Source organism: Actinoplanes sp. NPDC024001 (assembly GCF_040638955.1).
GTDB lineage: Bacteria > Actinomycetota > Actinomycetes > Mycobacteriales > Micromonosporaceae > Actinoplanes.
Genome location: NZ_JBEZZB010000058.1, coordinates 1 through 55,721, shown reverse-complemented (window position 1 = coordinate 55,721; position 55,721 = coordinate 1). Strand labels below are relative to the sequence as shown.

Annotated in this window: 47 protein-coding genes and 1 pseudogene; 24 read left to right on the top strand and 24 right to left on the bottom strand. The window is 72.2% G+C overall.

Annotated elements, in window-relative coordinates; all coding sequences use genetic code 11:
• Both AB0F81_RS23115 and AB0F81_RS23110 read left to right on the top strand, forming a co-directional pair.
• Positions 1-556, top strand: a 556-nt coding sequence (locus tag AB0F81_RS23115; protein WP_360200491.1) for a hypothetical protein, incomplete at its 5' end; no start/stop codon positions are given.
• A gap of 142 nt (positions 557-698) precedes the next feature.
• On the top strand, positions 699-1,922 hold the full coding sequence (locus AB0F81_RS23110; RefSeq protein WP_360200489.1) for a hypothetical protein: 1,224 nt from the start codon (positions 699-701) through the stop codon (positions 1,920-1,922).
• Between the two features lie 106 nt (positions 1,923-2,028).
• Here the strand turns inward: AB0F81_RS23110 and AB0F81_RS23105 are convergent, their stop codons facing one another.
• On the bottom strand, positions 2,029-2,646 hold the full coding sequence (locus AB0F81_RS23105) for a hypothetical protein (RefSeq protein WP_360200487.1): 618 nt from the start codon (positions 2,644-2,646) through the stop codon (positions 2,029-2,031).
• Positions 2,647-2,928: 282 nt separating this feature from the next.
• On the opposite strand from AB0F81_RS23105, the gene AB0F81_RS23100 reads away from it, so the two are divergent.
• The gene (locus AB0F81_RS23100) at positions 2,929-3,336 is read left to right on the top strand and encodes a hypothetical protein (RefSeq protein WP_360200485.1); all 408 of its coding nucleotides are present in this window, start codon (positions 2,929-2,931) and stop codon (positions 3,334-3,336) included.
• Positions 3,333-5,654, top strand: coding sequence for an MFS transporter (locus AB0F81_RS23095; RefSeq protein ID WP_360200483.1), 2,322 nt, complete (start codon positions 3,333-3,335; stop codon positions 5,652-5,654). Before AB0F81_RS23100 ends, AB0F81_RS23095 begins: the two co-directional genes overlap by 4 nt.
• A 20-nt stretch (positions 5,655-5,674) precedes the next feature.
• Here AB0F81_RS23095 and AB0F81_RS23090 read toward each other — a convergent pair whose 3' ends face one another.
• Both AB0F81_RS23090 and AB0F81_RS23085 read right to left on the bottom strand, forming a co-directional pair.
• Positions 5,675-6,115, bottom strand: coding sequence for a hypothetical protein (locus AB0F81_RS23090; protein WP_360200481.1), 441 nt, complete (start codon positions 6,113-6,115; stop codon positions 5,675-5,677).
• A gap of 49 nt (positions 6,116-6,164) precedes the next feature.
• On the bottom strand, positions 6,165-6,974 hold the full coding sequence (locus tag AB0F81_RS23085) for a class I SAM-dependent methyltransferase (protein ID WP_360200479.1): 810 nt from the start codon (positions 6,972-6,974) through the stop codon (positions 6,165-6,167).
• Positions 6,975-7,022: 48 nt separating this feature from the next.
• Here AB0F81_RS23085 and AB0F81_RS23080 point away from each other — a divergent pair, with 48 nt between their 5' ends.
• Complete coding sequence (locus tag AB0F81_RS23080) at positions 7,023-7,589, top strand: XRE family transcriptional regulator (protein ID WP_360200477.1); 567 nt, start codon at positions 7,023-7,025, stop codon at positions 7,587-7,589.
• Between the two features lie 4 nt (positions 7,590-7,593).
• Here AB0F81_RS23080 and AB0F81_RS23075 read toward each other — a convergent pair whose 3' ends face one another.
• Genes AB0F81_RS23075 through AB0F81_RS23065 form a run of 3 tightly spaced genes read right to left on the bottom strand, consistent with a single transcriptional unit; the run spans position 7,594 to position 10,631 of the window.
• Positions 7,594-8,610: a LacI family DNA-binding transcriptional regulator gene (locus tag AB0F81_RS23075; RefSeq protein WP_360200475.1), complete on the bottom strand. Its 1,017-nt coding sequence runs from the start codon at positions 8,608-8,610 to the stop codon at positions 7,594-7,596.
• 9 nt (positions 8,611-8,619) lie between these two features.
• Complete coding sequence (gap, locus tag AB0F81_RS23070) at positions 8,620-9,627, bottom strand: type I glyceraldehyde-3-phosphate dehydrogenase (protein WP_360200473.1); 1,008 nt, start codon at positions 9,625-9,627, stop codon at positions 8,620-8,622.
• Complete coding sequence (locus AB0F81_RS23065) at positions 9,624-10,631, bottom strand: DJ-1/PfpI family protein (protein ID WP_360200471.1); 1,008 nt, start codon at positions 10,629-10,631, stop codon at positions 9,624-9,626. Before AB0F81_RS23065 ends, gap begins: the two co-directional genes overlap by 4 nt.
• Positions 10,632-10,794: 163 nt before the next feature.
• On the opposite strand from AB0F81_RS23065, the gene AB0F81_RS23060 reads away from it, so the two are divergent.
• Positions 10,795-11,805, top strand: coding sequence for a LacI family DNA-binding transcriptional regulator (locus tag AB0F81_RS23060; RefSeq protein WP_360200469.1), 1,011 nt, complete (start codon positions 10,795-10,797; stop codon positions 11,803-11,805).
• A 4-nt stretch (positions 11,806-11,809) separates the two neighbouring features.
• Here AB0F81_RS23060 and AB0F81_RS23055 read toward each other — a convergent pair whose 3' ends face one another.
• Positions 11,810-13,180 (bottom strand): serine/threonine-protein kinase, encoded by a 1,371-nt coding sequence (locus AB0F81_RS23055; protein ID WP_360200467.1) that lies wholly within the window; start codon positions 13,178-13,180, stop codon positions 11,810-11,812.
• 206 nt (positions 13,181-13,386) lie between these two features.
• Here AB0F81_RS23055 and AB0F81_RS23050 point away from each other — a divergent pair, with 206 nt between their 5' ends.
• Complete coding sequence (locus AB0F81_RS23050; protein ID WP_360200465.1) at positions 13,387-14,019, top strand: hypothetical protein; 633 nt, start codon at positions 13,387-13,389, stop codon at positions 14,017-14,019.
• Positions 14,020-14,077: 58 nt separating this feature from the next.
• Here the strand turns inward: AB0F81_RS23050 and AB0F81_RS23045 are convergent, their stop codons facing one another.
• On the bottom strand, positions 14,078-15,097 hold the full coding sequence (locus AB0F81_RS23045; protein ID WP_360200463.1) for a hypothetical protein: 1,020 nt from the start codon (positions 15,095-15,097) through the stop codon (positions 14,078-14,080).
• Between the two features lie 165 nt (positions 15,098-15,262).
• On the opposite strand from AB0F81_RS23045, the gene AB0F81_RS23040 reads away from it, so the two are divergent.
• From AB0F81_RS23040 to AB0F81_RS23020, 5 genes are all read left to right on the top strand, one after another.
• On the top strand, positions 15,263-17,131 hold the full coding sequence (locus AB0F81_RS23040) for a diguanylate cyclase (RefSeq protein WP_360200461.1): 1,869 nt from the start codon (positions 15,263-15,265) through the stop codon (positions 17,129-17,131).
• Positions 17,128-19,419, top strand: a complete 2,292-nt coding sequence (locus AB0F81_RS23035) for a bifunctional diguanylate cyclase/phosphodiesterase (protein WP_360200459.1) — start codon at positions 17,128-17,130, stop codon at positions 19,417-19,419. The genes AB0F81_RS23040 and AB0F81_RS23035 overlap by 4 nt, the downstream gene beginning before the upstream one ends.
• Positions 19,420-19,445: 26 nt before the next feature.
• Entirely contained in the window at positions 19,446-19,949 is a 504-nt protein-coding gene (locus AB0F81_RS23030) for a hypothetical protein (RefSeq protein ID WP_360200457.1), read from the top strand.
• A gap of 88 nt (positions 19,950-20,037) precedes the next feature.
• Positions 20,038-20,898: a hypothetical protein gene (locus AB0F81_RS23025; RefSeq protein ID WP_360200455.1), complete on the top strand. Its 861-nt coding sequence runs from the start codon at positions 20,038-20,040 to the stop codon at positions 20,896-20,898.
• A gap of 63 nt (positions 20,899-20,961) precedes the next feature.
• Complete coding sequence (locus tag AB0F81_RS23020; RefSeq protein ID WP_360200453.1) at positions 20,962-21,735, top strand: hypothetical protein; 774 nt, start codon at positions 20,962-20,964, stop codon at positions 21,733-21,735.
• Positions 21,736-21,747: 12 nt separating this feature from the next.
• Here the strand turns inward: AB0F81_RS23020 and AB0F81_RS23015 are convergent, their stop codons facing one another.
• From AB0F81_RS23015 to AB0F81_RS22985, 7 genes are read right to left on the bottom strand one after another with little or no spacing between them, the layout of a single operon-like run.
• A complete protein-coding gene (locus AB0F81_RS23015; RefSeq protein ID WP_360200451.1) occupies positions 21,748-22,869 on the bottom strand; it encodes an ABC transporter substrate-binding protein in 1,122 nt (373 codons plus the stop codon).
• 8 nt (positions 22,870-22,877) lie between these two features.
• Positions 22,878-23,633: an ABC transporter permease subunit gene (locus AB0F81_RS23010; protein WP_360200449.1), complete on the bottom strand. Its 756-nt coding sequence runs from the start codon at positions 23,631-23,633 to the stop codon at positions 22,878-22,880.
• Positions 23,630-24,388, bottom strand: coding sequence for an ABC transporter ATP-binding protein (locus AB0F81_RS23005; RefSeq protein WP_360200447.1), 759 nt, complete (start codon positions 24,386-24,388; stop codon positions 23,630-23,632). The genes AB0F81_RS23010 and AB0F81_RS23005 overlap by 4 nt, the downstream gene beginning before the upstream one ends.
• Positions 24,385-25,227 carry an ABC transporter permease subunit gene (locus AB0F81_RS23000; protein WP_360200445.1) on the bottom strand — a complete coding sequence of 281 codons (843 nt, stop codon included), beginning with the start codon at positions 25,225-25,227 and terminating at the stop codon, positions 24,385-24,387. Before AB0F81_RS23000 ends, AB0F81_RS23005 begins: the two co-directional genes overlap by 4 nt.
• On the bottom strand, positions 25,224-26,219 hold the full coding sequence (locus AB0F81_RS22995; RefSeq protein ID WP_360200443.1) for a TIGR03842 family LLM class F420-dependent oxidoreductase: 996 nt from the start codon (positions 26,217-26,219) through the stop codon (positions 25,224-25,226). The genes AB0F81_RS23000 and AB0F81_RS22995 overlap by 4 nt, the downstream gene beginning before the upstream one ends.
• Positions 26,220-26,228: 9 nt before the next feature.
• Entirely contained in the window at positions 26,229-27,629 is a 1,401-nt protein-coding gene (gene hydA, locus AB0F81_RS22990) for a dihydropyrimidinase (RefSeq protein ID WP_360200441.1), read from the bottom strand.
• Positions 27,626-28,468: a nitrilase-related carbon-nitrogen hydrolase gene (locus AB0F81_RS22985; protein WP_360200439.1), complete on the bottom strand. Its 843-nt coding sequence runs from the start codon at positions 28,466-28,468 to the stop codon at positions 27,626-27,628. The genes hydA and AB0F81_RS22985 overlap by 4 nt, the downstream gene beginning before the upstream one ends.
• 186 nt (positions 28,469-28,654) lie before the next feature.
• Here AB0F81_RS22985 and AB0F81_RS22980 point away from each other — a divergent pair, with 186 nt between their 5' ends.
• The 4 genes from AB0F81_RS22980 (at position 28,655) to AB0F81_RS22965 (ending at position 34,422) form a co-directional block, all read left to right on the top strand.
• Positions 28,655-30,031, top strand: a complete 1,377-nt coding sequence (locus AB0F81_RS22980; protein WP_360200437.1) for an aminotransferase class I/II-fold pyridoxal phosphate-dependent enzyme — start codon at positions 28,655-28,657, stop codon at positions 30,029-30,031.
• Positions 30,032-30,056: 25 nt separating this feature from the next.
• Entirely contained in the window at positions 30,057-31,355 is a 1,299-nt protein-coding gene (locus AB0F81_RS22975) for an aspartate aminotransferase family protein (protein ID WP_360200435.1), read from the top strand.
• Positions 31,356-31,456: 101 nt separating this feature from the next.
• The gene (locus tag AB0F81_RS22970) at positions 31,457-32,362 is read left to right on the top strand and encodes a sugar phosphate isomerase/epimerase (protein WP_360200433.1); all 906 of its coding nucleotides are present in this window, start codon (positions 31,457-31,459) and stop codon (positions 32,360-32,362) included.
• Positions 32,362-34,422, top strand: coding sequence for a PQQ-dependent sugar dehydrogenase (locus AB0F81_RS22965; RefSeq protein ID WP_360200431.1), 2,061 nt, complete (start codon positions 32,362-32,364; stop codon positions 34,420-34,422). The genes AB0F81_RS22970 and AB0F81_RS22965 overlap by 1 nt, the downstream gene beginning before the upstream one ends.
• Positions 34,423-34,462: 40 nt before the next feature.
• On the opposite strand, the gene AB0F81_RS22960 is transcribed toward AB0F81_RS22965, so the two are convergent.
• Positions 34,463-34,837: a VOC family protein gene (locus tag AB0F81_RS22960; protein ID WP_360200429.1), complete on the bottom strand. Its 375-nt coding sequence runs from the start codon at positions 34,835-34,837 to the stop codon at positions 34,463-34,465.
• An 87-nt stretch (positions 34,838-34,924) separates the two neighbouring features.
• Here AB0F81_RS22960 and AB0F81_RS22955 point away from each other — a divergent pair, with 87 nt between their 5' ends.
• The 3 genes from AB0F81_RS22955 (at position 34,925) to AB0F81_RS22945 (ending at position 37,534) form a co-directional block, all read left to right on the top strand.
• The gene (locus tag AB0F81_RS22955; RefSeq protein WP_360200427.1) at positions 34,925-35,818 is read left to right on the top strand and encodes a LysR family transcriptional regulator; all 894 of its coding nucleotides are present in this window, start codon (positions 34,925-34,927) and stop codon (positions 35,816-35,818) included.
• Between the two features lie 158 nt (positions 35,819-35,976).
• A complete protein-coding gene (locus AB0F81_RS22950) occupies positions 35,977-37,212 on the top strand; it encodes an inorganic phosphate transporter (RefSeq protein ID WP_360200425.1) in 1,236 nt (411 codons plus the stop codon).
• Between the two features lie 10 nt (positions 37,213-37,222).
• Positions 37,223-37,534: a hypothetical protein gene (locus tag AB0F81_RS22945; protein ID WP_360200423.1), complete on the top strand. Its 312-nt coding sequence runs from the start codon at positions 37,223-37,225 to the stop codon at positions 37,532-37,534.
• A gap of 46 nt (positions 37,535-37,580) precedes the next feature.
• On the opposite strand, the gene AB0F81_RS22940 is transcribed toward AB0F81_RS22945, so the two are convergent.
• Positions 37,581-38,681 carry a glycerophosphodiester phosphodiesterase gene (locus tag AB0F81_RS22940; RefSeq protein WP_360200421.1) on the bottom strand — a complete coding sequence of 367 codons (1,101 nt, stop codon included), beginning with the start codon at positions 38,679-38,681 and terminating at the stop codon, positions 37,581-37,583.
• A 376-nt stretch (positions 38,682-39,057) separates the two neighbouring features.
• On the opposite strand from AB0F81_RS22940, the gene AB0F81_RS22935 reads away from it, so the two are divergent.
• Positions 39,058-42,429: an AAA family ATPase gene (locus tag AB0F81_RS22935; protein WP_360200419.1), complete on the top strand. Its 3,372-nt coding sequence runs from the start codon at positions 39,058-39,060 to the stop codon at positions 42,427-42,429.
• Positions 42,430-42,436: 7 nt separating this feature from the next.
• Here the strand turns inward: AB0F81_RS22935 and AB0F81_RS22930 are convergent, their stop codons facing one another.
• Entirely contained in the window at positions 42,437-45,385 is a 2,949-nt protein-coding gene (locus tag AB0F81_RS22930; RefSeq protein ID WP_360200417.1) for a glycine--tRNA ligase, read from the bottom strand.
• 45 nt (positions 45,386-45,430) lie between these two features.
• On the opposite strand from AB0F81_RS22930, the gene AB0F81_RS22925 reads away from it, so the two are divergent.
• The gene (locus AB0F81_RS22925; RefSeq protein WP_360200415.1) at positions 45,431-46,573 is read left to right on the top strand and encodes an acyl-CoA dehydrogenase family protein; all 1,143 of its coding nucleotides are present in this window, start codon (positions 45,431-45,433) and stop codon (positions 46,571-46,573) included.
• Positions 46,574-46,580: 7 nt separating this feature from the next.
• On the opposite strand, the gene AB0F81_RS22920 is transcribed toward AB0F81_RS22925, so the two are convergent.
• The 4 genes from AB0F81_RS22920 to AB0F81_RS22905 form a co-directional block, all read right to left on the bottom strand.
• Entirely contained in the window at positions 46,581-47,318 is a 738-nt protein-coding gene (locus AB0F81_RS22920; RefSeq protein ID WP_360200413.1) for a hypothetical protein, read from the bottom strand.
• A gap of 86 nt (positions 47,319-47,404) precedes the next feature.
• Entirely contained in the window at positions 47,405-48,910 is a 1,506-nt protein-coding gene (locus tag AB0F81_RS22915) for a sensor domain-containing diguanylate cyclase (RefSeq protein ID WP_360200411.1), read from the bottom strand.
• 89 nt (positions 48,911-48,999) lie between these two features.
• Positions 49,000-49,842, bottom strand: a complete 843-nt coding sequence (locus AB0F81_RS22910; RefSeq protein ID WP_360200409.1) for a hypothetical protein — start codon at positions 49,840-49,842, stop codon at positions 49,000-49,002.
• Positions 49,839-50,387, bottom strand: a complete 549-nt coding sequence (locus tag AB0F81_RS22905) for an RNA polymerase sigma factor (RefSeq protein WP_360200407.1) — start codon at positions 50,385-50,387, stop codon at positions 49,839-49,841. Before AB0F81_RS22905 ends, AB0F81_RS22910 begins: the two co-directional genes overlap by 4 nt.
• A gap of 199 nt (positions 50,388-50,586) precedes the next feature.
• Here AB0F81_RS22905 and AB0F81_RS22900 point away from each other — a divergent pair, with 199 nt between their 5' ends.
• Complete coding sequence (locus AB0F81_RS22900; protein ID WP_360200405.1) at positions 50,587-52,362, top strand: glycoside hydrolase family 6 protein; 1,776 nt, start codon at positions 50,587-50,589, stop codon at positions 52,360-52,362.
• A gap of 89 nt (positions 52,363-52,451) precedes the next feature.
• Positions 52,452-53,072, top strand: a complete 621-nt coding sequence (locus AB0F81_RS22895; RefSeq protein ID WP_360200403.1) for a hypothetical protein — start codon at positions 52,452-52,454, stop codon at positions 53,070-53,072.
• Here AB0F81_RS22895 and AB0F81_RS22890 read toward each other — a convergent pair.
• Complete coding sequence (locus tag AB0F81_RS22890) at positions 53,045-53,656, bottom strand: DUF3455 domain-containing protein (protein ID WP_360200401.1); 612 nt, start codon at positions 53,654-53,656, stop codon at positions 53,045-53,047. The genes AB0F81_RS22895 and AB0F81_RS22890 overlap by 28 nt on opposite strands.
• A 100-nt stretch (positions 53,657-53,756) precedes the next feature.
• A complete protein-coding gene (locus AB0F81_RS22885) occupies positions 53,757-54,527 on the bottom strand; it encodes a hypothetical protein (protein ID WP_360200399.1) in 771 nt (256 codons plus the stop codon).
• A gap of 367 nt (positions 54,528-54,894) precedes the next feature.
• Between AB0F81_RS22885 and AB0F81_RS22880 the strand changes: the two are divergent.
• Positions 54,895-55,721: pseudogene (locus tag AB0F81_RS22880) on the top strand (translation initiation factor III); the annotation flags it as partial.

Sequence of the window (55,721 nt, the reverse complement as noted above, 5' to 3'; positions counted from 1 at the left end):
CGGGGACCGCCCGGCCGGGCCGGCCACCGGGCCGCCGGTGGGTGACCTGTCGCTGGGCCAGCGCGCCGACCGGGCCTCCGAGCCGGCGAGCCGGGACGAGCAGCGTCCACGATGCTCGCTCGCCGGTCCGGTCGTGCTGCGCCGGTCGGCGCCCGCCGTGCCGGCCTGCCAGGCGGCGCACACCGCGGGGGACTGGCTCGTCGCGGCCCGGTTCGCGCTGGGCACGCCGGACGCGTGCGCGCTCGTGCGGGTGCGGGTGCACGACGGCGCGTTCCGGGTCACGTTCTGCGCCGACGAGGTGCGCCTCGAGGCGGAGACCGGGCGGCTCGTGCGTACGCTCGCGGCCCGTCCGATGCCGGCGGCTGCCGATCCGGCGGCCTGGCGGCATCTCGAGGTGCGCGCCGCCGGAGCCGATCTCGAGGTGTCGCTCGACCGGCAGACGGTGCTCGCCTCGCCCGGCGTGACCACGCCGCAGGCGCGCGGCGCCGTGGTGCTCGGTATGGCCCCGGGCGATGCCGTGGTGACCTTCGCCGACGTCGCCGTGGAACCGCTCTGACCGGCGCCGATGCTGATCGGAAACGGTCAGGTTTCTTAAGAGGACAGCCCCTCGAATCTTAAGTTTCGCTTTAGTTCGATCCTTCTTGGGAGCGTTCCCGTACGGACCGGTGGAGAACGCGGTCCGAAAGGAAGGCACGCAGATGAAGCGCTACCGGAGCTACCGGAGCAACTCGGGGGGATCGAACGTGCGGCGCTGGCGGGTGGCCGGCGTGGCGGGTGTCGCGGTGGCCATGGTGGGTGTCGGACTCGGCGTGGCAGCCGCCGCCGACGAGAGTGTGCCCACGGTGAACTGCCCGACCGTGGCCGACAAGCTGCCCGCCGTCCCGGCCTCCGCGCAGGCCGAGGTCGCCAGCAACCTGGCGCAGCTGAACACGCAGATCCAGGAGGCCAACAACCGGATCCGCACGTCGGTCGGCCAGGGCGGACCGAACTTCATCCAGAACGCGATCCTGGGCCCGCTGGAGGACAAGCGGTTCGCGGCGATCAACCGGATGGAGACGGCGATCGGCCGGGCCGCGGCCAAGCCGGACCTCAACGCCGAAGGCCTCGCGCCCTGCTCGCTGAACGAGGGCGGCGGCGGCAACGCGTCGCCGGAGCCGACCGAGGTGCCCGCCGGCAACGGCGGCGGCAACAACGGCGGCGGTAACGCCGGAGGCAACAACGGCGGCGGCAACAACGGTGGCAACAACGGTGGCGGCGATGCGCTGCCGACGGTGAACTGCCCGGCCGTGGCCGACAAGCTGCCCGCCGTCCCGGCCTCCGCGCAGGCCGAGATCCAGCGGAACCTGGCCCTGCTCAACACCCAGATCCAGGAGGCCAACAACCGGATCCGCAGCACGGTGGGCCAGGGCGGCCCGAACTTCATCCAGAACGCGATCCTCGGGCCGCTGGAGGACAAGCGGTTCGCCACGATCAACCGGATGGAGACGGCGATCGGCCGGGCCGCGGCCAAGCCGAACCTCAACGCCGAAGGCCTCGCGCCCTGCTCGCTGAACGAGAACGGCGGCGGCAACGCGGCGCCCGAGCCCACCGCGGTCGCCACCGCGAACCCGGAGGACGTCGCGGCGAACCTGCCGACCGTCAACTGCCCGCAGGTGAACGTCACCGTCGCCGTCCCGGCGTCGGCCCAGGCCGAGATCGACCGCAACCTGGCGCTGCTGGACAAGCAGATCCAGGAGGCGAACAACCGGATCCGCAGCACGGTGGGCCAGGGCGGCCCGAACTTCATCCAGAACGCGATCCTCGGGCCGCTGGAGGACAAGCGGTTCGCGGCGATCAACCGGATGGAGACGGCGATCGGCCGGGCCGCGGCCAAGCCGAACCTCAACGCCGAAGGCCTCGCCCCCTGCTCGCTGAACCAGTGAGACCACGCGCTGCCCGGCGCGGACACCCCCGAACCCGCCGGCGCCGGGCAGCGCGTGAACCGTACGGAAGGGACTGCGGCCCGGTCGCGATGCGGCCGGGCCGGCTCTATTGGTGGTGGCTCAGCAGGCCGTCCAGGCCGGGACGGGTCTCCTGCTCGGCGACCAGGACGTCCTGCTCGGCCATCCGGACCTCCTCGACCAGGGCCTCCGCGGCGACCTCGGCGACGTGCGCCTCCTGGCGGACCTCCGCCGACTCCGCCATCGCCTGCTGGAATTCCCGCAGCGCGGCACGCACCTCCGGCGCGTCGGGCTGGTCCGCGCCGGTGCCGGTCTGCTGCCAGATGCCGTTGAGCTGCGCCACGCTCAGCTCCCCGCGCCGGTAGGCGTCCAGGGCCGCCCGCTGCACCAGCCGCTGCGACTCGCCGGTAGCCGCCGTCCGCGCCTCCCAGCGCGCGTCCAGATAGCGGCGCTCGGCCTGATCACGCAACCCGGCCACCTGCTCGGCCCGCTGCCGCGCCTCGTCGGCGGCGCTCACCGCCCGCTCGGCCGCGGCCCGCACCGCCTCCGCCTCGGCGGCCAGCTCGGCCACCTCGACCGGCCGGGGCTGCGGCGCCGGTTCCGGTTCCGCGCGGCGACCCGGTCGCTCCCGGGCGAAGCGGCTCGCCAGCACCGCCGACCCGGACAGGGCGGCGACCACGACCGCCACGACCACCAGAACCCACATCGCCCAGCCCGGCACCCCGCCACGCCTCCCTGTCTCGCGATCACCGTCGATTTCCGACCGTAGGGTGATCACCGCGGGCCCGCCACCCGAGTGTGGTCTTGCTCGCGTGCCGGCGGCGCCGGTGATGAGCTGGTGAGGTCGTGGCCGGCGGGGGCGGGTGGGCTATCGGATAGTGCTATCCGCTAGCGTTCCGCTCGCTTGTGGCATGCGCGCCTCCACGACCGCGTAACACGGGCGTGGTAGAAAGCCCGCCAGCAGTTTCGCCGTCGAGAAGGAGCCGCCGTGCCGATCGCCTCCACCGGGACAGGCGCCGTCAGGTCGGGCGCCAGCGTGGTGGTCTACCTCTCGGTGAGCCTGCGCTCCCGGCTGCGCGCGCACGCCGCGGCGACCGGGCGGTCGCACACGCAGCTGGTCTTCGACGCGCTCAACGCCACCCACGACCGGCTCGCCGAGCTGGTCGCCGTCAGCGGGCCGGCGGCGGCACCGGCGGACGGGATCTTCGTGGCGCAGCGTACGGGGCGGCGCCGGCACTCCGAGGACCAGGTGCAGGTGTCGATCCGCCCCCACGCCGCGAACCTGGCGGTCATCGACGACCTCGCCGCCCGGCACACCACCGGCAACCGATCCGCGTTGATCGCGACCGCGCTCGACGAGTACCTCCCCGCCGTGTCGAAAGGCGTACCCGCGTGAAGCAGTACAACGACCTGATCGCGGACTTCTGGCGTGACTACGCCGCCCTGCTGCTGCTCGGCGCCGGTCTGCTCGGCATGATCGCGCTGATCGGGCTCGGCGTGTGGGCGAAACGGTCCCGCAAGCCGCTGCGCCCGATCGCGCTGGCGGTCAGCATGAACCTGGCGCTGCTGCTCAACGCCGAAGGCATGTGGGTCATCGCGATCGACCAGCTCAAACTGCCGAAGGTCTTCGCGGTGCTGGTCTTCGCGGTCTTCGAGATCTGCTTCCTGACCGCGACGTCGCTGGCCGCCGAGCAGTATCGGCGGACCACGGTCTACGCCGCGGACGGGAAGATCGTCACGCCCGGTCATCCGGGGCCGATGCTCTACATCGCCGCGCTGATCGCGGTGCTGTCGGGCGTCATCGTGGCCAGTAACGCCGTCACCGGCACCGAGAAACTGCTGCGGCTCGCCGTACCCTGTGTGATTTTCCTGATGTGGTGGGCGGCGCTGACCGCTGCCGGGCAGCGAGTGCGGCGTGGCCGGTTCGCCTACAGCCCGCGCCGGCTCGCCGAGCGCTGGGGCTGGCTGATCCCCGACGACGATCCGGACCTGGAGCGGATGGCGGCGGAGCGCCAGGTGCGGCGGATGGTGATCAACTACCACCGGGTGAGCGGGACGCGGTGGCCGAAGTCGTGGTGGCGGTCGCGGCTGCTGAAGGACGCGCGCACCGCGGGTGAGCCGGTCGTTCAGGACGTGATCGAGCAGCTGGCCCGCATCCAGCGGGTGATGGATCTGCTGGACCCGAGCGGCGCGCGGATCGCGGCGCCGGCCGTGACGCCGGCACAGCTCACCGGCGAGGACGCGGCGACGGCGGCTGCCGTGCCGGCCGCCGATCCCCAAGGCCCGGCGGAGGCCATGCCCGCCCAGGCCGCATCCGCGCAGTCCGTGCCTGCGCAGTCTGTGCCTGCGCAGTCTGTGCCTGCGCAGTCTGTGCCTGCGCAGTCTGTGCCTGCGCAGTCTGTGCCTGCGCAGTCTGTGCCTGCGCAGTCCGTGCCTGCGCAGTCCGTGCCTGCGCAGGCCATTCCCGCCCAGTCCGTTCCCGCCCAGGCCGTTTCCGCGCAATCCGTGCCTGCCCAGGCCAATCCTGCCCAGGCCGTTCCTGCGCAGTCCGTGTCTGCTCAGGCCGTGCCTGTGCCGGTGACGCCGGTTCCGGCGGTGTCCGGTGGTGCGGGGACCGATCGTGCGGCGGTAGCGGGTGAGCCGGCCCGCACCCTGGCGGCCTCGGCCGGACCAGCCTCCGGCTTCGAGCGGGTCGCCGCCGTTGCGGCTGCGGCCGGGCCGGGCGCGGCCGGCTCAAACGGGCACGCCATGGCCGGCACGGCGGTGCCCGCCGTGCAGCCGGTCCAGTTCGTGCAGCCGGTCGAGCCGGATCCCGGTCAGGGTGACGGAGCCGGGCAGGAAGCGCACGACGAGGCGCTGACCGCGGTGCCCGCGCCGCGCCGGTCGACCGAGGACGGCGCCGAGCCGGCGGCGGACCCGGCTCCCGCGGTGGGCGCGGCGATGAGCGCCGCGCCGGTCTCCCCGGCTCCGGCGGTTCCGGCCTGGGCGTCCACGCCCACCGGAGCCCGGCCGGCGGTCAGCATCCCCGGGTCGCCGTGGTGGCGGCTGGCGGTGCAGAACCTGAGCCGCCACCTGGCCACCGAGACCAGCCCGGAGGAACTGCTGGAGATGAGCTACCTCCAGGTCACCGAGCTGGCCCGGACCCTGGCGCCGCGCGTGCCGGAACTCGGCGAGGGCGTCGTCCGCGCCTTCGTCATCGACTACGTGCGGGAGTTGAGCGGCGAGCACGGCGAGGCGGCGTACCCATGGCGGGATCTGCTGCCGGAACCGGCCGTGGCGCCGAAGGGCTCGCCGGCCTGGCTGGCCGGGCTGGAGGCGCTGCGCAGCGCCCTGGAGGAGGAGCTCGGGCAGGGTGAGTTCCCGCGCGACCCGCGAGAGCTCGCCGAGCTGCTCGCCCCCAGCGCGCCGCGCCTCGACGACGTGACGATCCGCGGTTTCGTGGCCGACTACCTGCTCGCGCTCGGCGGGCAGAGCGGGCCGGGCAGCGCCGAGGAATGGCAGCACCTGCTGCCGCGCCCGCAGGGCGGTCGCGGCGCCACCGACGAGGAGCTGCTCGAGGCGTACGGCGAGCGGCTCGACGAGCACCTGCGCACCACCGGGCGACTGAGCCGTTACAAGGTGCAGGCCGTCACCGGGGTGAAGAGCCGCATCCAGGCCGACCGGATCAAGGCCGCCGTGGAGGAGCGCGCCGCCGCGACCCTCCCGGTCCGCTGACCCCGCTGCGGGACGCCTGCTCAGTGACGGTAGGCGTGCCCGTAGTGGTGCGGGTGCACGAGCGGGTCCGTGCCGACCACGAAGTCGACGACGTCCCAGAACTCGCGCACCCGCGGGTGCCCCAGGGCCTCGGCCCGGCTGAGCTTGCGCCCGAACAGCGGGCTCTGCGGCGCCACCGCGGCGGCGTCGACCGCGGTGGCCGCCGGCAGGTCGCTGCCCTGAACCGGGCCGAACCGGCAGCCGAACGTCAGATGGTCGTCGTGCTCGCCCTCGCCCCAGGTCCCGAACACCACGTCGATCCACGACTCGGGGTCGCCGCCGTGGGTGTAGCAGGAGGCGAAGAAGACCGCGTACGGCGCGCCGTCACGGGTCACCATGCACCATGTCCGGCGGCTCGGGCCGCCGCAGCAGTCGCAGGTCTGCTCGGCGCCGCCGCGCCACGACTCATCGGTTCCCAGCATCCGGTGGATCCTGCCGGGTTGAGCCCACGCCGACAAGGCCGGTGGCCGGTCAGGCCACGGCGATCCAGACGTCGCGGCTGCTCCGGACGGACAGGTCGGTGCGCGAGGCGAGGCCACCGTGCAGCAGACCGTCCAGAGTGGCCCGGTCGGCGGGGGAGATCCGGTCGGCGAGGGAGTGCCGGAAGCGGCGCAGCGTGGCCTCCGCGTAGCGCACCGCCGTGGGGGACAGCGGCGCCGACCGCTCGATGAGGAGCGTGTCCTGGTCGTGGACGGTCAGCCCGGCGGCCTTGAGCCGGGCCGTCCAGTCGGAGCCGATGTGCGGCAGGTGCGCGTCGCGGGCCTCGGCGTGCCCGGCGTGCATGCGGTCCTCCAGGCCGTCGCCGAACCCATCGGGCAGGAAGCGCGGCAGCTGCTCCATCTCCACCATGACCAGCAGGCCGCCGGGCCGCAGGGTGGCCCGGATGTCGCGGAGCACCCGGTCCGGGTCGGCCATGTGGTGCATCGACGACGACGCCCACACCAGGTCGGCCGGTCCCAGGTCGGGCCAGCCGGCGTCGAGGTCGGCGCGCACCGGCCGGATCCGCCCGGTCAGGCCGTGCCGGTCGGCGGCGGCGGTGAGGTGCCGCAGCAGCTCCTCCGAGGTGTCGACGGCGGTCACCGTGGCGCCGGGGAAGCGGTGCAGCAGGGCGAAGGTGCCCGCCCCGGTCCCGCTGCCCAGGTCGATGACGTCCCGCACGGGAGCCGTGGACAGCGACGCGATGCGTGCGGTGAGCGTGGCGACCTCCTCGCGGGCGACCTCCGCGTCCAGGTCGAGCATCTCCGTCATGTCGTGATTGCCGTGGTGGTGTTCGGTTCCCATGCGATCGACTGTACGAGCACCTTGCCCGCAACGCATACAATCTTGCGTATGACGCAAGACGCTGAGATGGACGCCCTGGTCCGGGCCCGGATCCGCGGGCTGCGGCTGGCGAAGGGCTGGTCGCTCGACGACCTGGCGGCCCGCTGCTATCTGAGCCCGTCCACGCTGAGCCGGATCGAGACCGGCCACCGGCGCATCGGGCTGGACCAGCTGACCGCGATCGCCCGGGCCCTGGGCGCCAGCCTCGACTCCCTGGTGGAGACGGGTGGTGACGAGGTGGTGATCAAGCCGCACCACCACCCGGAGCGCGGCATCACCACCTGGGTGCTCGACCACGAGCCCGGCGGCAAGGGCCTGACGGTCGCCCGGATGCGGCTGACCCGCCCGCCGTCCCGGGACCCGCAGGCGATGGGCGTGCACCCCGGGCGCGACTGGTTCACCGTGCTCTCCGGCACGGTCGAGCTGCTGCTCGGCGAGCGGAGCATTATCGTCGAGACCGGTCAGGCGGCGGCCTTCTCCACGATGATCCCGCACGCCTTCGGCGCCCGCGGCGGCCCGGCCGAGGTGATCACCATCCTCGACCACGACGGCGAGCGGCTCCACCTCGACACCTGAGGAGTCAGGACGGCGGCGGCGCGCAGCTCTCCCGCCAGACGACGGTGGCCTCGGCGCGCTCGGCCCGCGGGCCGGGGTCGTCGCCGAGCGCGAGGGCCATGGCGCGTTCGCCCATCTCCACCAGCGGGAGCCGCACGGTGGTCAGCGACGGCGTGACGTCCCGGGCGATCGGCATGTCGTCGAAGCCGGTGACCGAGATGTCGTCGGGCACCCGCACGCCGCGCCCCCGCAGGGCGGCGAGCGCGCCGACGGCCATCGAGTCGTTGAGGGCGACCAGGGCGGTCAGGCCGGGCTCGGTGTCGAGCAGCTCGGTGGCGGCCGCGGCGCCGCCGTCGCGGGTGAAGTCGGTGTAGAGCACCCGCGACGCGGGCAGCTCCACGCCGAGCTCGTCGGCGGCCCGGCAGAAACCGGTGAGCCGGTCGGTGGTGGTGGTCAGCCAGCGCGGGCCGGCGATCACCGCGACCCGGCGGTGGCCGAGACCGAGCAGGCGCAGGCCGAGCGCGTAGGCGCCGTCCTCGTTCGCCGGCAGCACCGCGCTGCCCACCAGGCGGTGCCGGCCGATCACCGCGACCCGGCCGCCGGCCTGCTGGTACGCCCCCAGCTCGGCGTTGAGCCGCTCGGTGAACGCGTCGTCGTGATAGCCGGAGCCGGCCAGGATCAGCGCGTGCACCTGCTGGGCGCGCAGCAGCGCCACGTACTGCAACTCGCGGTCCGGCTCCCGGTAGCTGTTGCAGATCACCAGGAGCCGGTCGTGGGCGCCCGCCTGGCGTTGCAGCCCGCGGGTGATCTCGGCGAAGTACGGGTCGGAGACGTCGTGCACGATCACGCCGACCGCCGACTTGCGGGGCCGGGCGACGTGCTGGGCGTGCGCGTTCGGCACGTAGTGCAGTTGCGCGACGGCGGCGAGGACCCGCTCGCGCAGGTCCTCGTTGACCCGTTTCGAACTGTCGTTGATCACGCGGGAGACGGTCGCCGGGGAAACCCCGGCGAGCCGGGCCACATCTGCGAGGGTGACCGCCATCGGCACAGTCTAGAGAAGATCCGCTCCGAGCAGGGTGACGGTGTCGACGACCCGGTTGGCGAAGCCCCACTCGTTGTCGTACCAGGCCACGGCCTTGACCAGCCGGCCCTGCGCGGTGGTCAGCAGCGAGTCGAAGATCGACGATGCCGGGTTGCCGGTGATGTCGGTGGAGACCAGCGGATCGGTGGAGAACTCCAGGATGCCGCGCAGCGGCCCGGCGGCCGCCGCCTCGAACGCGCTGTTCACCTCCTCGGCCGTGACCTCGCGGGTGACCAGCGCGTTCAGCTCGACCAGCGAGCCGACCGGGACCGGGACGCGCACCGAGTAGCCGCGCAGCCGTCCCTCCAGCCGGGGCAGCACAGCGCCGATCGCGGTGGCCGCGCCGGTGGTGGTGGGCGCGATGTTGAGCGCGGCGGCGCGGGCCCGCCGCAGGTCCCGGTGCGGGCCGTCCTGCAGGTTCTGCTCCTGGGTGTACGCGTGGACCGTCGTCATCGACCCCACCTCGATCCCGGCCAGGTCGTCGAGGACCGCCGCCACCGGGGCGAGCCCGTTGGTCGTGCAGGACGCGTTGGACACCACGTCGTGCCGGGCCGGGTCGTAGTCGCCGTGGTTCAGCCCGTAGGCGATGGTGATGTCGGCGCCCTTCGACGGCGCGCTGACCAGGACCTTGCGGGCCCCGGCGGCGAGGTGCGCCCGGGCGTCGGCGGCGGCGGTGAACCGGCCGGTGGACTCGACGGCCACGTCCACCCCGATGTCCTTCCAGCGCAGCTTCGCCGGGTCGCGCTCGGCCGACACCTCGATCCGGTGGCCGTCCACGATCAGGTGACCGTCGGACGCCTCGACCCGCCGGCCGAACCGGCCCAGGGTGCTGTCGTAGCGCAGCAGGTGGGCCAGGGCCTGCGGGTCGGCCAGATCGTTCACGGCGACGATCTCGACGTCGGCGCCGCGGTCGGCGACCGCCCGGAACACGTTGCGCCCGATGCGGCCGAATCCGTTGATTGCTACCCGTGTCGTCATGCCTCCAGCCTGCGGCGCCGGCCGGGTGCCCCGGCAGGCCCGGCGGCGCCAGCCTCCGCAAGATTCCCGCCAGCGAAGGTACGGCGGTACTCGCTCGGCGACGTGCCGAGGATCCGCTGGAAGTGCAGCCGCAGGTTGGCGCCGGTGCCGACGCCGACCCGGGCGGCCACCTGCTCGACCCCGAGGGTGGTGCTCTCCAGCAGCTCCCGGGCCAGGTCGACGCGGGCGCGCAGGATCCACTGCATCGGCGTGTACCCGGTGTCCTCGACGAAACGCCGCCCGAACGTCCGGGCCGAGACGCGGGCGTGCCGGGCCAGCATCTCCACGGTGAGCGGCTCCTCCAGGCGGTGCAGCGCCCACTCCCGGGTGGCCGCGAACACCTCGCCGAGCGGCTCCGGGATGGTGCGGGGCACGTACTGCGACTGGCCGCCGCTGCGGTACGGGGCCGCGACCATCACCCGGGCCACCGCGTTCGAGGCCTGCACCCCGTGGTCGATGCGGATCAGGTGCAGGCACACGTCGATGCCGGCGGCGACCCCGGCCGCGGTCAGCACCTGCCCCTCGTCGACGAACAGGACGTCGCCGTCGACCCGTACCTTCGGGTAGTCCCGGGCCAGCGCCGGCGCCAGTTGCCAGTGCGTGGTGGCCCGCCGCCCGTCCAGCAGACCCGCCGCGGCCAGAGCGAACGCCCCGCCGCAGATGGAGACCATGCGCGCGCCGCGGAACGCGGCGTCCCGCAGCGCGTCGACGACCCGCGGGTCCAGCGGGCCGGACGCATTCTGGAAGCCGGGGACGATGACGGTGTCCGCCTCGGCGATCGCCTCCAGGCCGGCCTCGACCACGAAGCCGAGCCCGTCGCGGCCGGGCACCGGGCCCGCCTCCAGCGAGCAGGGCCGCAACTCGTAACCCAGGCCGTGGCGCGCGGCGAAGACCTGCGCGGGGATACCGACGTCGAGCGGAGCGGCGCCGGGCAGCACCAGTACGGCGATCTTGTGTAGGTCCACGGATTCGACTCTGCCGGGTGCCCGCCGGCCACGGAACTGGCGGTCCGGACGTTGTCCGTAAGGATCCAGCCACGGTGAACCCGGGGAGCGGGGGCGACCGGCGGGAACCCGGCGGACTACTCTTCACGCGGGTGCGTGTGGCGACGGGAAAGGACGGCCGGCGATGAGGGAGGACCGGACCCGCTCGACAGGGCGGCCGACGCTGGAGGAGGTCGCGGCCCGGGCCGGGGTCGGCCGCGGGACGGTGTCGCGTGTCGTGAACGGGTCGGCGCAGGTCAGCCCGAAGGCGCGGCAGGCCGTCCAGGACGCGATCGACGCTCTGGGATATGTGCCGAACCGGGCTGCCCGGGCGCTGGTCACCCAGCGAACCGATTCGATCGCGCTGGTCGTCTTCGAGTCGGGGGAGCGGTTCTTCGCCGAGCCGTTCTTCGGCCGGATCGTGCAGTCGGTCTCGTCGGTGCTGGTCGCGCGGAACCTGCAGATGGTTCTGATGATCGCGCAGGCCCCGGAGGAGCGACGTCAGCTCGAGGGCTACCTGACCCGCCAGCACGTCGACGGCGCGCTGCTGCTGTCGGTGCACGGTGACGACCCGCTGCCCGCCCTGCTCGAGGAGCGGGGGGTGCCGACCGTGCGGGTGGGCCGCCCGGTGCATCCCGAGCCGGTCAGCTATGTCGACGCGGACAACCGCGGCGGCGCCCGGGCCGCCGTCTCCTACCTGCGCGACCAGGGCCGCCGGTGCATCGCGACGATCACCGGCCCGCTCGACATGGCCGCCGGCATCGCGCGGTACGACGGCTACCGCGACGTCGTCGGCGAGGGCCCGGCCGCCCGCGGTGACTTCGGCGAGCTCAGTGGCGCCACCGCGATGGAGTGGCTGCTCCAGCAGTACCCGAGCATCGACGCGGTCTTCGCCGCCTCCGACATGATGGCGGCCGGCGCGCTGCGGGTGCTGCGCCGCGCGGGCCGGCGGGTGCCGCAGGACGTGGCCGTCATCGGCTTCGACGACTCGGGCATCGCCCGGCACACCGACCCGCCGCTGACCAGCGTCTACCAGCCGATCGAGCAGATGGGCCAGGAGATGGTGCGGCTGCTGCTCGCCAAGCTCGACGGTGACGAGCCGGTCGAGCACGAGACCGTGCTGCCGACCCGGCTGATCCTGCGCGGCTCCGCCTGAGGCCTCAGGTGCCGCCGGCGCCCCGCACGTCCTTCAGCCGGGACTGCAGCGTCGAGGCCTGAGCCTCGGTCAGCGCGCCCTCGCCGAGCCGCTGGCGCACCTTGCCGCTGATCAGGTCGACCTGCTGGTCGACATCCACGTCGCTGCCGTCGATCTGGCGCAGCAGGTTCATGAAGTCGAGGGCGACGTCCGGCCGGATCTCGCCGCGCTCCTCACCGCGTTCCACCGCCGCACGCACCCGGCTCAGCGCCGCGTCCAGGGTGAGGGTGGCCTCGGTGGCCGGTGTCGTCGTGGTGGCCACCGGCGGCTGCGGCGCGGGGGTGGTCGGCGTTGTCGGCGCCACCGACGGGGCGCTGGCCGGCGGCTGGGCGATCTCCTCCCCGCCGTCCGGGCCGCCGACCACGTTGACCAGCACGAGAAAGGCGGCGATCGCGGCGGCCAGGGCGACGCCCGCGCCGACCCGGCCGGCCGTGGAGCCGCGCCGGCCCGCCGACGGGATCACCCGGGCCAGGCCGGTCGGCGGCGGCTCGGGCAGCGGGATCGTGCTGCGCGCCGGGGTGGACGGGATCAGCCGGGACAGTTTGCGCCGGGCGTCGGCGGCCGAGGGCCGGTGCGACGGCTCGTCCGCCAGGCACTCGTAGATCAGGTCGCGCAGCCGTGCCGGCAGCGTCTCGGGGAGCCGGGCCGGGCCGGTGGCCTGCGCCGCGGCCAGTTCCTCCCAGGTGTCCACCGAGTACGGCGGCTCACCGGCCACCATCTCGAACAGCAGCACGCCGAGCCCGTACAGATCGGTGGCGGGCTCGGCCGGCTTGCCGTCGAGGCGCTCCGGCGCCGCGTAGGCCGGCGTGCCGAAGGTGGCGCCGGTGTCGTCGTCGTCGGGCTCGCCGGCGGCGGCGCTGATCCCGAAGTCGAGCAGCTTCACCCCGTCCGGGCAGAGCATGACGTTGCCCGGTTTGATGTCGCGGTGCACGACTCCGGCCGCGTGCGCGGCGGCCAGCGCCGCGGCGACCGCGGTGCCGATCGAGACCGCCTCACCCCACGGGATCGGCCCGTCGACCAGGCGGGCCGCCACGGTCTCGCCGCTGAGCAGCTCCATCACCACGAACGGCGCCACCGAGCCGTCCGGGCGCACCGCCTCGCGGTAGTCGTGCACGGCGGCGATGCCGGGATGGGAGAGCCGCGCGGCGAGGCGGGCCTCGCGCCAGGCGAGGTGAGCGGCCCGGGTGTCGCCGGCCGGGAGCTTGACCGCGACGGGCCGGTCCAGCAACTCGTCCACGGCTCGCCAGACCTGCGCCATGCCGCCGGTTTCCAGCAACGTGACGAGTCGGTACCGCGAGGCCAGGAGGACGCCCGGGGCCGGCCACACATCGTGCATGCGAGGACATTCACTCAGGTCGCGGTGGCATGTCAACTCCGGTGTTCCCGGCGGGCGGCGCATCTCACGGCTGAGGCGGGCGAACATCCGGCTAAGCGGCGCTATTCGCCAAAAGTGGGCAACCAATTGGCAACCCGGGGCACAACCGGTCTGAACCCGAAGGTCCCCAGGATAGGAACTCCCCCGAGGTTTGAGGAGTTCGTTCGATGCGCATGCGCCGTACCGCCGTTGCCGTCGCCATGGCCGCGGCCGTCACCGTTCCCGCCGTCACGACCGGCGTGGCCGCGTACGCCAAGCCGGGCTCGTCGCCCGCCGCGGTGCAGGCCGCGGCCGCCAAGAAGGCACCCGCCAAGCCGGCGCCGGTGAAGAAGGCGCCCGCCAAGCCGGCGCCAGTCAAGAAGGCGCCGGTCAAGGTCGCGTTCGCGGCGACCGGCACGGTCACCGGCGTCGACGCGGCGAAGGGCACGGTCACCATCGCCGCCAAGGCCGGCACCAAGGACGTCAAGGGCAAGACCGTGACGGTCGCCGTGCCGTCGAGCGTCCGCGTCATCCTGAACGGCAAGAAGGTCGCGCTGAGCGCGCTCGGCGCCGGCCACAAGATCACCGTCTCCGGTACGCGGGTCGACGCCGCCTACACCGCCGCCAAGGTGCAGGCGACCGGTACGAAGACGGCCAAGCCCGCGCCCAGCCCGTCGGTGACCCCGACCACCCCGGCGCCGACCGCGTCCCCGACCACCCCGGCGCCCACCGAGGAGCCCGCTCCGGCCGAGGAGCCGGCGCCCGCCGAGGAGCCGGCCCCCGTCGAGGAGCCGGCCCCGATCGAGGCGCCGCAGGGATGAGCCGCCCGGTGACCGGCCCGCCCACCGCCATGACAAGCGGGCGGGCCGGTCACCGTGGTCAGTCCACCGTCGGCGGCATGGTCCGGGCGGCCTCCCGCAACGCGGCCGCCGCCGACGAGTACGGGTTGTAGCTGTACGCCCGCGCCGGCGACCCCGGCACGCTGAAGTACGCGGTGGACAGCTTCGCCGGGTCCGTGGCGATCTCGCCCCGGGCCACCGCGTCGTTGCCGTCGTCCCAGCCCCACGGCGCGTTCGCCGAGTTGACCCCGCACGACCAGGTGCCGGTGCCGCAGCCGCCGCTGGTGTCCCCGGCGAACGTGCCGAGCCCGGCGAAGAGGCTGCTGTTCGTGCGCTGCGCCCACAGCCCGCCGGCCGCGAAGACGTCGACCAGCCGGTAGCGCACGTCCCGGTCGTCCGCGCCGGACGGCGACTCGGCCACCGTCGACGGGTAGTAGACGATCCCGTCGCCGTTGATCGTGTACTGCGGGTACGCCTTGAGCCCGTGGCCCTTGGCCTCCTGCGCGGTGACCGGGTGCTGGAACGAGTCGTGCGGCGACGACTGGAGCTGCAGCGTGCCGTCGATCGTCTCGGAGCCACCGGTCCAGGTGCTGCCCGCCGGCGTGTACGAGAAGAAGTCGCTGTGCGCCACCGTCACCGCCGCCCGCAGCGTCCCGTAGTCGGAGCCGTCGCGTTCCACGGCGAGCAGCACGCCCTCGCCGTCGTTCTCGTGCTCGGTCTCGAAGAACGGGTGGTCCACCCAGTCCCGCGGGTGGAAGAACAGGTATGTCAGGTACCAGTGGGTGGCGGTCTCGGCCACCGAGTAGTAGACGTGCGCGGCCGTCTCACGTCCCGCGTTGTCCCAGTTGTCGCGGCCGTCGAGGTTGCCGTCGAAGTCGTACCGGGTGATCATGTCGGCCCGGCCGCCGAGCGCGTGCGTGCCGGTGGCGTCCACGTCCTGGTAGTGGATCGGCGCCCAGCGCAGCGCCAGCTCCGCCCGGCTCACCGCCGCCTCGGCCGGCGCCGCCACGCCGACAACCGTCAGCATCCCGGCGGTCACGGCCGCCGTCCACCGCCTCACTGCCGAACCCGTACGCATCGACGCCCCTCTCTCGATTTGATACAGCGGCGTCAATATATTCGCGCCGGGTGGCCGACGGGCGAAGATCACGTGACGGAAAAAGGCTAAGTCTGCGGCCGGGCGGGCCGATCGCTGGCAAGTACAGAGAAGTACGGAAGGACGAGGATGCCCGCAGCGGTCGCCGACACCGCCCGCCCGGTTCCGCTGTGGCGGGATCCGGTGCTCGCCACGCTCGCCGTGGTCGGTGTCGTGCTCTTCGGCGGGTACGCCCTGGACGTGGGCAGCCCGCGCGCCCAGCTGGTGACCTGCTGGCTGATCATGCCGGTGCTGGATCTGCTGCTGTTCCGGATGTCCTGGCAGGTGCACCGCACCCTCGACCTGTCGCCGGAGGCGCACCGGTTCTGGCGTACCGTCGCCGTGGTCGGGCTGATCTTCGCCGTCGGTGATCTGGTGCAGTGCGCCGTGGTGCTCGCCGACCCATCCCTCGACCGCCTCGACTTCCACCCGGTGCAGACCGGGTCCGCGCTGCTCGGCGTGATCGTGATCGTGATCGGTGGGGTGGCGCTCGTTCACCCGAGTGCGAACTGGAGCCGTGGTCAGCGCCTGCGATTCCTGCTGGACGCCATGATCGTCAACTGCGCCGCGGCGTCGGTCGCCTGGTGTCTGATGACCCGCCCGAACCTGGTGGCGGCCGGCACGTCGGCGATCGTCACCGCGATGGTCGGCTGCGGCGTGATGTTCTGCGCGGTGCTGCTCGCGGTGAAACTGCTGCTCAGCGGCAACAGCCCGGCCGGTCCGGCGGCTGCTGTGCCGATCACCGCGGCGACCATGCTGCAGGCCGCCGGCACCACGCTGCTGCCGAGCGCCAGCGCCGGGGACACCGCCACCCAGATGCTGCTCATCATCGGCCCGTGCCTGGTGCTGCTCTTCAGTCCCCGGATCCAGCTGCTGCGCGGCACACCGCCCTCCCCGGCCGGGCCACGGGGCGCCCGAGCCGCCCGGAGCCGGCGGTACAGCGTCCTGCCGTACACCGCAACGGTCGTCTGCGCGGCCACCCTGGTGGCCGCGCTGATCGCCGGAGGTCTCGGCCTGCCGGCCTGGGGCGCCCTGGCCGGGCTGCTGCTCAACGTCGCCCTGGTGGTCGCCCGGCAGGTGCTCGCGCTCGCCGAGAACAACCGGCTGCTGGAGCGCCTGGACGAGCGGGAGCGGCGGCTGGAGTCGCTGCTGCGGCACGCCTCGGAGATCACCTCGATCACCCTGCCCGACGGCCGGTTCAGCTACCTGAGCCCGGCGGTGGAGAAGGTGCTCGGCATGCCGGCGTCGGCGGCGCTGGGCCGCTCGTCGCTGGAGATCCTGCACCATGAGGACAGGGCGCGGCTCGGCGCTGAGCTGACCCACCTCTACGCCACACCGGGCGCGCAGCTCACCTATCAGGGCCGGTACCGGCGGGCCGACGGCACCTGGCGATGGCTGGAGGTGGTCGCGGTGAACCTGACCCACCAGCCGGGCATCGGCGGCGTGGTCTGCAACGGGCGCGACGTCACCGAGGAGCGCGAGCTGCACGAGCGGCTGCGCTTCCAGGCGGACCACGACGAGCTCACCGGCCTGGCGAACCGCCGGCGGTTCACCGCCGCGATGGGCGCCGCCGACGGCGACGCCACGGTCCTGCTGATCGACCTGAACGGCTTCAAACAGATCAACGACACGTACGGCCACGGGGCCGGCGACGCCGTGCTGCGGCACGTGGCGGACCGGCTGCGCGCGTGCGCCGGGCCGGACGACGTGCCGGCCCGCCTGGGCGGGGACGAGTTCGCCGTGCTGGTCGGCGACGGTGACGCGGCCGCGGCCGACCGGCTCGCGGCCCGGATCCGGGCCGCGCTCACCGAGCCCGCCGAGATCGGCGGGCGCCGGCTCACGGTCGGCGCCAGCATCGGCGCGGCCTGCGGCCCGGCGGCCGATCCTGATCAGCTGCTCAACGCCGCCGACCTGCGGATGTACGACGAGAAGCAGCGCGCCCGGGCGGTCGTCTCATGACCGCGCCCCGGCGTTACGTGCTGACCACCGCGACCATCGTGCTCCTCGGCGTGCTCTGGTACGCGTGGTGGCTGCTCACCGGCGCCGGCCCGGTCGCGATCGGCTTCCTGTTCATGCCCGCCGTGATGGCCGTCGGCGGCCTGGCGATCCGGGCGCTGCGCCGGTCGGTGCCGCTGGCCCCGGCGGGCCGGCGGTTCTGGATCCCGGTCGAGGTCTGCTGCTACCTGTTCGCGGCCGGGTTCACCCTGCTGGTGGTGGAGGCGTTCCGGGCCGGCCCGGAGCTGCCGGCGATGCCACCCGCGGGGGCGGTGCTGATCGGCTCCGGCGTGGTCGTCGCGATGTGGGGCGTCGCCACCGTGCCGCTCGGCGTGACCAGCCGCTACGAGCGCGGCAAGCAGTGGCTCGACCGCACCATCGCGCTGCTCGGCTGTGCCACGGTGCTCTGGCACTTCGGGATCGCCCCGATGCTCACGGCGCCCGAGCCGTGGACCGCCTCGGCGCTGGCGATCCTGCTGCTCGCCAGTGCCTTCGCGGCCGGCTCGATCACCAAGGTGTCCTACATCGCGGGCGGGCCGGTCGACCGTACGGCGATGCGCCTGGTCGCCTCGACCGGCCTGACCGCGGCCGGCGTGGCGGTGCTCTCGGTCATCGACGGCTACCAGGGCGTGGTCCCGGCGCAGGCGCTCTGCATGCCGCTGTCCGGCCTGCTGATCTCCCTCGGCGCCCGGCGGCAGCAGCTGGCCGGCGGCGTCACGCAGCGGCCCGGCAACGTCTGGCTGCCCTACCTCGCCGTGCTGGCGGTGGACATCCCGGTCGCGCACGCGCTCTTCGACCCGGACTACTGGCGGCCGGGCGCCTGGGAAGGCCGCCTGGTGGTGCTGGCTGCCGTCACGGTCACCGCCCTGGTCGCCGTCCGGCAGTACGTGGTCTTCCGGGAGAACACCCGCCTGCTGAGCGAGAAGCACGCCTCCGAGGCCCGGCTGCGGCACGAGGCCACCCACGACCCGCTGACCGGGCTCGCCAACCGGGCCCTGTTCCGGCAGTCGCTCGACGCCGCGCTCGCCGTCGGCCCGGCCACCGTGCTGCTGGTCGACCTGGACGACTTCAAGACCGTCAACGACTCGCTCGGCCACGACGTCGGCGACGCGCTGCTGGTCGGGTTCGCCGGTGCGCTGTGCCAGGCGGCCGGCCCCGACGGCGCCGTGGCCCGGCTGGCCGGCGACGAGTTCGCGGTGCTGGTCACCGACCCGGAACGGGGCGCCGACGTCGCCGAGCGGGTGATGGCCGTGACCGGCAAGCCGATCAGCACCCACCGGCTGCTCGTGCACGTCAGCGCCGGCCTGGCCACCGCGCCGCGGGGCACCGCGGCGAGCCAGCTGCTGCGCGAGGCGGACGCCGCGATGTACGCGGCCAAGCAGCGTGGCAAGGCGAACTGGGTGCGCTACGCCACCGGCATGGAACAGCCCGCCCAGGCGCACGCCCGGCTCGGCGGCGACCTGCGCCGGGCCCTCGACCAGGGCGAGCTGCGGGTGGTCTACCAGCCCGTCGTCGGGCTGGCCGACGGCCGGGTGATCGGGGTGGAGGCACTGGTCCGCTGGGCTCACCCGGAGCGCGGCCTGATCTCGCCGGCCGAGTTCATCCCGGCCGCCGAGCGGACCGGCCTGATCGTGCCGCTGGGCCGGTTCGTGCTGCGCGAGTCGTGCCGCCAGGCCGCCGCGTGGCTCGCAGAGTTCGGGCCGGACGCGCTGCAGAAGATCGCCCCGAACGTCTCGGTGCGCCAGCTGCACGACCCCGACTTCGTCGCGGACGTGCGCGCCGCCCTCGCCGACCACGGACTCGGGGCGGACCGCCTGGTGTTGGAGCTCACCGAGTCGGCGGTGCTGCGTGGCCAGCAGGTGCTGCGGGTCCTGCACGAGCTGCACGACATGGGCGTGAGTCTGGCCCTGGACGACTTCGGCACCGGCGAGTCGTCGCTGAGCCTGCTGCGCAGCTTCCCGGCCTCGATCGTGAAGCTGGACAAGTCGTTCGTCGACGGCATCGAGCTCGACGAGCCGGGCACCGCGGCGGCCGACGCCCGGCAGGCGGTGGCCCGCGCGGTCGTGCAGCTGGCCGGCGCGCTCGGCCTGGACACGGTCGCCGAGGGCATCGAGAACCAGGAGCAGGCCGACCGGCTGCTCAAGCTCGGCTACACCGTCGGGCAGGGCTACCACCTGGGTCGCCCGGTCAGCCCGGAGGAGATCACGGCACGCTTCGCCGCCCAGCGCGCGGCGTCCGCCGCCGCGGCCTGAGCGCCGGCGGCGGATAGGGTACGGCGGTGGACACGGCGGACGACGGCACCGGGACGGCGCAATCGCTCGCGGCATGGCTGGACCGGCTGACCTTCGCCGACCTGACCGCCGAGCAGGCGACCGCCCGGATCGTGGACGCGATCGCGGACTGGGCCGACTGGCAGGGCTGGCGGGTCTACCGCCGGGCGCCGAGCGTCTTCCCGCTGCCCCCGCCGCTGCGCGGCAACTCGGTGCTGGACGTCGCCTGCGCCCGCCCCGGCGCCGCGCCGATCGCGATCGAGGTGGACCGGCTGGACCGGCAGCGCACGGTCGACAAGCTGCTCGCCGAGGCCGCCGCCGGCCGGGTCGCCATCTGGGTGCGCTGGGGCGCCGGCCCGTTCGAGCCGCCCCCGCTGCCGGTGCACCTGGTCACCCGGGAGGCCGCGCGGCACGCCGGGAAGTGGCGTACGGTCGCGGAGCGCCCCGCCCCGGAACACTCCGGTACGGTCGTGTCCGCCGCCGAGGTCGAGGAGCTGCCGTGGAAGTCATGAGCGACTGCACCGAGCGGCACCTCGCCGCACCGCCCTCTGACCTCGCAGGCGAGGGCCAGGAGGGCATGACAAGGAAGGCAGGGAACGAGTGAGCGAGAGCCCGGACCGTCTCGCCTGGCGGGTCACCGAGCCGCTGCACGCGCTGGTCTACTTCGTGCCGGAGGCCGCGGAGCAGTACTCGCGGTGCGGGCTGGACGCCACCGAGGGCTATTTCGCCTCCCGCGGCGCCGCGTTCGGCCCGGTCGGCCCGGCCGTCGTGACGGCCACCTTCTACAACTTCAACCCGGCCCTGGTCGAGCGGGTGCTGCCCGCCGTGTGGCAGCGGACCACCCCGGCCGCGCTGATCGCCGCCCGCCTCGACGCGGCCGACGCCGCCCTGACCCGGGGCCTCGGCGCCGAGGTCGTGGCCGGCCCGGAGGTGGCCGAGGCGGCCCGGCTGGCACGGACCGCGGCGGAGGCGGCGGTGCGGTGGCCGCACGGCCGCCCGCTCTTCGCCGCGCACGCCGAGCTGCCCTGGCCGGAGCAGCCGCACCTGGTGCTGTTCCACGCGCAGATGCTGCTCCGCGAGTTCCGCGGCGACGGGCACGTGGCGGCGCTGCTGGCGGCCGGGGTGAGCGGCCTGGAGGCGATCGTGCTGCACGTGGCCAGCGGCGAGATCGACGAGCGGTTCCTGCGCGGCTCCCGCGGCTGGAGCCGGGAAGCCTGGGCGGGCGCGACCGAGGAGCTGCGCGGCCGGGGCCTGCTGGACGCCGACGGGCTCACCGAGGCCGGGCGGCGGTTGCGCGCCGAGATCGAGGCGACCACCGACCGGCTGGCCGAGTCGGCCTACCGGGTGCTGGGGGAGGAGGGCTGCCTGCGGCTGGCGGCGCTGACCCGGCCGCTGAGCCGGACCGTGGTCAAGTCCGGGCTGCTGGACCCCCGGCAGTTGATGAAAACCGGCCGTGAGTAGGCCCACGAAGCCCGTTCCGCCGAATCCTTGGTCTGAGCGTTATCGGTCAGTCACGCTTAGTGAGTGACTGAGCAGCGGAGACACCCGGCGTCGTGGTGGGCGCAGTTCCAAGAGGCCTCCGATCGGTTCGACACGGCGTACCTGACCGAGGGCCTGGGAGACCTGATCACCGCCAAGATCTCTTCCCCGCTCCTGCGGCGGGAGGCGGAGATCGCCGCGGACATCGTGGTGCGGCACCTGAACAAGCCGAACAGCGAGGAGCTGGCCGAGCGGGCCCTCAAAGGCGTCGAGCGGCTGGTCGCGACGGTGGAGCGGCTCGGCGAGCGCTCCGGCGAGGCCTTCGAGCTGCGCGAGGCGTATGCGCTCTGCCACCTCCTGGAGGGCCGGTACGGCGAGGCGGCGAACGAGGCCGAGGAGTTCGTCAAGACCCAGGCGATCCTGCGCATCTTCGTCGGCGCGCTGCGGATCGAGCGGTTCGACGGTGACGTGGCGGTGAAGATGCTCGCCTCGGGTCAGCCGCCGTCCGCCGCGCTGCACTCCGGGAAGGTGATCGGCAAGTACAGCTGGTGGCCGAGCTGGCTGCTGAAGGTCGTGACGGAGCGGGCGCTCGCCGGTGAGCTCGACGACGAGACGGTCGCCGCGCTGGACCGCTGCGCGTACGCCGAGCTCAGCCCGGCCCAGGCCCGCATCGCGCGCCGCCTGCTGGACGGCGAGGACGCCCTGATCGACGCCTCCGCCGTCCGGCTGGAGGGGCTCGGCGAGGCCGACGCCGCGCAGAAGCTGCGCAAGGGCGACCTGACCGCGGTCGCCCTCGCCGCCCGCCTCATCCCGATCTGACCGTCAGCAAACTCAAGCGCCGCCCTCCTGCAGGGTCACCGTGGCGGGTTGGAACGACGAGCCGGTGACGTCGATGCCGGCGGCCTTGGCCTGTTCGATCGCCTGCTTGATGTAGTCGTTCGTGTAGGCCAGGCCCTCCGGTGCCTTGGTCAGCACGGTGTCGCCGGTCTGGTTCTTCGTGGTCTGCGAGATCTCCACGGTCTGCTTCCAGGCCGCCTCGTCGATCATGCCGATCCCGCCGGGGGACGGCCAGATCAGCTTGTTGACCTCGTTCATCTGCCACAGCTGGTGGCTCTTGCCGAGCTTCGAGCCCTTCGCGACGACCAGGTCACGGCACTTCTCCGCGTTGTCGCGGCAGAACGCCCAGCCCTTGATGGTGGCGGTCAGGAACTTCACCGTCTGCTGCTGGTAGGCCGGGTCGTTCAGCTTCTCGGTGTTCGCCCAGACCGCGTCCTGCAGCATCGACGACCCCTCGGTCTTCCAGTCGATGATCGAGAAGTCCTCGGCGGTGTAGAGCTTGCCGGTCGCCGGGTTCTTCGCTTCGAGGAGCTGGGCGTACTCGTTGTAGCTCATCGCCTGGGCGGCGTCGATCTCCTTCTTCAGCAGCGCCTGCATGTCGAACTGCTGCTGCACCAGGGTGACGTCCCTGCCCGGGTCGAGCCCGGCCTTGGTCATCCCGGCGAACAGCTCGAACTCGTTGCCGAAGCCCCAGTTGCCGACCTTCTTGCCCTTGAGATCGGCGGCCGTCTTGATGCCGCTGTCCGCCCACGCCACCTGGTAGGTGCCGGACCGGGCGAAGATCTGCCCGACGTCGGTGATGCCGGCGCCCTGCTCACGGGAGGCGAGCGCCTTGGGCACCCAGGCCACCGCGTAGTCGGCCTTGCCCTGGGCGAGCACGGTCTGCGGGACGATGTCGACACCGCCTTCGAGCAGTTCGACGTCGAGTCCCTGCTCCTTGTAGAAGCCCTGGTCGACAGCGGCGATGTAGCCGCCGAACTGGGCCTGGTAGAACCACTGCAGTTGCAGCTTGATCGGGGTGAGGGCACCGCTGCCGCCGGGCGCGGGGGTGCTGGGCGTGTCGGCGGTGCCGCACGCCGCGAGGAGAAGGACGGAGACGAGAAACAGTCGTCGCATGAGAACCCCTAGTCGATCAGGCGGGTTTTCCACGGCATGGCCAGACGCTCCAGCAGGAGCGTGACCAGGTAGAAGGTGAGACCGAGCAGGCAGGCGCCGGCCACGAAGGCCCAGGCACGGGGGTACGCGGTGAACGCGGCGGCGGAGGTGATCCGCGCGCCGAGCCCGTCCTGCAGGCCGCCGAAGTACTCGGCGACGACCGCGGCGATCACGGCCAGCGACGACGCCTGCCGCAGGCCGGTGAAGAGGTGGGGGAGCGCGCCGGGGAGGCGCACCTTGCGGGCGAAGGTCCAGCCGCCGGCCGCGTAGGTGTGCATCAGCTCCTGGTGGACCGGGTCCACCTCGCGCAGCCCGCGCAGCGTGTTCAGGAAGACCGGGAAGAAGACGACGATGGCGGTGACGATCCGGCGCGGGACGCTGCTGGTCGACTCGAACATGTTGTTGAGGATCGGCGCGAGCGCGATGATCGGCAGCGCGCTGATCACCGCGGCGAACGGGATCGACACCTCGCCGAGCAGCGAGAACCGGCTCGCGGCGAGGGCCGCCAGGATCGCGAGCAGGCTGCCGGCGATCAGGCCGACCAGGGCGTTGGCGCCGCTGGCCAGGGCCGCCTCCCAGACGTTGCCGCGCTGCGCGACCAGCTCCCGCCAGATCGCGGCGGGCGCCGGCAGGATGAACGGCGCGACCCGGCCGAGCGTGACGGTCAGCTCCCAGAGGACCAGGGCCAGGACTCCGGCGACCACCGGCGGCAGGACCCGCCTCATCCCCGGAGCGCCTTCCGTACCTCGGTGATCTTGTCGAAGTAGACCGGGGACTGCCGGCCGGCCTCGTCGCGCGAGGGCAGGTTCACCTCGATCGACGCGGTGATCCGGCCGGGCCGGGCGGACATCACCACCACCCGGTCGGAGAGGAACACCGCCTCGGAGATCGAGTGGGTGACGAAGACCGTGCTGGTGCGGGTGGTGGCGCAGATGGCGAGCAGCTCGGACTGCAACCGCTCCCGGGTCATCTCGTCGAGCGCGCCGAACGGCTCGTCCATCAGCAGCAGGGGCGGCTGCACGGCGAGGGCCCGGGCGATCGCGACCCGCTGCTGCATGCCGCCGGAGAGCTGACCCGGGTAGTGCCCGGCGAAGTCGGCGAGGCCGACCAGCTCCAGCATCTGCTCGGCCCTGGCCTTGCGTTCCGCCTTGCCGACGCCGCGCAGCTCCAGCGGCAGTTCCACGTTGCGCCGGACGGTCCGCCACTCGAAGAGGCCGGCCTGCTGGAAGGCGATGCCGTACTCCTGCTCGCGGCGGGCCTGCGCGGCCGGCCGGTCCGCCACGGTGACCGTGCCGGTGGTCGGCGGGATCAGGTCGGCGATCAGGCGCAGCAGGGTGCTCTTGCCGCAGCCGGACGGCCCGATCAGCGAGACGAACTCGCCGTCGCCCACGCTGAGATCCACCTCGGACAGCGCGGTGACCTCGTCGGACCGGCCCTGATTGAAGACCTTCGTGACGTTCTCGACGACCACGGCACTCACAGGGTCACCACCTCCACGTGGCGCCGGTGCCGCATCAGCGGCACTTCGAGCAGACTCACGGCGGCCGCCACGAGCAGGCCGAGCAGCGCCGCCCCGAGCATGGCCGTGTACACCTTGGCGGGATCCGAGGTCGCCTCCCGCGAGTACTCGATGATCAGACGGCCGATGCCGCCCCGCGTACCGGTGGAGATCTCCCCGACCACCGCGCCCACCACCGCGGCCGCGCCCGCCAGGCGCAGCGCCGGGAAGAGATAGGGCAGCGCCGCGGGGAAGCGGAGCTTCGCCAGCGTGCGCCACCAGCCGGCGGCGTAGCTGCGCATCAGCTCGACGCCGGCCGCGGCCGGCGACTGCAGGCCGCGCAGCATGCCCACCGCGACCGGGAAGAAGGCCAGGTAGGCGGCGATCACCGAGACCGTCGCCCAGGGCGGCATGATCGTGCCACCCCAGCCGGCGATCAGCGGCGCGAGCGCCACCAGGGGCACGGTCTGCGAGAGGATCACGTACGGGAGGAGCCCGCGCTCGACGATCCGGAACCGTTGCATGGCGACCGCGAGGGCGAGTCCCACGGCGGCGCCCGCGAGGAACCCGACCGCGGTGATGCCGAGGGTGAACAGGCAGGCCTGAAGGACGACCAGCCACACCGGACGGCCGCCGGCCAGCTCGGGTGCGCCGAGCCGTTCGGCGATCGTCCACAGGTGCGGCATGGAGAGGTCGTCGGCGCGCGGGAGCACCCGCACGCCGAACAGCACCGTCCCCTCCGGGTTGCCGACCGCCTTGTAGCCCTCCCAGACCAGGGCGAAAGCCACCAGCCCGGCGAGGACCGCGAGGGCCCTCCTCATGCGAACGCCGGGATGATGTGTTGGCCGTAGGCGGCGAGGGTTTCCGCCTTGGCGTCGTGCTGCAGGTAGACGGCGAACTGGTCGGCGCCGAGCGACTTGAGCTCCTGCAGCCGCTTGACGTGGTTCTCCACCGGGCCGAGCACGCAGAACCGGTCGACGATCTCGTCCGGCACGAACGTGGTGTGGGTGTTGCCGGCCCGCCCGTGCTCCGAGTAGTCGTAGCCCTCGCGGGCCTTGATGTAGTCGGTCAGCGCCTGCGGGACCGCGCCGCTGCCGCCGTAGCGGGCCACGATGTCGGCCACGTGGTTGCCGACCATCCCACCGAACCAGCGGGTCTGCTCCCGCTGGTGTTCGAGGTCGTCACCCACGTAGGCGGGGGCGGCCACGCAGAACTTGATCGCGTCCGGGTCCCGTCCCGCTCTCGCCGCGGCGTTCCGCACCGCGGTGATCATCCACTCGGCGATGTCCGGGTCGGCGAGCTGCAGGATGTAGCCGTCGCCCACCTCCCCGGTCAGTGCCAGGGCCTTCGGACCGTAGGCGGCGACCCACACCTCCAGGCGGCTGTCCGGCGCCCAGGCGAATTGGATCTCGTTCCCGCGTACCGTGACCCTCTCGCCGTTGCCCAGCCCCTTGATCACCTGGACGCTCTCGCGCAGCTGGCCCAGGGTCTGCGGGGTGAGGCCGAGGACGCGCAGCGCCGAGTCGCCGCGGCCGATGCCGCAGATGGTGCGGTTGCCGTACATCTCGTTGAGGGTGGCGAAGGTCGACGCGGTCACCGTCCAGTCCCGGGTGCCCGGGTTGGTCACCATCGGGCCGACCACGATCCGCTCGGTGGCGCCGAGGATGGCCGAGTAGACGACGAACGGCTCCTGCCAGAGCACGTGCGAGTCGAACGTCCAGAAGTGACTGAAACCGGCCGCCTCGGCCTTCTTCGCCCACTCGACCACCTCCAGCGCCGGTGGGTCGTTCTGCAAGACAACACCGATGTCCATGCCGGCCCCCTAGAGCAGGTAGTCGCTGAGGCCGCGCTTGAGATACCGGCCGCGGCCGGCCCGCCCGGTGTACTCGCCACCGGAGGCGATCACCTCGCCGCGGGACAGGACGGTGTCGACCTTCCCGTCGATCTCCCAGCCCTCCCAGGCGGAGTGGTCCATGTTCATGTGGTGCGTCTCGACACTGATCCGGGTGCGCCCGTTCGGGTCGTAGAGCACGATGTCGGCGTCCGAGCCGGGCGCGATGATGCCCTTGCGCGGGTAGAGCCCGAACATCCGCGCCGGGGTCGTCGCGATCGTCTCCACCCAGCGGCTCAGCGACAGCTTCTTGTCGACCACGCCCTGGTAGAGCAGGTCCACCCGGTGCTCGACGCTGCCGATCCCGTTCGGGATCTTGGAGAAGTCACCCCGGCCGAGCTCCTTCTGGTCCTTGAAACAGAACGGGCAGTGGTCGGTCGAGACCACCGACAGGTCGTTGGTGCGCAGCCCCTGCCACAGGTCGGCCCGGTGGCTCTCGTGCTTGCTGCGCAGCGGCGTCGAGCAGACCCACTTGGCGCCCTCGAACCCGGGCGCGCCGAGCTGGTCCTCCAGCGTCAGATAGAGGTACTGGGGGCAGGTCTCGGCGAACACGTTGCGGCCGTTGTTCCTCGCCGCGGCCACCTGCTCCAGTGCCTTTGAAGCGGACAGGTGCACGATGTAGAGCGGGCAGTCCGCGGCGACGCTCGCCAGCCAGATGGCCCGGCTGGTGGCCTCCGCCTCCAGCTCCTGCGGGCGGGTCAGGCCGTGGTGGATCGGGTCCGTCTCGCCGCGCTCCAGGGCCTGCTTGACCAGCACGTCGATGGCCGGCCCGTTCTCCGCGTGCATCATGATCATGGCGCCGTTGTCGCGGGCCTTCTGCATGGCGCGCAGGATCTGGCCGTCGTCGGAGTAGAACACCCCGGGGTACGCCATGAACAGCTTGAAACTGCTGATCCCCTCGTTGGCGACCAGGTGGTCCATCGCCTTGAGGGAGTCGTCGTCCACCCCGCCGAGGATCATGTGGAAGGCGTAGTCGATGTGGCAGTTGCCGTCGGCCTTGCCGTGCCAGGCGGCCAGGCCGTCCTGGACCACCTCGCCGTAGCGCTGGACCGCGAAGTCGACGATCGTGGTGGTGCCGCCGATCGCGGCGGCCCTGGTGCCGGTGTCGAAGGTGTCGCTGGCGTGGGTGCCGCCGAACGGCAACTCCATGTGGGTGTGCGCGTCGACGGCGCCGGGGATGACGTACTTGCCGGTGGCGTCGATCGTATGGTCGATTTGTGGGGATTGATCCGGCGCGAAGATCGCCGCGATGGTTTCGCCCTCGATGAGGACGTCGGCTTTCACCGCTCCGGTGGGGCCGACGACCGTGCCGCCCTTGATGAGAGTCGTCACGGCGCCACCAGCCCGTCGTAGCTGTCCGGGCGGCGGTCGCGGTAGAACTGCCACCGGTTGCGGACCGTCTCGAGCAGGCTCAGGTCCAGGTCACGGACGATCAGCTCGGCGTTGTGGGTGTCCGCCACGTCGCCGACGAACTTGCCCTCCGGGTCGACGAAGTACGTCTGCCCGTAGAAGTCGTTGTCGCCCAGCGGCTCCACGCCGACCCGGTTGATCGCGCCGATGAAGTACTCGTTCGCCACCGCGCTGGCCGGCTGCTCCAGCTGCCACAGGTACGCCGACAGGCCGCGGCTGGTCGCCGACGGGTTGAAGACGATCTGCGCGCCGTTGAGCCCGAGCGCCCGCCAGCCCTCCGGGAAGTGCCGGTCGTAGCAGATGTAGACGCCGACCCGGCCGACCGCGGTGTCGAACACCGGGTAGCCGAGGTTGCCGGGGCGGAAGTAGAACTTCTCCCAGAAGCCCTTGACCTGGGGAATGTGGTTCTTGCGGTATTTGCCGAGGTAGCTGCCGTCGGCGTCGACCACGGCGGCGGTGTTGTAAAGCACGCCGGGCTGCTCCTGCTCGTACATCGGCAGGATCATCACCATGCCGAGCTCGGCGGCCAGGGCCTGGAAGCGCTCGGTGGTCGGGCCGGGGATGGACTCCGCGTATTCGTAGTAGGCCGCGTCCTGCACCTGGCAGAAGTACGGGCCGTAGAACAGCTCCTGGAAGCAGATCACTTTCGCGCCCTGGGCGGCGGCGTCACGAGCGTAGTCCTCGTGCGCCTTGATCATCGATTCCTTGTCGCCCGTCCAGGTTGTCTGGACGAGGGCGGCGCGGACGACTCCGGTCGTCATTGCGGGCCCCTCTCTTCGTTTCGCACGCGCAGTGCGCCCGAAAAAGCGCCTGTGATCGTGTGTCTACTCCCTGTGATAGGTCCTGCGCCAGAGCTTGCTTCTGAACGCCGGATGCCGTAGGACACTAACGACACACATTGAAGCGAACAATTGCCGTTACGTAACCGTTTGTTTCGGAGAGGTAATTTGCTCACCCTGATCACCGGGGCGGTCCAGGACCGCAGCGCCCGGGGCATCGCCGCGGCCGTGAGCCGCCTGATCACCGCCGGACGGCTGCCGGCGGGCGGGCGGCTGCCCACCGTGCGGTCGGTGGCGAGCGAGCTCGGGGTCAGCCCGACGACGGTCAGCGAGGCGTGGCGCAGCCTCATCCACGCCGGCGCGATCCAGACCCGCGGGCGATCCGGCACGTTCGTCGCCGGCCCGCTGCCGCCGCGCGAGCGGTTGCGCTACACGCAGCTCAGCGGGATGCGGGTGGCGCTGCCCCGGGATCTGTCGACCGGCGTACCGGATCCGGCGCTGCTGCCCGACCTGAGTGAGTCGCTGCGCCGCATCGGGGACGGCCGGTGGGCGGGCTCCTATCTGGACGTTCCGGTGCTGCCCGACCTGGAGGCGGTGCTGCGGGAGCGGTGGCCGTACTCGCCGGAGCGGCTCACCGTGGTCGACGGCGCGATGGACGCGCTGGACCGGATCGCCGGCGCCGGCCTGCGTTTCGGTGACCACGTGCTGGTGGAGAACCCGGCGTTCGCCCCTCTGCTGGACCTGCTGCAGGTGGTCGGCGCGACCGTGGTCGGCGTGCCGATGGACGCCGGCGGCCTCGACCCGGCGGCGTTACGGCAACTGCTGCGCGACTACCGGCCGGTCGCCCTCTTCCTGCAGCCCCGGGCCCACAACCCGACCGGCGTCAGCATGAGCCCGCAGCGGGCCGAGACGCTCGCCGAGATCCTCCTGGAGGCGCCGAACCTGCTGGTCGTCGAGGACGACCACGCCGGTGACATCGCGTCGGCGCCGCCGGTCAGCATCGGCTCGCACCTGCCGGACCGGACCGTGCGGGTGGCCGGCTTCTCCAAGAGCCACGGGCCGGACCTGCGGCTGGCCGCCGTCGGGGGACCGGCCCACGTGGTCGACGCGGTCGCCGACCGGCGGCTGCTCGGCCCCGGCTGGTCCAGCCGGCTGCTGCAGGGCGTGCTGCTCGACCTGCTCACCGATCCCGGCGCGATCGCCCAGGTCGCCGCGGCCCGGGCGGCGTACGCGGCGCGGCGCGGCGCCCTGCTCGCGGCGCTGCACACCCGGGGTGTCGCGGCCACCGCGGCCGACGGGATCAACCTCTGGATGACCGTCCCGGACCAGCAGCACGCCCTGGTGGCGCTGGCCGCGCACGGGGTGGCGGCCGCGCCCGGCGCGCCGTTCTGCGTCACCCCGCTCCCCGACGACCACCTCCGGATCACCGCCGGCCTGGTGGCCGGCGGCTACGACGAGCTGGCCGGCGTCCTCGCGTCGGCGGCGTTCCAGAACAGCCGCGGCAGCGGCCGGCGCGGCGTGGGCCACCCCCACGGTTGGCGCTGACACGTCTCCTTGAGGAGGAACTTCGATGAGTCTTCTCGACCGGCACCGGGCGGTCATGCCCGGCTGGATGCCCGTCTATTACGGCGACGACGCTCTGGAGATCGTCTCCGGCAGCGGCCGCCGGGTCACCGACGCCACCGGCCGGTCCTATCTGGACTTCTTCGGCGGCGTGCTGACCACCATGATCGGTTACGACATCGCCGAGATCAGCGACGCGGTCCGCCGGCAGATCGACACCGGGGTCGCGCACACCTCCACGCTCTACCTGATCCGGCAGCAGGTCGAGCTGGCCGAGAAGATCGCCCGGCTCTCCGGGATCCCGGACGCCCGGGTGTTCTTCACCAACTCCGGCAGCGAGGCGAACGAGGCGGCGCTGCTGTTCGCCTGCAACGTGCGCCGCTCCAACCAGATCCTGGCGATCAAGAACAGCTACCACGGCCGGACCTTCGCCGCCATGGCGGTCACCGGCCACCGCAGCTGGTCCTCCAGCTCGCTGACCCCGCTCGCGGTGAACTGGCTGGCCTCGGCCGACCGGCTGCGCGGCCGGATGGCCGGGCTCTCCGACGGCGACCTGCTCGACGCGGCGGTCGACGACCTGCGCGAGGTGCTGGCCACGGTCACCGCCGGGGACGTGGCGGCGCTGATCGCCGAGCCGGTCCAGGGCGTCGGCGGGTTCGTGCACGGGCCGGACGGGCTGCTCGGGGCGTACCGCAAGGTGCTCGCCGAGCACGGCATCCTGCTCATCGCGGACGAGGTGCAGACCGGCTGGGGGCGCACCGGCGAGCACTTCTGGGGCTATCAGGCGCACGGCGTGACGCCGGACCTGATCACCTTCGCCAAGGGCATCGGCAACGGGTTCGCGCTCGGGGGTGTGGTCGGGCGGGCCGAGGTGATGAACGCGGTGCCGGCGATCAGCTTCTCCACGTTCGGCGGCAACCCGGTGAGCGCGGCGGCCGGCAACGCGGTGCTCGACTACGTGCTCGACCACGACCTGCAGGGCAACGCGCGACGGGTGGGGACGATCCTGCTGGACGGGCTGCGCGCGCTGTCGTACCCGATCCTGGGTGAGGTCCGCGGCCGCGGCCTGATGATCGGCCTGGAGTTCGTGCGGCCCGGCACCGTCGAGCCGGACGCCGCCACCACCGTCCGGGTCTTCGACCTGTGCCGCGAGCGCGGTCTGCTGGTCGGCAAGGGCGGCCTGTACGGCAACGTGCTGCGGCTGGGCCCGGCGCTGACCCTGACCGAGGCGGAGGCCCGGGAGGGCCTGGCCATCCTGGCCGACGCGATCGCGACCGCAGCCGAGGAAGGTTTTGTCGGCAAGTAGGGAACTTTTGCTTGTTCTGAAGAAACTTGACTTCACTGTGGACGAAACCCCTCGGTAACGTCCTCACTCATGTAGGTGTGTCTATATGAGGGGGGACCGCAATGTCGCAGTCACTGAGTCGCCGCCGGCTCCTCGGCGCAGCAGCCGCCGCTGGAGCCGCGGGCACGCTCGCCGTGCCCGGCGCCGCGGCGGCGGGCGGGGGAGGTTCGCTCCACCGCGTCCCGCGTGACCAGATCAGCGTCCAGCTCTACACCCTGCGCAACCAGCTCAGCATCGACCTGGAGGCGAGCCTCGAGGAACTCGCCGAGATCGGCTACACCCGCGTCGAGCACGCCGGCTTCGTCGGCCGGACCGCGGCGCAGTTCCGGGCCGCCCTGGACGCGGCGGGCCTGCGGGCCACCTCCGGCCACGTCGGCATCCCGCAGCCGTTCAACGCCGACACCTGGAAGCGGGCCCTGGAGGACGCCGCGATCGTCGGCAACAGGTTCATCGTCCACCCCTACTTCGGGGCCGGCCCGAACGGGCCGATCCGCGACGCCGCGGTCTACCGGGCCTTCGCCCGCGACCTCAACCGGGCCGGCGAGCTGGCCCGGCGGGCCGGCCTGAGCTTCGGCTACCACAACCACCAGAACGAGTTCTTCCGTCAGTCCGGCACCGACGTGACCGGATTCGACATCCTGACCAGCGAGACCGACCCGCGCCTGATGCACCTCGAGGTGGACCTGTTCTGGGCGTTCCGCGGCGCCAGCGACCCGGTCGACCTGATCAGGCGGCACCGCGGCCGGATCAGGCAGGTGCACGTCAAGGACCTCAACGAGAACGGCAGCTTCGCCGACCCCGGCGCCGGCCTGATCGACTTCGGCCGGATCTTCGAGCGGTCCCGGGAGGCCGGCCTGGTCGAGTACATCGTGGAACGCGACGACGCGGGCAGCCCGCCGCGGACCCCCGCCGACGCCCTCGTCACCGCGAAGGTCGGCTACGACTACCTGGCCGGGTTGCGGTTCTGATGCGGCGTACCCGGGCAATCATCAGCGTCGTCGGGGTGGCCGTGCTGGCCGTGCCGACCGCGGCCGTCGCCCACCCGGGCCACGAGTTGCCGCCCGCGTCCGACTTCCAGAAGGTCACCCTCAACGACTTCCCCGGCGAGCCGATGGCGCTCGCCGTGCTGCCGGACCGCCGGGTGCTGCACACCGCCCGCACCGGGCAGGTGCGCATCCACGAGCCGTCCACCGGGCGCAACGTCCTGGCCGCGACCATCCCCGTCTACCAGCACGACGAGGAGGGCGTGCAGGGCGTCGCGATCGACCCGGGCTTCCGGCACAACAAATGGGTCTACATCTACTACTCGCCGCCGCTGAACACACCGACCGACGATCCGGCGACGCCGACCGTCAACGAGGGCAACGCGCCCGAGGAGGGCACCGCCGCCGACTGGGCCCGGTTCCGGGGCGTGCTGCGGCTGTCCCGGTTCAAGCTGGTCGGCAACACGCTCAAGCTGAACACCGAGCAGCGGATCCTCGACGTCCCCACCGACCGCGGCCAGTGCTGCCACGTGGGCGGGAAGATCGACTTCGACCGGGACGGCAACCTGCTGCTCTCCACCGGCGACGACAGCAATCCGTTCCAGTCCGACGGGTTCGCGCCGATCGACGAGCGGCCCGAGCGCAACCCGGTCTTCGACGCGCAGCGCACCTCCGCCAACACCAACGACCTGCGCGGCAAGCTGCTGCGGATCAAGGTCGGCCGCAACGGCGGCTACACCGTCCCGCGCGGCAACCTGTTCCGGCCGGGCACCCCGAAGACCCGCCCCGAGATCTACGCGATGGGGCTGCGCAACCCGTTCCGGTTCACCGTCGACCCGGACACCAACGTGATCTACCTGGCCGACTACTCGCCGGACGCGCAGCGGCCCAACCCGGCGCGCGGGCCGGCCGGGCACGGGCGGTGGATGGCGATCGACAGGCCGGCGAACTACGGCTGGCCGTACTGCGTGACGCCGGACATGCCCTATGTGGACTACGACTTCGCCACCGGGGTGTCGGGGGCGCCGTTCAACTGCGCGGCGCCGGTCAACGAGTCGCCGCGCAACACCGGCCTGCGCAACCTGCCGCCGGTGGAGAAGGCGGAGGTCATCTACAGCTACGCCGCCCACCCGCAGCTGGGCACCGGCGGCATCGGCCCGATGGGCGGCCCGGCCTACGACTACGACAAGCGGTCGCGGTCGCCGTTCAAGTGGCCGGCGACCTTCGACGGGCTGCCGCTGTTCGCCGAGTGGACCCGTGACTACGTCAAGGCGTTCCACCTGGACCGGCGCAACCAGGTCACGCAGATCGACGCGGTGCTGCCGGAGCTGGTCTTCGACAACCCGATGGACCTGGAGTTCGGCCCGGACGGCGCGCTCTACGTGCTGGAGTACGGCGACGGGTACTTCGCCGAGAACCCGGACGCCCAGCTGTCCCGGTTCGACTTCGTCCGCGGCAACCGCACCCCGATCGTCAAGGCGGCCGCGACGCCGACCTCCGGGCAGGCGCCGCTCACCGTGCGGTTCTCCAGCGCCGGCACGACGGACCCGGACGGCGACGCGATCCGGTACGCGTGGGACTTCGACGCCGACGGCCGGGTCGACTCGCGCGAGCCGAACCCGACCCACACGTTCACCGAGAACGGCAATTACCGCCCGACGCTGAAGGTCACCGACAGCACCGGACGGTCCGCGTCGGCCGAGGTGATCCTGCCGGTCGGCACCCTCGCCCCGGTGGTCACCTTCGTCACCCCGGTGGAGGACCAGCCGTTCGAGTTCGGTGACACGGTGACCTACGAGGTGCAGGTCACCGACGACGCGCCGATCAACTGCGCGGCGGTGACCGTGACCTACATCCTCGGTCACGACGAGCACGGGCATCCGCTCTCCACGTCGCAGGGCTGCACCGGCTCGATCACCACGTTCGTCGACGGCGGGCACGCCGGGGCGGAGAACCTGACGGCGGTGTTCGTGGCGTCGTACACCGACACCGGCACGCCGCCGCAGACCGGCACCGACCAGGTCGTCCTGACCCCGACCGAGTGACACACGACGCCGGCCGGGCGGTTCGCCCGGCCGGCGCCCGTCACGGGTACCAGCGCAGCTCGACGGTGTTGCCGTCGGGGTCGCTGACGTAGATCGAGGTGGCGGTGCCGCGGGCGCCGAAGCGCTGCACCGGCCCCTCCAGCACGGTGAACTGGCCGGCCAGTCCGTCGAAGGGCTCGACCACCAGGCACAGGTGGTCGACGTTCGACGCGTGACGGGGCGCGGCCACCAGGTCGATGATGGTGTCGGCGGTGATCCGTACGGACGGGAACGGCACCCGGCCGGCGCGCCACTCGTCGACCCGGACCGGAGCCAGGCCGAGCTTGCCGCAGTAGAAGGCGAGGGACCGCTCGACGTCGGCCACGTTCAGCACCAGGTGATCGAAGGCGGTCACGGTGATCTTCGTTGTCGTCATGCCGTTCATCGTGGTCCGGACGGACCGGGCGACCAAGATCCGATCACGCTACGATCGTTGACCTCAAGTCAACGATGGGAAGCCGGGATGCTCGAGCGGTACGAGGTGGAGACCTTCCTGACGCTGGCCCGCGAGCTGCACTTCGGGCGGACCGCCGGGCTGCTGCGGATCTCCACCGGGCGGGTCAGCCACGTCATCAAGGGGCTGGAGCGCCGGGTCGGCGCGCCGCTGTTCGAGCGCACCAGCCGGGTCGTCCGGCTCACCCCGATCGGCGCCCGCCTCGCCGGCGACCTGGCGCCGCTGGTGGCCGGGATCGAGGACGCGATCCGGCGGGCCGCCGAGGCGGGCCGGGGCGTCAGCGGCCGGCTGCGCGTCGCGTTCCTGGGGGAGTGGACCGCGCCGCTGCTGCTGAAGGCGGCCGCCCGGTTCGGCGAACGGCACCCGGACTGCGCCGTCGACGTGGTCGAGGTGCAGCTCGCCAACTCGCGGGCCAGCCTGGTCGACGGCAGCGTGGACATCCTCTTCGCGTCGTACCCGTTCGACGGGATGGAGTGCGGCCCGGTGCTGCTGACCGAGGAACGGGTGCTCGCGGTGGCTGCGGACCACCCGCTCGCGGGTGAACAGAAGGTGTCGCTGGAGGTCCTGGCCGACCATCCGGTGATCCAGTACCCGGCGGTCACCTCGAACGCCTTCAAGCGCGACCGCACCCCGGAGCGGACCCCGTCCGGCCGGGCGGTGCCGAAGGGGCCGTCCGGCAACAGCTTCTCGGAGATGCTCACGCTGGTCGCGATGGGCCGGGGCGTGCTGCCGGTCGGCTCGCACAGCCGCTCGTACTACCCCCGGCCGGACATCGTCTACGTGCCGATCAGCGACGCCCCGCCGATCAACCGCGGGCTCGTCTGGCGCCGGGCCGGCACCACCGAGCGGATCCGCGAGTTCGTCCGGGCGGCCTCCGAGGTGAGATCAGCCGAACGGATCTAAAAAACTGTTCACCCGTTCGTAGTTGACGGATGCGATTCGTAATGGGTTGCTCACAGCCCGATCAACTTTGGAAAACGGCAGGTTAACGGGGGCCGAATCTTGTACATGTAGCGTTTTCGCTCTGGCCGCCGGTGGTCTCACTCGGTCACGATCTGCGCGTGACAGAAACATCCGTGATCTTGGCGCTGGTGGTCCTCACGGCCCTGGCCTTCGATTTCACCAACGGGTTCCATGACACCGCGAACGCGATGGCCACCTCCATCGCGACCAAGGCGCTACGGCCCAAAACCGCTGTGGCGCTCTCCGGCGTTCTGAACCTGGTCGGCGCGTTCCTCTCGGTGGAAGTCGCGCTCACCGTCACCAACGCCGTCGTCAAGATCCAGGACAAGAGCGGCGCACCCAAGACCGAACTGCTCGCCGACGGCGGCAGCGGCCTGCTGCTCATCATCCTCGCCGGCCTGGTCGGCGCGATCATCTGGAACCTGCTGACCTGGCTGCTGGGCCTGCCCTCCAGCTCGTCGCACGCCCTCTTCGGCGGTCTCGTCGGCGCGACCGTCGCCGGCCTCGGCTGGGCCGGCGTCAACTGGAGCGGCGACGGCTCGAAGCTCGACGGCGTGGTCGGCAAGGTGCTCCTGCCCGCGGTGATCTCGCCGGTCATCGCCGCCGTCGTCGCGGCCGTCGGCACCTGGGTGATCTTCAAGATCACCGCAGGGGTGGCCGCCCGCTTCACCGAGCAGGGCTTCCGCTGGGGCCAGATCGGCAGCGCCTCGCTGGTCTCCCTCGCGCACGGCACCAACGACGCGCAGAAGACCATGGGCGTCATCACGCTCGCCCTGATCGCCAGCGGCCACTGGAGCGACCTGGAGAACATCCCGCTCTGGGTCAAGGTCTCCGCGGCCCTCGCCATCGCGCTCGGCACCTACCTCGGCGGCTGGCGGATCATCCGCACCCTCGGCAAGGGCCTCACCGACATCAACCCGCCGCAGGGCACCGCCGCGCAGTCCGGCGCGGCCGCGGTCATCCTGGCCTCCAGCCACCTCGGCTTCGCGCTCTCCACCACCCACGTCGCCACCGGCTCGGTGCTCGGCTCCGGCCTCGGCCGCCCCGGCGCCAAGGTCCGCTGGGCGGTCGCCGGCCGCATGGTCGCCGCCTGGCTGATCACGCTGCCCGCGGCCGGCCTGTTCGGCGCGGTCACCTGGTGGATCGGCAACGCGGTCGGCGGCACCGCCGGCGCCCTGGTGGTCTTCACCCTGCTGGTCCTCGCGTCCGGCGCGATGTGGCTGCGCTCGCGCAGCGGCCGGGTCGACCACGAGAACGTCAACGACGACTGGGACGGCGACACCGCTCCGGCAGCCGCCACCCCCGCCGCCGTCCCCGCCGTAGCGGCGAACTGAGAGGCGCGACATGCACAACTTCGGATTCGCGCTCGACGGCGCGTGGCAGGTGCTGCTGGCCGGGCTCGCTCTCGGCGCCGGACTGCCGATCCTGTTCGCCCTCGGCATCCGCTCGCTGGCCTGGGGCGCCGGCGAGGCCGCGGTGAACCCGAGCGGCGTCACCGTCCCCGGTGGCCGCCGCCCGCTCGGCACCGTGCTCGGCTACCTGCTCTTCGCGGTGGTCGTCGTCGGGGTCGTCCTCGGCATCACGTTCATCGTGGCCGGCGGCTTCGGCTACAAGATGGACTTCTCGAACATCTACCCCACGTTCATCGCGAAGTAGGCAGACCTCGAAAGGCCCGGCGCCCGGCGCCGGGCCTTTCTCGTGCTCAGATCAGGGTGCGGGCCAGGACACCGATGTCCGGGTTGTCGGTGAAGAGGCCGTCGATCCCGGTACGCAGGAAGATGACCTGCTCGTCGATCGCCTTTCCGTACGCGCTGACGTCCGTGCCGACGCGCAGCTCCGCCGGGAGGAACGAGTTCTCCGCCCGGAACGTGTACGGGATGACCTTCAGGCCGGCCGCGTGCGCGTTCGCCACCAGGGCGGTGGGGGTGCCCAGCGTCCCGTCCGCCTTGCGCGGGATGATCTGGCTCTTCTCCGGGCCGAGCCCGTCGACGAACTGCGACAGCTCCTTCAGGCCGGCCGGGGTCAGGTACTCCGCGTACGACCGCGGGTCGTTGAACGGCCCACCGGACGCGCCGGTCAGGAAGACCAGCGGCACCTGCAGGCGGTACTCACCGGCGAGCGTGCGCAGGTTGGCCGCCTCGAAGGACTGCACGAACACCTTCGCGCCGCGCCGGTCCAGCCCGTTGCGCCGCAGCGTGCGGACCAGCGGCTTCTCCAGCTCCAGGCCGAGCTGCTGGAAGTAGGTCGGGTGCTTCGTCTCCGGGAACACCCCCAGGTCCCGGTCGAGCTCCCGGGAGAGCCGCTTGCGCAGGTCCAGGACCTCCTGGAAGGTCGGCACCTCGAACCGGCCGTCGTAGAGGGTGTTCTGCTGCCGCAGCGCGGGGATCCGCTCGGTGGCGCGCAGCGTCTTCAGCTCGGCCAGCGTGAAGTCGTGGGTGAACCAGCCGGTGACGCTGACCCCGTCGAGCGAGACGGTCCGCTTGCGGCCGGCGAACTCCGGGCGCGACGCCACATCGGTGGTGCCGCCGATCTCCGGCTCGTGCCGGCACACCAGCACGCCGTCCTTGGTGATGACCAGGTCCGGCTCCATGTAGTCGGCCCCCATGCGGGCGGCCAGTTCGTACGACGCGAGCGTGTGCTCCGGCCGGTAGCCCGAGGCGCCCCGGTGTCCCACCACCAGCGGCGCGGGCTTCCCGCCCGGCCTGCCGGTCCCGGCCCACGCGGGCGCTGAAGCAGCCCCGGCCAGCACCGGCGTCGCGGCCGCGACCGCGCCGAAGCGCAGCACCTGACGGCGATCTGCCACGTTGTCCTCCACCGAACTCTTCTCCGGCGACGATCGCCGGGGATCCGAAAGGCAGTCGACGTGATGCATCCGTCCGAGATCGAACAAGTACATGACCGCCCGGCGAACGCAGCACTAAGGGTGACCCGGCGTGTCCCCGTCGCGCCGGCATGGATCGAGCGCCATCAAGTGAACGACTCCCGCCCATCCCGGGTCCGGTGTGTGACGGCAACTCGACAGTGGTGAATGCGTCGCCCGCGCATAGCCTGGGCAGATCAGGAAGCGACCCGATCCCGGTGCGGGCGAGTTCAGCTCGCTCTTCGTCAGCCTGTTCTTCGGCTTCGCGATCAACATCCTCACCGCGGAGACCAGCGGTTGGTGGGCGCCCCTGCGGCCGTTGACCGCCTACCCCTACATCTGGGTCCCGATCTCCATCGCGGTCTGGTTCGGCTGGCGTGCCTGGCGGCGCCGCCGGCACGCGATCACCTGGACCGGGCCGGAGAACCCGTACCCCGGCCTGGCGCCTTACGACGCCGATCGCGCCGCCGTGTTCTTCGGGCGCGACCGGGAGACCGCGGAAGTCCTTCAGCGCATCGACCGGGCCGGGCTGGCGCCGAAACAGCGCCTCGTCCCGCTGGTCGGTCCGTCCGGCAGCGGCAAGTCGTCCCTGCTGCGCGCCGGTGTGCTGCCCCGGCTGTCGCGCAAGTGGCGCGTCATCGGCCCGTTCCAGCCGGGTCCCGACGTCTTCCTCGAGCTCGCCGTCGCCGCCGGGCGCGCAACGCCGGCCGAGCACGCCCGGACCGCGGCGCTGCTGCGCGACGAGGCGAAGCGGGAAGCCGCGCCCGAGCTGTTCCTCGCGCTGCTGGCCGGCGACCAGAAGCGCGTGGTCCTGGTGGTGGATCAACTGGAGGACCTGTTCACGCTCTCCAGGGAAGAGGACCGGGGCCCGTTCCTCAACCTGCTGCACGCCGCGCTGGTGGCGAAACCCGCGTTGTCGGTGCTGGCCACGATGCGGCCCGAGTTCCTGGCCACCGCCACCGGCCTGCACAGGGGACTCTTCGACCTGCCGGTGCCGGTCGCCTCCCTGGATCCCCGGCGGGTGCGCACCGCCATCGAAGGCCCGGCCGAGGCGGCCGGGGTGTCCTTCGAACCGGGCCTGGTCGACCTCATGGTCGCGGAGGCGACGGTGGGCGACGCCCTGCCGTTGCTCGGCCACCTGCTGCAGCGGCTCTTCAGCGAGGCTGAGCACGACAAGATCACCACCGCCCGGTACGACGCGGCCGGGCGCGTCGGTGGCGCGATTGCCGCGCACGCCGACACGGTGCATCGAGAGCTTCAGGCCTCCCACCCGCAGGATGCGATCAACCAGGTACTCCTGCGGTTCATGGGCTGGGAGCGGGACGGCCCGGTCCGGCGTACGGTCACCCTGGCCGACCTGGACGACGAGTCCGGGCGAATCGTGGCGGAGTTGCGTCAGGCCCGCCTCGTCACCGACCTCGATGCCGGCCGGCGGGTGCTCCTCAGCCATGACGCGCTGTTCCGGCACTGGCGGACCCTCGCCGACCTCGCCGAGCAGCACCGCACCGCCCTCCATCTGATCACCCTGTTGGAGCAGCGCGCCGCGGCGTGGGCGGTCTCCCACCTCGACGACGACCTGTTGCGGGGCCGGGCCCTGCAGCATGCCCTGGAGTCGACGGCTGGGCTGACGAGGTCGCCCACTCTGGAGCGCTTCTTCGCCGCCTCGGCCTCCGGGGACAGCGACGACGAGCGGGTGCGCGCCGACCGGGCCGCGGCCTGGGCACAGGAGCTGGCCGGCCGCGATCTCGACCTGGCGATCGGAATTGCCGCCACGGCGGTCCGGGAGCTGACGCCGTCCCCGATCGCCGCCGCGACGTTGTGGGGTCTGGTCGCCACTCCCGAGCTGAGGGAGCTCCGCAACGGGCACGACGGCCGGATCATCACCTCGGCCTGGTTGCCGGACGGGCAGCACGTGCGGACCGTGGACGACACCGGCAAGATCTGCACCTGGACGAGCGGCGGCCGGCTCGTGGCGGTGAGCCGGGTGCCGGTGCCGTTCCCGTGCGAGGATCTGGCCCTCAGCCCGGACGGAAGTCATCTGCTGGTGGGCGAGGACAAGTCGGCGCAGCTGTGGCGGCTGCCGGACGGCGTGCGGGTGCGCGACATGCCGTGTGCCAGGTGGGGCCCGGGCAATCTCAGCTGGAGCCGGGCCGACCGGTTCGAGGTCATCGAGGAGCAGGGGCTTGTCGCGTTGTACGACCTTTCCGGAGGCGAGCCGATGCGGGTGCGACCCGGGATGGCCGACCTGGCCGGTCTGCGCGCGCGCTCACCTCGGGGCGACCGGATCGCGATGGTCGACGAGGAGGCGCTGGAGATCTGTCCGGTCGGCGGTGGCCCGGTTCTCCGCCGGCGACGGGACCGCCGCAGTGAGCCGGTCCGCTTGGTGTGGTCGCCGCGTGGTGACCGGATCGCGGTCCTCAGCAGGCCGGTGCGACGGTTCTCGGGTAGCGGGGACTGCCTGCTGACTCTCTATGACCAGGACGGTGTCCGGTGCTCGGAATGGGTGTTCGACGGGCTCGAGGTGTTCGCCTGGTCGCCGGACGGCCGCACGCTGGCGGTTGCCGTCTCGGACGACGAGAGCGACGGAGTCGAGTTCCGGGACGCCGCCGACGGGACCGTGCTGCAGCGGTCGCCGGTCGTCTACCGGGCACACTCGCTGAACTGGTCGCCCGACGGCCGGCATGTCTTGGTCTGCGCCCTGGGCGCCACCGAGATCCTGGACCGGCGGGCTGACACCACCGTCACCCTGGCATCCGGGTTTCTGCGGCGGTTCGCCTGGGCACCCGATCACCGCCGGGCGGTCAACGTTCCGAACGTCGGCGCGGCCACCGTGGTCTCCTTCGACGGGCTGCCGATGACGCTGGCCGGCAGCGAGGACGCCTGGGATGCCACCTGGGCACCCGATGGGCGCCGGATCGCCGTGCTGACGGACGGGTGGATCGCCTTCTGGGCGCCGGGTGCCGGCACGCGCGCCGCCTCCTCCTTCCCCGTGCCGGACCGTCTCACCACTCTCTGCTGGTCGCCGGGTGGGCAGTGGATCGCCGCGACCGAGAGCGGCGGATTCTTTCTCACCGGTGAGGAGGCCGCGGTCACGGTCCTGGACGCCCGGACCGGGCAGACGCGGTGCCGATGGGAGCCGGGGACCAGCGCTGGTGGCCCGCTCGCCTGGGCCACCGACGACAGCACCCTGGCCGTCGGCGGCACCGATGAGGTGGTCCTCTGCTCCGTCACGGCCGGGGACGTCGTGGTACGCCTGCGATGCGAAACCGGCAAGATCGAGACGCTCGCGTGGTCGCCGGCCGGTGACCGGCTGGCGGTGATCGGCCGGGCGGGCGGATGCATTCGCGACGTCCGCACCGGTGACACCGTGGTTCCGGCCGATCTGCCCGGCTCGCTCCGGGCGCTGTGCTGGTCGCCCGACGGAACCTCGATCGCGGCGTCCGAGAACGACTGGATCCATCTCTGGGACGCCGGGACGGGAGTCCGCCGTGCCGTGCTGAGGCTGCCACCTCTGCACGCGTCCGTCCACCTGTCCTGGGACGACGAGCTCCGCTCGACGGGCAAGGACGGCACCGTGCTGGTCTGGACCGTGCCGGGCGACCCGCCGGAGGCCGCCGGCGTGAGACACCGCCCGCTGAACGAGGAGGAGAGGCGCAGGTTCGGCCTCCCACCCCCGCCGCAGCCGGCTTGACGGGCGGTCAGAGCCGCAGGTGAGACCAGTCGAGCAGGCCCTCGCCGAGGTCCCGGACGGTGGCGAGCAGACCCAGCCGGGCTGCTCGCAGCGCCGGGTCGTCGGCCATCACGAAGACCTCGTCGAAGAACCGGCCCAGCGGCGCCACCAGGGGAGCGGTCGCGGCGACGAACCCCGGCACGTCGGTGAAGGCCGGCACCCGGCCCACGGCTTCGTGCAACGCCAGCTCGGCCGGCTCCTTCAGGGCCGCCGGGTCGTAGCCGGCCGGGGTGCCCGCCGGCACGATCCGCCGGGCCCGCTGGACCGCCTCGGCCACCGCGCGGAAGCCCGGATCGCTCACCGCGGGCGCCAGCGAGGCGAGCAGCGAGTCGGCGACCGCCGGCCGGGCGGCGTGCGGCAGCACCGCGCGTACCCGGTCGACCGGCTGGCCCTCCTCGACGAGCACCTGCTCCAGGCGCTTGGCGAGGAACTCGCCGCAGGCGTCGACGACCGCGCGGGGGACCGGCACCGGCTGCGACGCGTACGCGAGCGCCTCCACCAGGTCCAGGGAGGCCAGCTCGGGCGTGGCCCGGTGCACCGCGATCAACCCCAGGAAGGCCCGGCGCACCGCGAACGGGTCGCTGGATCCGGTGGGCAGGCCCACGGTGGCGGCCAGGCCGGCGACCAGGTCGAGGCGGTCGGCCAGGGAGAGCAGCGCGCCCGGCACGCTGCGCGGCAGCTCGTCGCCGGTGTTGCGGGGCAGTTCGGCCTCGTAGACCGCCTGCGCCACCGGGCGGTCCTCGCCGGCGTGCAGCGCGTAGTCGCGGGCCATCACCCCGGCCAGGCTGGTCATCTCGGTGACCAGCTGCGAACCCAGGTCGAATTTGATCAGCGACGCGGCGCGTTCCAGGACCGGGGTGCGCAGGCCGAGGCGGTCGGCGATCTCCAGCGCGAGGGCGGCGATCCGGTCGGCCCGTTCGGCCATCGAGCCCAGCTTGTCGGTGAAGGTCAGCCGGGCGAGCCGGGCCCGCATGTCGCCGGGCGTGGTGGCCAGGTCGGCGCGGTAGAAGAAGGCCGCGTCCTCGTACCGGGCGCGCAGCACGGCCTCGTTGCCGGCCCGGACCAGCTCGACGTCGACCGGCCCGTTCGCCACGGTCACGAACATCGGCAGCAGCGCCCCGTCGGCGTCCCGCACCGGCAGGTAGCGCTGATGCTTGCGCATCACCGTGGTCAGCACCGCGTCCGGAAGTGACAGGTAGGCCTCGTCGAACGTCCCGAGCAGCGGCGTCGGCTGTTCCACCAGGTCGGTGATCTGGTCGATGAGGGGCGCCTCGCCCTTCACGTCGATCCGCCCGTCCGGGTAGACCAGGTCCTGCGCGCCGATCACGATCAGCTCGCGACGGTCCTCGGGGTCGGCGACGATGCCGCCCAGGCCGAGCGTCTCCAGGAACGTCTCGGCCGACTCGATCTCGGCGGTGGCGGGTTCGGCGGTGCGCAGCAGCCGGGTCTCGCGGCCGGCGGCCAGCGTGGACACGGTCACCGGCACGACGTCGTCGCCCCAGAGCGCGGTCAGCCAGCGCAGCGGCCGGCTGAAGGCCAGCTTCGGGTCGTTCCACCGCATGTTCTTGGCCGCGCGCAGTCCGGTCACGACCTGCGCGAGCACGGCGGCCAGCACGTCCGGCGCCGCACGGCCGGCTTCGTGCTTCTTCAGCACCACATGGGGTACGCCGCCCAGCTCCTCGTTCGTGACATCGGTGAGAGCGGCGCCCTGACCGCGTACGAAACCCTCCAGCGCCCTGGTGGGGGTGCCGTCCGCACCGTACGCCGCCTGGGTCTTCGGGCCTTTGACCGTGCGCACGTGGTCGTCCTCGCGGGCGGCGACGGCCGGCACGACGGCGATGAGCCGGCGTGGCGTGCCGAAGACGCGCGGCTCGCCGTGCGCGAGCCGGGTGGCCGCCAGGCCCTCGGTGAGCAGGCGGAGCATCTGCTGCCGGGCCGAGCGCAGCTCGGCCGGCGGAAGCTCCTCGGTGCCGATCTCGAAGACCAGGGTGCGTTCCCCGGACGCGGTCTGCGCGGCGCTCGCCGGCCGGGCCGCCGCGAGCGGCTCCACCGTGCCCAGCGGATGGTCCAGTTCGGCGCGGCGGGCCACCCAGAGTTTGGCGACCTCACCGGCGAGGCGGCGCATCCGGGCGAACTCGGCGGCCCGCTCGGCGGTGGAGACGGCGCCCCGCGCGTCCAGCACGTTGAACGCCTGCGAGCACTTCAGCACGTAGCTGTGGGCGGGCACCGGCAGCCCGGCGTCGATCATCCGCTGGGCCTCGGACGCGTAGATCTCCAGGAGCCGCTTGTTCGCCTCGACGTCGGCGTCGTCCAGGTAGTAGCGGGACATCTCGTACTCGGACTGCCCGAACACCTCGCCGTAGCTGACGCCCGGCGCGTACTCGATCTCCTTGAAGTGGGTCTTGTCCTGCAAGGCCATGATGATCCGCTCGATCCCGTAGGTGATCTCCACGCTGACCGGATCGAGGTTCAGGCCGCCCGCCTGCTGGAAGTAGGTGAACTGGGTGATCTCCAGCCCGTCCAGCCAGACCTCCCAGCCCAGGCCCCAGGCGCCGAGCGCGGGGGAGGCCCAGTTGTCCTCCACGAACCGGACGTCGTGTGCGGCGACGTCGATGCCGAGCGCGCGCAGGCTGCCCAGGTAGAGCTCCTGCGGGTTGCCCGGGTCCGGCTTGAGGATGACCTGCAGCTGGGTGTGGGTCTGCAGCCGGTTCGGGTTCTCGCCGTAACGGGAGTCGTCGGGCCGCACCGACGGCTCCACGTAGACGACCTTCCACGGCTCCGGGCCGAGGACCCGCAGGAACGTGGCCGGGTTCAGCGTGCCGGCGCCGACCTCGGTGTTCATCGGCTGGACGACGAGGGCGCCCTGATCCGTCCAATATGTGGTCAACCGGGCCAGTGCGTCCTGCATGGTGAGCATGGGTTCGAAGTCTAGGTGTGGCCCCGCGGGGGTAGGAAACCGAACATGCTTCCCGGAGATCTTTACGCCTTTCAGGACCTTCTTTCGGAGGAAGAGTCCGCGACCGTCCAGCGGGTGCGGGACTTCCTGGCCACCGAGGTCATCCCGATCGCGAACGAACACTGGACCCGCGCCGAGTTCCCGACCCACCTGATCAAACGGTTCGCCGGTCTCGGTCTGGCCGGCGTCGAACGGTCGTCGCTGCTCAACGGCTGGCTGGCCCTGGAGATGGGGCACGCCGACGCGTCGATGGCGACGTTCTACGGGGTGCACGCCGGCCTGGCCATGGGCAGCATCCAGACGTGCGGCTCGCCGGAGCAGCAGGAACGCTGGCTGCCGGCGATGACCGAGTTCGACAAGATCGGGGCGTTCGCGCTGACCGAGCCGACCGGCGGCTCGGACGTGGCGGCCGGGCTGCGCACCACGGCCCGCCGGGAGGGTGACACCTGGGTCCTGAACGGCAGCAAACGCTGGATCGGCAACGCGACCTTCGCCGATCTGATCGTGCTCTGGGCCCGCGACGAGGCGGACGGGCAGGTCAAGGGATTCGTGGTGCCCGGCGACGCGGCCGGCCTGACCGCCACCAAGATCGAGAACAAGATCGCGTTGCGGATCGTGCAGAACGCCGACATCTCGCTGGTCGACGTACGCGTCCCGGAAGCCGACCGGCTGCAGCGGGCGAACTCGTTCAAGGACACCGCGAAGGTGCTGCGCCAGACCCGGGCCGGCGTCGCCTGGCAGGCCGTCGGGGTGATGCTCGCCGCCTACGAGATCGCCCTGCGCTACGCCGGCGAACGCGAGCAGTTCGGCCGGCCGATCGCGAAGTTCCAGCTGGTCCAGGACCTGCTGGTCCGCATGGTCGGCAACGTGACGGCGTCGCTCGGCATGTGCGTGCGGCTCGCCCAGTTGCAGGACACCGGCGTCTACCGGGACGAGCACTCGGCGCTGGCGAAGGCGTACTGCACCACGCGCATGCGCGAGGTGGTCGGCTGGGCGCGCGAACTGCTGGCCGGCAACGGCATCGTCCTGGACTACGACATCGGCCGGTTCGTGGCGGATGCCGAGGCGCTCTACTCCTACGAGGGCACCCGGGAGATCAACTCTCTCATCGTCGGCCGGGCGATCACCGGCCACGGCGCCTTCGTCTAGACAGCGGTCAGATGTAGTTCTTCTGCTCCACCTGCTGGGTGGCGGTGAAGGCCAGGTCGCACGTGGTGTTCTTGCCGGCGGGGCTGTGCCAGCGCAGGTGGAAGTGGCCGGTCCGGACCGGCGGAACCAGGTCGATGTCGGTGGTGGTGGCGCCGGGCGGGAAGTGGCGCCAGCCGGGTGTGCCCGGCTTCGGGACGGAGCCGGGCTCGGCGGTGAAAGCCAGGACGCCGCTGGAATCCGGCTGGGCGCAGGAGCGGCGGAAGGTCAGGCGGACCGGGCCGGGGCCGAGGGTCTGGCCGGGGCCGGTGGCGGCGCAGTCAGGATGGCACTGGACGCGCGTGCCGGACCAGCTGAACAGCTTCCGGTCGGCGGTGCGCGTGGTGTAGACGGCGAGGTAGTCGCTGCCGGAGGCGCGGCCGCGGAGGTGGTTGCCGCGGTAGACGGCCTGGTACTCGCCGGAGGCGCGGGCGGTCAGCGTGGCGCTGAAGGCGCCGGAGGCCGCGGCGGTGGTGGCGCCGATGCGGACGAACGGGTGGGCTTCCTGCTTGCGGAAGTAGAGCTCCACCGGGCCGGCGTTGCCGGTGGCGCCGAAACCGGCGCGGCCCGAGAGGGTGACGCGGGTGCCCTGCTTCACCTCGGCCGCGGCGATGGTGAAGGTCATCGTCACGCGGGCCGGTTCGGCGTGCGCCGGTGCTCCGGCGGCCAGCACGAGGACTGCGGCCGTGAGCAGGGGTGTCGCGCGCATCTCGGGGTCCTTCCGGATCGGGGAATGCGGCCCGAAGCTATCAGCTTCGGACCGTTTCATCCCGATTCGTAACCCTGGGCGGCGCGTCAGGCGCCGGTCAGGCGCACCCCGCCGCCGCCGCGCTTCGCCTGGTACATCGAGGCGTCGGCGTCGCGCATCAGGGCGCTGAACTCGATCGCGTGCGACGGGAACAGGGCCACGCCGATGCTCGCGCCGATCCGGACCTCCTGGCCCTCGATGTCGAACGGCTCGCGCAGCCGCTCGCAGATCCGCTCGCCGGCGCGGACCGCCGCGTGCTCGTCCGGGTCGCCGGTGAGCAGGACCGAGAACTCGTCGCCGCCGAGCCGGGCCACCAGGTCGGGGTGGCGCACGGTGTTCTCCAGGCGCTTGGCCACCAGCTGCAGCAGGACGTCGCCGGCGTGGTGCCCGACGGTGTCGTTGACCTGCTTGAAGCCGTTCAGGTCGAGCAGCAGCAGTGCCACCCGGGTGCCGGTGGCGGCGGCGATATCCACCGCCTGCTCGGCCCGGTCCAGCAGGTGCTTGCGGTTCGGCAGGCCGGTCAGCGAGTCGTGGAACGCCTGGTGGGTCAGCTCGTCGACGTGCACCTGGGCGGCCTGCCGCATCCGCGCGCTGTCCATGATCAGTGCGCCTTCCACGGCGAGCTGCTGGGCGAGGATCCGGTCGCGGGAGCTCCACTCGCGGGTGCCGCCGGAGTCGCCGCACATCATCATCCCGACCGGGCCGGCGCCGGACATCAACGGCATGGCGATGAACGACTGGGTGCCGATGGTCTGCGCGAAACCGCCGGTCCGCAGCTTCGCCGTCGTCACGTCGCCGATCATCACCGGCTCACCGGACTCGGCCGACGCCCGCCAGACGGGGGAGTCGGCGGCCGGCTTGCCGATCAGGTTCTCGGCCAGGGTGTCGCGGATCCGCGCGGGGAAGCCGACGCCGTGCACGTAGCGGATCCGGCCGTCACCGTCGATCAGGTGCAGGGCGGCGTGCTCGGTGCGGAACGCGGTCGCGCAGGACCGGGCCAGCAACTCGGCGGCGGCCTCCACGTTCGCCGTGGCCATGCCCTGCTCGAACAGCTCCCGGATGGTGGCGCTGCTGTGCGCGACGAACTGCCGCTGCTTCTCCGCGGCCAGCCCCTGCAGGGTGGTGGCGAAGTGCAGCGCCATCGTCGAGATGGTGTCCTGGCGCAGGTCGGCCAGCGCCGTGCCGGTCAGCAGCAGGACACCGACGGTCTGCCCGCCGATCCGCAGCCGGATCGCCATCTGCTCGCCGTTGATCACCGGCTTGCCACCGGCCGGGGCGCGGAACACCTTGCCCGCCACCAGCTGGTCCCGCCGGCCGGGTTCACCGAAGCGCGCCGTGGCGGTCATCATGCCGGTCTCCGAGTCCAGCTCGAAGACCGTGGCGGCGGTCAGCCCGGCCACCTCGACCAGGTGCGGCGTGGTCAGGTCGAGCACGTGCTGCACCGACGGGGTGTCCTTGGTCATGAACGCCACCAGCTCTGCCAGCAGCAGCGACTGCCGGTCCGGCGTGATGTCCGCGCCCGGTCCGGTGTGCGTTTCGGTGCCCACACTCATGGCCCTAGAGGTCGGCATCGCGGACCGGCGGTTGAGCCGCGGAAGGACCGGCGGCGGGGGTAAAACGGGTGCGCTACGGGTAGCCGGTCTCAGCCGTTCCAGGGCTCGGCCGGAAGGCAGTCGCGGTCCGGCTCGACCACCCGGGAGTAGATCACTTTCCCGGAGGGGTCGGTGTAGCACCGGCCGGGCACCGACATCGGTTCGAAGAGCGGTTCCCGTTCGATCACCCGGCCGGCCGGGTCGTAGGCGACCAGCTCAGCGCCGGGCTGCACGTCCTCGGTCACGGTGACCAGGCCGAAGGCGCCGTTGGCCAGCCGTGCCTCGGTGCGGTTGCCGGTGCCGTGCTCCAGCACCAGCCGGTGCACCCGGTGGCTGACCCGGCCGGCGGCGAAGACCCACCCGTGCTCGAGCTCCGACGAGGCGACGCTCATCCGCTGCACCGGCCCGGGCAGCCAGTCGTGCTGGCCGCCCCAGCGGTCGTAGCCGTACCCGTGGGAGCCCTCGCGGGACCCGGAGCGGACCTCGTCGCAGGTGAGGTAGCCGTCCTCGGCGAAGAAGACGGCGATCGCCCGGCCGCCGCGCTCGATGGCGACCGCCAGCTCGCCGGTGGCGGCGATCGTGCGCAGCGTTCTCTCGTTCTGCTCGTCGTCGCGGAGGTCGTCGACGCAGTTCTCCACCGTCGCGAGCAAGGACGGGCTCAACTCGGCCCGGCCCATGGCGACGGTGGTGACGCCGGTGTCTGCCGCGTCGCGGGGGAGGAGCTGAACTGCCCCGGCCGCGGCGGCGAGCACGACAGCGGCGGCGAGGGCGAGGCGGGCCCGGCTGATCCGGCGGGCCGGCTCCCGGACGTCTCGCAGCAGGGCGGCGCGCATCCGGGCGGCCTTCTCGGGTGGCAGGTCGCGCTCGGCGGGCGGCTCCAGGTCGATGATCATGATTCCTCCGTGGGCTGGTCTTCGGCGAGCAGGCGGGCGAGGCGGGAACGGGCGCGGCTGACCCGGCTGCGCACGGCGGTCTCGGTGACACCGAGGACGGCGGCGGCCTCCGGATAGGAGACGCCGGACCAGAGGCAGAGCGCGACCGCTTCGCGTTCGGCCAGGGGCAGCCGGCGTACGGCCGTGAGCACCTGCCGCATACGCCGTTCGTCGTCGAGGCGCCCCGCCACGTCATCGGCGGGGTCGGCGACCACCGGGTCGGGACGGGCGCGCAGCAGCCGGTGACGCCACCGGGTGAGCGTGCGCTGCTCGGAGCGGGCCTGGTGGCCGGCCGTGACGAGCAGCCAGGGCAGCGGTGATCCGTCGACCAGGCGCACGTCCGCGCGGCGCCGCCACGCCGTCAGGAAGGTGGCCTGGGTGACGTCCTCGGCCATGGACCAGGAGCCGGTGAGCCGGAACGCGTGGTTGTAGACAGCCCGGGCGTACCGGTCGAAGACGAGGCCGAAGTCGCCGGTCTGCCAGAGGCTGTCGTGCTGGGTCGTCACATCCCACTATGGCCACCGCCGGGCGAGTTGTTGCACCGGTGACGGGTCGTGAACCGGCAGTTGCTCCAGTGTTTCCGGATCATTGCGCTGGGAGCGCTCCCATGTAATGCTGTCCACATCGGCCAACGATCCCCACCGATGTGTTGGCCGCCGTTCCCTCGGCGCGCTCCCGCGCCACCCCCGTCTCGAGGAGTCCTCTATGAGACCCATCCCCACCCGTGCGCGCGCTCTCGCGGCAGCCGCCGCTGTGAGCGTCGTGGCCGGTGGCGGCGCCGTCGCCATGGCCACCAGCGCGAGTGCCGCGGCCGGTTGTCGCGTCAACTACACCGTCAACCAGTGGAACACCGGGTTCACCGGCAACGTCACGGTCACGAACCTCGGCGACGCGATCAGCGGCGGCTGGAACCTGACCTGGACGTGGCCCGGCAACCAGACGATCACCCAGGGCTGGAGCGCGTCGATCAGCCAGTCCGGGCAGAACGTCACCGCCACGAACCCGTCGTGGGCGGCCTCGCTGCCGACCAACGGCACGGCGAACTTCGGCTTCAACGGCAGCTTCTCGGGCACCAACACGGCGCCGGCCTCGTTCACCCTGAACGGCACGGTCTGCACCGGGTCCGTCCCGTCCGGCTCGCCCTCCAGCTCCCCGTCGAGCTCCCCGTCGAGCTCGCCCTCCAGCTCGCCGTCGACGTCCCCGTCGAACCCGACGGACCCGGGCACCCGGGTGGACAACCCGTACGCGGGCTCGAAGGGCTACGTCAACCCGGAGTGGAAGGCCAAGGCCGAGTCGGTCGCCGGTGGTAACCGGGTCTCCAACACTCCGACCGCGGTCTGGATCGACCGGATCGCCGCGATCAACGGCACCACGGGCAGCAGCTCGAACGGCTCGATGGGCGTCCGGGACCACCTGGACGAGGCCCTGGAGCAGGGTGCCGGCTACATCCAGTTCGTGATCTACAACCTGCCCGGCCGCGACTGCGCGGCGCTCGCCTCCAACGGTGAGCTCAAGCCGGACGAGCTGCCCCGCTACAAGACCGAGTACATCGACCCGATCGCCGCGATCCAGGGCGACGCGAAGTACCGGAGCCTGCGGATCATCAACATCGTCGAGATCGACTCGCTGCCGAACCTGGTCACCAACACCTCCGGCCAGCCCGGCGGCACGGCGACCTGCGACACGATGAAGGCGAACGGCGGCTACGTGCAGGGCATCGGTTACGCCCTGCAGAAGCTCGGCGCGCTCGGCAACACCTACAACTACGTGGACGCGGCGCACCACGGCTGGATCGGCTGGGACTCGAACTTCGGCCCGACCGCGGACATCATGCTCGAGGCCGCCCGCGCCTCCGGCAACGTCAAGAACGTGCACGGCTTCATCACCAACACCGCGAACTACTCGGCGCTGCGTGAGCCGTTCGTCCAGCCGACCACCACGGTGAACGGCCAGAGCGTCCGCCAGTCCAAGTGGATCGACTGGAACATGTACACCGACGAGCTGACCTTCGCTCAGGCGTTCCGCAACCGGCTCGTCTCGATCGGCTTCGACTCGGGTATCGGCATGCTGATCGACACCTCCCGCAACGGCTGGGGCGGCTCGGCCCGGCCGACCGCGGCGAGCACCTCGACCGACGTGAACACCTTCGTCAACGAGTCCCGCATCGACCGCCGGATCCACGCCGGCAACTGGTGCAACCAGTCCGGTGCCGGTCTGGGTGAGCGTCCCACCGCGAACCCGGCCTCGGGTATCGACGCCTACGTCTGGGTGAAGCCGCCGGGTGAGTCGGACGGCTCCAGCAAGCTCATCCCGAACAACGAGGGCAAGGGCTTCGACCAGATGTGCGACCCGACGTACACCGGTAACGCCCGTAACGGCAACAGTATGTCCGGCGCACTGCCCGACGCCCCGATCTCGGGCGCCTGGTTCCCCGCGCAGTTCCAGCAGCTGATGCAGAACGCGTACCCGCCGCTCTCCTGATCGGCTGATCCATCCGGCGACCGGCCGGCGCCCCAGTGGCGCCGGCCGGTTGTTGCAATACGAGTGCATCGTTACCTACCGTTGCCGGCATGGCAAAGGCGTGGGGTCTTCTTCGTTTCGTCGTGGTCTACGAGCTGCGGCTGTGGGCCGCGCTGTTCCGCTGGATCCTGCGCCGGCCGATCCCGGTCGAGCCGGGCACCGAGCGCTTCGAGTACGTCGGCGCGGTCAGGATGATCCTGGGCGTCTTCATCGGCGTCTCGGCGCTGGAGATCCCGATCCTGCACCTCATGGTGCCGTGGGAGACCGTGCGGATCGCCCTGCTCGCCATCGGCGTCTACGGCCTGATCTGGATGTTCGGCCTGCTCGCCACCATGCGGGTCTACCCGCACCTGGTCGGCCCGGCCGGCCTGCGCATCCGCAACAGCATCACCCTCGACCTGCTGCTGGAGTGGGACGCGATCGAGTCGATCGAGGTGCGCCGCCGCTCGATGCCGCCGGGCGGGCAGACCCAGCTGGAGGACGGTGTGCTGTCGCTCGGCATGGCCAGCCAGACCAGCATCGACGTGCGGCTGACCGCCCCGCGCGTGGTCCCGGTACGCAAGACCCGTGGCGAGCCGGTCAGCGTGATCCGCTTCCACGCCGACGACCCGGAAGCCCTGGTGGCGGCCGCCCGGGCCCGGACTCAGCCCTTGGCGGTGAAGAACCGGTAGACCGCGCGGTAGGGCACCGCGGTGGTGGCGTTCGCCGCGCACGCCCCGGCTGGGGCGACGCCGCCGACGGTGTCCAGCCGCTGGATGTAGGTGACCTTGCCGAACACCCCGTCACCCCGGGTGGTCCTCGCGGTGATCCGCAGCTGCGGGATGCTGTCCGGGTGGTCCGACGGCTCCCGCAGCACACCCTCCGGGCTGCCCTCCACCAGCGAGCCGTCCTGGTCCGACTGCCAGCTCGGGCCCCGGAAGTGCAGGGCGGTCACCTTCTTCACCGGGTGCAGCGTGACGCCGGTCAGTGAGGCGGCCGGCTCGAGCAGCGACCACGCGCCCTCGCGGCAGGCGTAGACCTGCACGCCGCGGGCCTTGAGCACCGCGTGCAGCACGTTGCCGGCCGGCGGCGCGAGCGATTTCGGAACCTTCGGCGAGGCGCCGGCGGCGGTGGTGTCCGCCTGGGCGGCGCCGGCCTGCGCGGGCCGGGACTCGGCGGGCTCGCGGTCGGTTCCGGCGAACGAGACGCCGGCCGGCACCGCGACCGCGAGCAGTGCCAGAGCGCCGACGGCGCCCGGGATCGACAACCTGGTCACTGAGTCCTCCCCCTGTGGACGGTGACGCGGGTCTTCACCGTACGGGCCGCAGCGCCCGGGGAGGTTTGTCGAGTCGGGAAATCACCCGCGGGATACGAAGTTACCGGGGCGCACCGGGCATCGTGTAGAACCCGGTCGGCAGGGCCTGCGCGCGGCGGCGGGCCGCCCGCGCCCGGGCCCGCAGCCGGGCCAGCAGGATCACGCCGAGGAAGACGAACACCCCGCCGACGATCAGGCCCGGTCCGAGCAGTGACGACTCCTGCGAGGCGAGCGCGCCGGGCACCGGGCCGTCGGACTCCGGCGCGGCGGGTGGCGCCGCCTGGTCCTTCTCGTCCTCCTCTTCCTCGGCGGCGGAGGGCGCCGGTTCCGGTGCGGCTTGCCGGCCGCCGTCGACCTCGGCCGCCGCGCCGCCCGTGCTGAGCAGCCGGTCCCGTACGTCGAAGGCCTGCGCCTCGAACTGGATCTCGCCGCCGTCCGGGCCGTCGAACTCGATCTGCCAGCGCCCGGTCACGGTCCGCCCGCGGCAGAGCAGCCCCGGGTCGAGGGCCTCGTCGACGAACCGGACGGAATCGCCCTCGGTGAGGGTGCGGAACCGGAAGTCCGGGTCGTCCTCGATCCGGCTGACCCGCAACTGGTCCGCGTCGATGCCGCCGTGCACCAGCAGCGACCAGCGGACCTTGCGGCACTGCCGGTTCTGCGAGGTGACCACCGCGGTGACCGTCTGGCCGGCCTCGCCGACGGTGAACTCGTCCGGTGCCTGCACGCTGACGCTGAACCCCGGCTCGTCGGCGGCTGCCGGCGTTGCCGCGAGCGTGTTCATCGTCGCGCCGGCCAGCACCGCTGTGGTCAGTACGGTGACCCGGTGACGCATGACGACCCCCTTCCGCCGATTCCCCCGTACTGGATAGTTCGCCTGCGGGCCCGGAATGGTTCACCCGGTGCTCCGCGTCACTCGGGCGTGCCGGATTAAATCTTCCTTAGGAACGCACACCCTCCGTTGTTGTCGCTGGTCAGCGCGTATGTGCGGAAAGTAGCCAGCTGGCTACGCAAAAAGTTTCGACGGTGTTCATCCGAAGCCCCGCCCGCCACGTAATCCGGGGAGGACAAGGACCGGGGCAAGGCAGGGGAAAGCAAGGCCTCGGGTCGGGTCCGCAAGAGCTTGAGCGCGGGGTGTCCCCCACGGACACCGGCGTCCCACCGCCCACCGGGACGTGACCGCACCAAGGAACGAGGAGTCAATGGCCCGGTCGAAGAACAACCAGCGAGCCGCCGCCCCGCGGGTGGCCGTCGATGTCGCATCCACCGGTACGCGTTCGGTGTCGAAAATCGAGGTGACACTGCTCGTCATCAGCGTCCTGGCGGCGGTATGGGCCGTCTCGATGATGACCCGGCCCGGCCGTATCGGGTACGCCTACTTCTTCAGCTACATCGAGTTCTACATGGGTGTCATCAGCCTGGTGTCACTCTCGATCACCATCATGGTCGGCCTGGTCGCCACCGACCGTCTCGTGCTCAGCATCCGCCAGCGTGTCCTGCTGCAGTCCAGCCACCGCACCACCGGCGTGATCGCGGTGAGCGCCCTGTTCCTGCACGTCTGGACGAAGTACGCCGAGGAGCACATCCGCTTCATCGACATCGTCGTCCCGTTCCTGCTGCCCGGGTTTAACCGGGTCTACGTCGGCCTCGGCACCGTCGCCGGCTGGGTGATGGTGCTGGTCATGTGGACCGGTATCGCCCGTTCCCGGTTCATCGGCCGGGGCAAGCCGTGGATGTGGCGGGGGATTCACGCGATCTCGTACCTGATGTGGCCGATCGCCCTGATGCACGGCCTGTCGGCGGGCCGTCCGGCCGCCACCTGGGTGACTGTCAGTTACATCCTGTGCGTGCTGGCCGTCCTGGTCGGTCTCGCCGTGCGGCTCTCGGTCAGCCTGAACCGCAGGAAGGACTTCTCCTCCGCGGCCGGCGCCGCCGGCGCCGTCAAGGAGGTCGGCAAGCTGGTGCCCACCGCCTCGCCGGCGCCGTTGCGGCGCCCCGGCCGCCGCGGTGAGCCCGCGGTGGACCTGCT

Bases quoted from the DNA above. Each gene is read 5' to 3' on its own strand.
- AB0F81_RS23050 (WP_360200465.1), top strand. From the start codon at position 13,387: ATGCGCATGCGCCGTACCGCCGTTGCCGTCGCCATGGCCGCGGCCGTC.
- AB0F81_RS23075 (WP_360200475.1), bottom strand. From the start codon at position 8,610: ATGGCGGTCACCCTCGCAGATGTGGCCCGGCTCGCCGGGGTTTCCCCG.
- AB0F81_RS22885 (WP_360200399.1), bottom strand. From the start codon at position 54,527: ATGCGTCACCGGGTCACCGTACTGACCACAGCGGTGCTGGCCGGCGCG.
- AB0F81_RS23015 (WP_360200451.1), bottom strand. From the start codon at position 22,869: ATGCGACGACTGTTTCTCGTCTCCGTCCTTCTCCTCGCGGCGTGCGGC.
- AB0F81_RS23010 (WP_360200449.1), bottom strand. From the start codon at position 23,633: ATGAGGCGGGTCCTGCCGCCGGTGGTCGCCGGAGTCCTGGCCCTGGTC.
- AB0F81_RS22925 (WP_360200415.1), top strand. From the start codon at position 45,431: ATGCTTCCCGGAGATCTTTACGCCTTTCAGGACCTTCTTTCGGAGGAA.
- AB0F81_RS23105 (WP_360200487.1), bottom strand. From the start codon at position 2,646: ATGTGGGTTCTGGTGGTCGTGGCGGTCGTGGTCGCCGCCCTGTCCGGG.
- AB0F81_RS22985 (WP_360200439.1), bottom strand. From the start codon at position 28,468: ATGACGACCGGAGTCGTCCGCGCCGCCCTCGTCCAGACAACCTGGACG.
- AB0F81_RS22945 (WP_360200423.1), top strand. From the start codon at position 37,223: ATGCACAACTTCGGATTCGCGCTCGACGGCGCGTGGCAGGTGCTGCTG.
- AB0F81_RS22975 (WP_360200435.1), top strand. From the start codon at position 30,057: ATGAGTCTTCTCGACCGGCACCGGGCGGTCATGCCCGGCTGGATGCCC.
- AB0F81_RS22900 (WP_360200405.1), top strand. From the start codon at position 50,587: ATGAGACCCATCCCCACCCGTGCGCGCGCTCTCGCGGCAGCCGCCGCT.
- AB0F81_RS22920 (WP_360200413.1), bottom strand. From the start codon at position 47,318: ATGCGCGCGACACCCCTGCTCACGGCCGCAGTCCTCGTGCTGGCCGCC.
- AB0F81_RS23000 (WP_360200445.1), bottom strand. From the start codon at position 25,227: ATGAGGAGGGCCCTCGCGGTCCTCGCCGGGCTGGTGGCTTTCGCCCTG.
- AB0F81_RS22970 (WP_360200433.1), top strand. From the start codon at position 31,457: ATGTCGCAGTCACTGAGTCGCCGCCGGCTCCTCGGCGCAGCAGCCGCC.
- AB0F81_RS23080 (WP_360200477.1), top strand. From the start codon at position 7,023: ATGACGCAAGACGCTGAGATGGACGCCCTGGTCCGGGCCCGGATCCGC.
- AB0F81_RS22960 (WP_360200429.1), bottom strand. From the start codon at position 34,837: ATGACGACAACGAAGATCACCGTGACCGCCTTCGATCACCTGGTGCTG.
- AB0F81_RS22930 (WP_360200417.1), bottom strand. From the start codon at position 45,385: ATGCTCACCATGCAGGACGCACTGGCCCGGTTGACCACATATTGGACG.
- AB0F81_RS23090 (WP_360200481.1), bottom strand. From the start codon at position 6,115: ATGCTGGGAACCGATGAGTCGTGGCGCGGCGGCGCCGAGCAGACCTGC.
- gap (WP_360200473.1), bottom strand. From the start codon at position 9,627: ATGACGACACGGGTAGCAATCAACGGATTCGGCCGCATCGGGCGCAAC.
- AB0F81_RS22965 (WP_360200431.1), top strand. From the start codon at position 32,362: ATGCGGCGTACCCGGGCAATCATCAGCGTCGTCGGGGTGGCCGTGCTG.
- AB0F81_RS22910 (WP_360200409.1), bottom strand. From the start codon at position 49,842: ATGATCATCGACCTGGAGCCGCCCGCCGAGCGCGACCTGCCACCCGAG.
- AB0F81_RS23035 (WP_360200459.1), top strand. From the start codon at position 17,128: ATGACCGCGCCCCGGCGTTACGTGCTGACCACCGCGACCATCGTGCTC.
- AB0F81_RS23085 (WP_360200479.1), bottom strand. From the start codon at position 6,974: ATGGGAACCGAACACCACCACGGCAATCACGACATGACGGAGATGCTC.
- AB0F81_RS22995 (WP_360200443.1), bottom strand. From the start codon at position 26,219: ATGGACATCGGTGTTGTCTTGCAGAACGACCCACCGGCGCTGGAGGTG.
- AB0F81_RS23060 (WP_360200469.1), top strand. From the start codon at position 10,795: ATGAGGGAGGACCGGACCCGCTCGACAGGGCGGCCGACGCTGGAGGAG.
- AB0F81_RS22915 (WP_360200411.1), bottom strand. From the start codon at position 48,910: ATGAGTGTGGGCACCGAAACGCACACCGGACCGGGCGCGGACATCACG.
- AB0F81_RS22955 (WP_360200427.1), top strand. From the start codon at position 34,925: ATGCTCGAGCGGTACGAGGTGGAGACCTTCCTGACGCTGGCCCGCGAG.
- AB0F81_RS22895 (WP_360200403.1), top strand. From the start codon at position 52,452: ATGGCAAAGGCGTGGGGTCTTCTTCGTTTCGTCGTGGTCTACGAGCTG.
- AB0F81_RS23040 (WP_360200461.1), top strand. From the start codon at position 15,263: ATGCCCGCAGCGGTCGCCGACACCGCCCGCCCGGTTCCGCTGTGGCGG.
- AB0F81_RS23055 (WP_360200467.1), bottom strand. From the start codon at position 13,180: ATGCACGATGTGTGGCCGGCCCCGGGCGTCCTCCTGGCCTCGCGGTAC.
- AB0F81_RS23110 (WP_360200489.1), top strand. From the start codon at position 699: ATGAAGCGCTACCGGAGCTACCGGAGCAACTCGGGGGGATCGAACGTG.